The following is a 55860-nucleotide window of genomic DNA, read 5'->3' on the forward strand; positions in this document are numbered from 1 at the left end:
CACCGGCGCCAACTGCGCTCGCGCGGTATACAACGCCGCGGTATACCCAGCAGGACCCGAACCAATAACGATCACGTTGTGGATGTCGGAGGTGCTCATAAGCGGCCACACTACTGCGAATCCGTTAAGCGCCGAGCCAATCCCTCTGGCCGCCAAGGGCGAAGACGTGAAGCGGCGCACACAACAGTGGGTTGTGCCTTCACAACACATGACCTCTACTGACGCCGCCGTAACTGGGGCACCATGGAAATCGCGACCCGTAGGTCCAATGACGAACTTGCGGGTGCCTACAGACCCAACATCATCGCGATGCCGCGGCCCCAACAGCCCGCCCTGCGGCCGCACCACGGCCGATCTGAGGCCGCCATAAGGAATGAGAACGCCACATGACCACCGCACGTCCCGTCAAGATCCGCAACGACGGTCAGTGGGCGCTGGGCGATCGCGAGCCGCTCAACCACGCCGAGCAGTTCAAGAGCGACGACGCGCCGCTCAACGTGCGCGACCGCATCATCAACATCTATTCCAAGCAGGGTTTCGACAGCATCGCCAAGGACGATCTGCGCGGGCGGTTCCGCTGGATGGGCCTCTACACCCAGCGTGAGCAGGGCTACGACGGCAGCTGGACCGGCGACGAGAACACCGACAAGATCGAAGCCAAGTACTTCATGATGCGGGTCCGCTCGGACGGCAAGGCGATGACCGCGCACACGATGCGCACGCTGGGCCAGATCTCGACCGAATTCGCCCGCGATACCGCCGACATCAGCGACCGGGAAAACCTGCAGCTGCACTGGGTCCGCATCGAGGACGTCCCCGAGATCTGGCGACGGCTCGAATCCGTGGGCCTGCAGACCACCGAGGCCTGCGGCGACTGCCCCCGCGGCATCCACGGTTCGCCGCTGGCCGGCGACTCGCTCGACGAAATTCTCGACCCGTCGCCCGCGATCGACGAGATCGTCCGGCGCTCGCTGAACAACCCCGAGTACGCCAACCTGCCCCGCAAGTACAAAACCGCCGTCTCCGGCCTGCAGGACGTCTCGCACGAGACGCACGACATCGCGTTCGTCGGCGTCAACCACCCCGAACACGGCCCCGGCCTGGACCTGTGGGTGGGCGGCGGCCTGTCGACCAACCCGATGCTGGCCCAGCGGCTGGGGGTGTGGGTTCCGCTCAACGAGGTCGCCGACGTCTGGGAGGGCGTCACCCAGCTGTTCCGCGACTACGGCTACCGGCGGCTGCGCGCCAAGGCCCGGCTGAAATTCCTGGTCAAGGACTGGGGCGTGGAGAAATTCCGCGATGTCCTCGAGACCGAGTACCTGAATCGTCGGCTGATCGATGGACCGGCGCCCGCGCCGGTCAAGCACACCATCGACCACGTCGGGGTGCAGAGGATCAAGAACGGCCTCAACGCCGTGGGCGTCGCGCCGATCGTCGGGCGCGTAAAGGGCAGCACGCTGTCGGCCGTGGCCGACCTGATGGAGAAGGCCGGCTCGGACCGGGCGCGGTGGACCCCGTTCCAGAAGCTGGTCATCCTCGACGTCGCCGACGACAAGGTCGACGAGCTGGTCGCGGGTCTGGAAGCGCTGGGCCTGCCGTCGCGGCCGTCGTCATGGCGCAAGAACACCATGGCGTGCACCGGAATCGAGTACTGCAAGCTGTCGTTCGCCGAAACCCGGGTTAGGGCACAGACTTTGGTGCCCGAGCTGGAACAGCGCCTGGCCGACGTCGACTCCAAGCTCAACCTCCCGATCAGCGTGCACCTCAACGGATGCCCGAACTCATGCGCCCGAATCCAGGTGGCCGACATCGGATTCAAGGGACAGTGGATCGACGACGGCGACGGCAACTCGGTCGAGGGCTTCCAGGTGCACCTCGGCGGCGGCCTGGGCGAGCAGAGCGGTTTCGGCCGAAAACTGCGCCAGCACAAGGTCACCAGCGCCGAACTGGGCGACTACATCGACCGGGTGACGCGCAAGTACATCGACGGACGCGAGGACGGCGAGACGTTCGCCTCCTGGGCGCTGCGCGCCGACGAGGAAGAGCTGCGCTGAGGCCGAGATGAACACACTCGTACTCACCGCGCACGGCAGCCGCGACCCACGGTCGGGCGCCAACGCCGAGGCCGTGGCCGACCGGGTGGCGCTGATGCGGCCCGACCTCGACGTGCGGCTGGCGTTCCTCGAGCTCAACGCCCCGAACTTCGTCGACGTGCTGGCCGGGTTGCCGGATGTCCGCCGCGCGGTGGTCGCCCCGTTGCTGCTGGCCAGCGCCTATCACGCGCGCCTGGACATCCCCAAGCAGATCGCCGACGCCGGCGCCCACGGCATCCGGCAGGCCGACGTGCTCGGAGAAGACGAGCGGCTGGTGTCGGTGCTGCGCGAACGACTCGTCGAGGTCGGGGTTTCCGAACTCGACAACGATCTCGGGGTGATGGTGGTGGCGATCGGCTCGTCGAACCTCGCCGCCAACGCGCGTACCGCGAAGGTGGCGACCAGGCTGGCCGCCGGCACCCAATGGGTCGGGGCCACAACGGCGTTCGCCACCCGGCCAGAGGCTTCGGTTGCGCGCGCCGCCGACCAGTTGCGCCGCCGCGGCGCGCGTCGCCTGGTCATCGCGCCGTGGTTCTTGGCGCCGGGATTCATCACCGACGGCGTGTCAAAATTCGCCCGCGACAACGGCATTACGATGGCGGCACCGCTGGGGGCACACCGGCTGGTGGCAGAGACCGTGCTCGACCGCTACGACGAGGCCCTGGCCGAGGACGCCGCGGCCTAGCTTTTCGACGCCGCAGTGCTGAGGATGTGGCTGAGCAGGTCGCGGATCGCTCCGGCCGGCGGGGTGCGCCCGCCGATCCAGATGGCGCGAAACTTGCGGCGCAGGTCCAACTTCGGGATGTTCACCGCGTGCAGACGGCCGACCGCCAGGTCGTCGGCGACGGCCAGCCGGCTCATGGTCGCCGGTCCCGCGCCGGCGAGCACGGCGGCGCGCATCGCCGCAGCGGAGGTCAATTCCAGCACGGGCGCGGCCTGTTCCATGTCGTCACCGAGCACCTTGCGCAGCGCCACCGTCAGCGAATCGCGGATGCCCGAATGGAGTTCGCGGGCCACCAGCGGTGTCTGCGCGAGTTCGCGCGCGGTCACCACCCGCCCCCGTCGCGCCCACTTGTGGTCGGGCCCCACCACGATCACCAGCTCGTCCTCCCCCACCACACAGCTTCCTAAACCCTTTGGCGTACCAGGGTTTTCGACGAAACCCAGGTCGGCGCTGCCATCGCGGACCGCGGCGATGGCATGGTCGCTGTTGGTGGCGGTCAGAATCACCTGAGGAGCGGTCTCGCCGCGCCGCGTCGCCTCGGCCTGCAGCGATAGCAGCCAGTGCGGCATGAGCTGTTCGGAGATCGTCTGGCTGGCCGCCACCCTGATGCGTTCGCGCCCTTCCTTTCGCAGCGAGCCCAGGCCCGCGTCGATCTCGCCGGCAACCTCGAGCAAGCGGGTCGCCCAGTCCGCGACGATCAGGCCCGCGGGCGTCAGTTGCGAGCCGCGCGTCGTCCGAACGGCCAAGGTGACGCCGATCTGGGCCTCCATGGTGGCCAGCCGCCGGGATATCGCCTGCTGGGTCAGCCCGAGCTCGCGCGCGGCGCGGCCGAGGCTGCCGGTCTCGGCGATCGCCAGAAACGCCTCGAACGACGCGAGTTCGGGCAACCGGGGGCTGAGGGGCATGGGCGGCAACTCACAATCAAATCGTGTGACACAACTATAGCTTGTGACACCACAACGCCAAACCTCTACTCACGCCCCGCCCGAGCCGGAACGATGGGACACATCAGGCGTGCAGGCCGGTAGCCCACGCGGGCGTCCTCACGCTAAATTAGCCAGCCAGACCGTGTTTGACGGCCCGCAGCCGGCTGACCCCGCTAGCCCAGAAGGAAGGACAACACTCGTGGCCTACGTGATCGCCGAGCCCTGTGTCGACATCAAAGACAAGGCGTGCATCGAGGAGTGCCCCGTCGACTGCATCTACGAGGGCGCCCGGATGCTCTACATCCACCCCGACGAGTGCGTCGACTGCGGTGCCTGCGAGCCGGTGTGCCCGGTCGAGTCCATCTACTACGAAGACGATCTGCCCTCCGAGCACACCCAATACCTGCAGATCAACGCCGATTTCTTCACCGAGCTCGGCTCGCCCGGCGGCGCGGCGAAGGTCGGGCTGACCGAGAACGACCCCGCCCCGGTCAAGGCGCTGGAAAGCCGGGCAGAGGCGTCGTAGCCTCCGCTCGTCGCTAGTCCCATCCGGACAGCCCGAACGTATCGCTGGGCCGTCGTCCCGAAAGCTTCTGAACAACCCACTGGTTCATCGAAACCTGCTGTTCGGCGGCTTCGACGGCCAGGCGGCTGTGCAGCTCTGGGGAGGTCCTGATCACGATGGTGCCGCTGTAGTTGCGGTCCGCCATCGGGGTCGGCAGCGTTTCGCCGGTGTTCCGCATGATTTCGATGTGCCGGTCGACGGCCGTCTCGACCGCCTCGATCGCCTCTTGCGCGGTCGGCGCTTCGTAGCGCATGAACGGCAATTCCAGACAGGCGCCGACGTATTGGCCATGGTAGGGCGACCACGCGACGCGGTAGGTGTAGTGGTTCACGCCGGGTTGGTAGCACGGGCGCTAGCGGATTCGCGAGCCACATATCCACACCCGGAGAGCACGACGAGCCCCGCCCCACCTCTCCAGACCAAGGTGACCGTCCCAAATCCGCTAGCGCATGCGCTAGCGGATCCGAGAGTCATCCACCCATTTCGTAAGGTGAGGCAATGCGGACAGCTCGAATCATCCACGTCATCCGGCAAATAGGGTCGCTGGCGGTCACCGCCGTCACCGCGGCGTCCACCCTCAACGCCTACCGGCCGCTGGCGCGCGGCGGATTCCCCTCGCTGTACTCGTGGATGTTCGGGCTCGCCGTCACCGAATTACCGCTGCAAACGCTGCTGACCCAGCTCGGTGGCCTGGCGCTGACCGGCCGTCGCCTGACCCGGCCCGTGCGAATAACCGCGTGGGTGGTCGCCGGCCTCTCGGCGCTGGGCCTGCTCAACCTCAGCCGCGCGGGCCATCGGGCCAACATCCCCCTGGCCGAGGCGCTGGACGACGGACTGGGTGCCGACCGGCTCACCGAGTCGGCGAACCTGTGGCGGCGCCCGGCCGGCAGCGGCACCGCCAAGACGCCCGGCCTCTTAAGGATGCTGCGCATCTACCGCGACTACGCCCACGACTCCGACATCAGCTACGGCGAATACGGCAGCGCCAACCACCTGGACATCTGGCGGCGCCCCGACCTCGACCCGGCCGGCAAGGCGCCGGTGCTCTTCCAGATCCCCGGTGGCGCCTGGACGACGGGAAACAAACGCGGACAAGCCCATCCGTTGATGAGCCACCTCGCCGAGCTCGGCTGGATCTGCGTGGCGATCAATTATCGGCACAGCCCGCGCAACACCTGGCCCGACCACATCGTCGACGTCAAGCGCGCACTGGCCTGGGTCAAAGAGCACATCGCCGAATACGGCGGCGACCCCGACTTCGTGGTCATCACCGGCGGTTCGGCCGGCGGCCACCTGACGGCGCTGGCCGCGCTGACCCAGAATGACCCGCAATTTCAGCCGGGATTCGAAGAAGCCGACACCAGCGTCCAGGCGGCGGTGCCGTTCTACGGCATCTATGACTTCACCCGGTTGGACAAGACGCTACACCCGATGATGCCGGGGCTGCTGATCAAGTCGATCATCAAGCAAAAGCCCTCGACGCACCTGCAGACGTTCGAGGCCGCGTCACCGGTTAACCATGTGCGCGCCGACGCTCCCCCGTTCTTCGTCCTGCACGGCACCAACGACTCGCTGGCCTACGTCGAGCAAGCCCGCACGTTCGTCGACCAACTCCGGCAAGTCAGCGCCCAGCCGGTCGTTTATGCCGAATTACCGCTCACCCAACACGCTTTCGACATCTTCGGCTCGGTCCGCGCCGCGCACACCGCGGTGGCCGTCGAGCAATTCCTCGCCGAGGTCTACGCGGCGCACCTGCGGGCCGATGTCGTTGCGGCACCCGGTGTTTCGTAGCAGCACACAGCCCTATTGCACAGTGACGGTCAGCGTGTAGGTGCACGCCGGTTTGGCGTCCTTGCCGACAAAGCTGGTGTACGCCGTGCTGATCGTGGTGCTCCCCGGCTTCAGCGCGGTGAACGTCCACTCTTCGACGCCCGGTGCACCCAGCGCGTCGGAGGTCGGCTGGACGAACTCGTGGGTGAGCTGCTTGACGACCGACGAATCGCCGATCTTGGTGTCGGGCGTCCACCGGTAGGGAGTGGTGTAGTTCGAGCCCAACTCCACCACCAGGGTGTTGCCGACGGCGAGGGTGACGTTCTGACTGATCTCGCTCTGCGTCAGCACATCGGTCATTGGTACCTGGAGCGTCTTGGTCGACGGGGGATTCCTGGATGCGAAGTGGCAGCCCACCACCGTCGACAACATCAGCACGGCGACTGTTACCAGCAGCCTGACTTTCACCAGATCCCCCTTCCGATTCCGCCCCGGAGCCTAATAGGTCTCGATCCAGACCGAAGATAGGCGACGACGCCGCCGACCGTCGCGTCCGGCAGGATGGGCTGGTGTTTGGCCTTGAACTGATCGTTGCCCTGGTGTCCACCGTCATCGTCGGGACGTTCATCGGGCGGCGCTATCGCGTCGGGCCCCCGGTGTTGCTCATCTTTTTGGGCGTCCTGCTGGGGCTGATCCCTCATTTCGCGCACATCCGGGTCAACGGCGAGATCGTGCTGCTGCTGTTTCTTCCGGCGATCCTTTACTGGGAGGGCCTCAACACCAGCTTCCGCGAGATCCGGGCCAACGCGCGCATCATCGTGTTCCTCAGCGTCGTCCTGGTGATCGCCACCGCGGTGGCGGTGTCGTGGACGGCGCGAGCGCTGGGCATGAATCCACACGCCGCCGGTGTGCTGGGCGCGGTCCTATCGCCCACCGACGCGGCCGCGGTGGCCGGTCTCGCGAAGAAGCTGCCACGCCGGTCGCTGACCGTGCTCAAGGCCGAGAGTCTCATCAATGACGGCACCGCCCTGGTGCTGTTCGCCGTCAGCGTCAACGTCGCGATCGGCGGCTCGGCGATCACCCCGCCCGAGGTGACCGCCCGGTTCATCGGCTCCTACCTCGGCGGGATCGCCGCCGGGCTGCTGGTCGGTGGAGCGGTGACGCTGCTGCGCAAGCGAATCGATGCGCCCCAGGAGGAAGGGGCGTTGAGCCTGGTGACGCCGTTCGCGGCCTTCCTGCTGGCTCAATCGATGGAGTGCAGCGGAGTCGTCGCGGTGATGGTGTCGGCGCTGGTCCTCGCCTACGCCAGCCCGTTGGTGATCCGGGCCCGTTCCCGGCTGCAGTCCTTCGCCTTCTGGGACATCGCGACATTCCTGCTCAACGGCTCGTTGTGGGTGTTCGTTGGCGTCCAGATCCCGGGAGCGCTGCGCGGCATCGTGGGCGTCGACGGCGGAGTTCGGCACGCCTTGTTCGTGGCGCTGGTGATCACCGGCGTGGTGATCGTGTCTCGAATCTTCTGGGGCGAAATCACCACGCTGCTGATCCGGCTCATCGACCGCCGCCAGGTGCAACGCGAACGCCGGGTCAATTGGCGCCAGCGCTTCGTCACCGTCTGGGCGGGATTCCGCGGGGCCGTCTCGCTTGCGGCCGCGGTGGCCGTGCCGATGACGACGCTGAGCGGTGCGCCCTTCCCCGATCGCAGTCTGCTGATCTTCATTGTGACCGTCGTCATCCTGGTGACCGTCCTCGTCCAGGGCAGCACGCTGCCCGCCGTGGTCCGGTGGGCGAAGATGCCCGAAGACCCCACCCACGCCGAGGAACTGCAATTGGCTCGTTGTCGGGGGGCTCAAGCCGCCCTCGCCGCACTGCCCACGGTCGCCGACGAAGTCGGCATCGGCGACGACCTGAGGCGCCGGCTGCAAAAGGAATACGAGGAAAAGGCGGCGCTGGTGCTGGCCACCGAGAACGGTTCGCCGGACACCCGCATCCTGAAGGGCCGCGAGAAGGTCCGGCGGGTGCGGCTGGGCGTGCTCGAACACAAGCGCCGGGAAATCACTTCACTGCGCAACCAGAACCTGATCGACGACATCGTGCTGCGCGAATTGCAGAACGAGATGGATCTCGAGGAAGTGCAACTGATCGCCGCCGCGGTCGACGACGACGACGAGGAGGAGTAGGGCCCGTCGGTGGCCGACCGTACAGTCGGCCCCATGCTGCACACCGTCGCGATCCGCGGGTATCGCTCGCTGCGCGAGGTGATCCTGCCTCTGCGTCGTCTATCGGTCATCACCGGCGCCAACGGCGCCGGCAAATCCTCGCTGTACCGCGCGCTGCGCCTGCTGGCCGACTGCGGCCGCGGCGAGGTGATCGGGTCACTCGCCCGCGAGGGAGGGTTGCAGTCGGTGCTGTGGGCCGGCCCCGAGCAGCTGGCCGGCGCCCGACGCACTGGGAAGACCGAGGGCACCGTGCGCACCCGCCCGGTCTCACTCGAATTAGGCTTCGCCGCAGACGATTTCGGCTACCTGGTGGATCTGGGCATCCCCCAGTCGGCCGGCAAGTCGGTGTTCGCGCGCGACCCGGAGATCAAACGGGAAGTGCTGTTCGCCGGCCCCGTGCTGCGGCCCAGCTCGACGCTGGTGCGACGGTCGCGTGTGTTCGCCGAGGCCAGCGCGGACTCCGGCAGCGGCTTCGACGAGTTGTCTCGAGCCCTGCCGTCGTACCACAGCGTGCTCGCCGAATACGCCCACCCGCACGCGCTTCCCGAGCTGGCGGCCGTGCGAGAACGGTTGCGCGGCTGGCGGTTCTACGACGGCTTCCGCGTCGACGCCGGCGCACCCGCGCGGCACCCACAGGTGGGCACCCGCACCCCGGTGCTCTCCGACGACGGCAGCGACCTGGCGGCCGCGATCCAGACGATCCTCGAGTCGGGGTTCGACGACCTGAACCGGGCCGTCGCCGAGGCGTTCGACGGCGCCACCGTCTCCGTCGCCATCCACGACGGTTTGTTCGACCTTCAGCTGCGCCAGCGCGGCATGCTGCGCGCCTTGCGCGCCGCCGAGTTATCCGATGGCACACTGCGTTTCCTGCTCTGGGCTGCCGCACTGCTGAGCCCGCAACCACCCTCGCTGATGGTGCTCAACGAACCGGAAACCTCGCTGCACCCCGACCTCGTGGCCCCGCTGGCGTCGCTGATCCGCACCACCGCCGCTCAGACGCAGGTCGTGGTGGTCACCCACTCCCGCTCGCTGCTGGAATTCCTGAACACGACGCCGGTGGCAGATATACAGGACGGCGCCGACAGCCAGGCCATCGAGATCGAGCTGTACAAGGACTGGGGCGAAACACGGATCAGCGGCCAGACTTTGGTGACGACGCCCCGGTGGGATTGGGGCACACGCTAGCGGCCTTTCGTTTGCGTCGAGTGTGCATCCTGGGCGGGCCGGCCCGGCGTGTCGTCGCCGTGGCTGCACACTCGACGCCCCTAACGCACACTCAACGAAAAATTGCCCGCCAGGCAATATTGCCCACTGGGCAAGTTTGGCGTACGTTGGTCGCTATGACCGGGCTCCGCGAGCGCAAGAAGGCCGACACGCGGCGCGCGCTCAGCGACGCCGCGTTGCGGCTGGCTTTCGAGCGCGGCCTGGAAAACGTGACGCGCGAAGACGTCGCGAACATGGCGGGCGTCTCACTGCGCACGTTCAACAACTACTTCAGCGGCAAATACGAGGCGCTCGCCTACCGGCAGGCCGAACGCGTGCGGCGCAGCGTTGCCGCGCTGCGGCAGCGGCCCGCCGACGAGCCGCTGTGGACGGCGCTCACCCATGCGGTGCTCGAGCCGTTGGAGGCCGACTTCGGCGACGTATACGGCGTCGAGAACCGCGTACCCAGCCGCCAAGAGCTTGTCGAGGTCCGCAAACTCGTCATGCACCCTCAGGTACGAAACTCCGTGCCCCACGACCTATTCGACGAGTTACTCCACGTGATCGCCGAACGCACGGGCACCGACCCCGACCGCGACCTCTATCCACGATTGGTGATGTCCGTCGTGCGCGCCGTCGGCGACGCCGCGGCCGACGCCTACGTGCGGGCCGACCCACCAGTGGCCATCACCGCACTGATCCGCGAGGGATTCGCCGCCGTCAGCGCGGGGCTACCCGAGCCCCGCAGAAAGAAGGCACGCCATGGCTGACGAACACGCCAACGTCGTTATCGCCGGCGCCGGGCCCAATGGGCTGCTGCTGGCCTGCGAGCTCGCACTGGCCGGTGTCAGGCCCGTCGTGCTGGACGCCCTGCCCGGTCCCAGCTCCGAGCCGAAGGCCAACGGCCTTGTCGGACAAGTCGTTCGAATGCTCGACATGCGCGGCCTGTATCAGGCCTTCACCGGTGACGACGCGCCACCGCGACCCAACCCCGGATGGATTTTCGCGGCCATGGGGCTGAACTTCTCTGAGGTGCCCGATAACCCCATGCACCTCTTGCCCATGCAACAGCCCCGGCTGGTGCGGCTGCTGGAAAAGCAGGCCCGCGATCTCGGTGTGGACCTGCGCTGGGGCCATGAACTCGTCGACATCGAACAGGACCCGGAATCCGTTGCGCTGACGGTCTCGTCACCCGAACGCGGTTACACCCTCACCGCCGACTATGCCGTCGGCGCCGACGGCGGGCGCAGCCTGGTCCGCAAGAAACTCGGCATCGACTTTCCCGGCTTCACGTCGCCAATGGTCGCCCGCCTGGCTCACGTGCATATCCCCGACGAGCTCCGCCGACCCCATTACTGCATCGAGATCCCGGGATTCGGCCTGCTGCCCTTCGGGCACAGCCGCTTTGACCGCGGCGGAATCATCTATGCCGAATTCGAGCCGGGCCGGGCGCTGCTCGGGACCATCGAATTCGGCCCACCGGTCCCCGACGTGCCCATGAACCTCACCGAGCTGCGCGAGAGCGCGCGCCGCGTGCTGGGTGTGGACATCCCGTTCGAGGAGCCGAAAGACGCAGGGCCGCATGCCCTTCGCCGGATCAACGGGCAGAACACCCGGCAGGTCGAGCGCTACCGCCATGGCCGGGTACTGTTGCTCGGCGATGCCGCGCACGTGCACAGCCCGCTCGGCGGTCCGGGCCTGAACCTGGGCCTGCAGGACACGATGAACCTGGGCTGGAAGCTGGCGGCCGAGATCAACGGCACGGCGCCGGCCGGATTGCTCGACACCTATCAGTCCGAGCGCTATCCGGTCGGCCGGCGCGTCGTGATGCACTCGCTGGCCCAGATCGCGCTCATGGCGCCGGGCCCCGAAGTAGGCGCGCTGCGAACGCTGATGGGCGAGCTGTTCACATTCCCCGACTCGCAACAGCACATGGCGGCGCTCCTCGCCGGCGCCGACGTCCGGTATGACGTGGGCGACGGCCATCCGCTGTCGGGTCAACTGGTGCCCGATTGGACGTTCGACGACGGCCGCCGGGTCGCGGAACTGCTGCACGACGCCCGCCCGGTTCTGCTCGACCTCGGCGGAGGAGTCGCGGACGCGGCGCGTGGCTGGACCGATCGCGTCGACACCGTCAGCGCGAGCATGGCCGACCGGCCCGCCGCGGCGCTGCTGATCCGGCCGGACGGCTATGTCGCCTGGGCAGCCAACGAATTCGGCCCGGCCGGCGAAGCCGCCCTGGGTGCGGCGTTGCGGCGCTGGTTCGGGCCGCCGACCGGCGAATAGCGGCGCCCGGAAGCGAAGTTCACGGAGAGTTCAGGCACCCGTCGGTTCAGCATTGATGAGTGCACACGCGCACCGCGTGTCCTCACGTTATGCGCGTTGTACAGGTCGCCAACTTCTATGGCCCTCGCTCTGGCGGCCTTCGCACCGCGATCGACCGGCTGGGTGCGGAATATTGCGCCAGTGGGCACGAGGTCTTCTTGATCGTCCCCGGCCGCTGTGCGGAACATACTCAGCTGCCCACGGGGGTGGTGCGAATCACCTTGCCCGCTAAGCTGATTCCATTCACCGGTGGCTACCGCGCGGTGATGCCCGGACCTGTCAAAACGCTGCTGGAAGCGCTGCAGCCCGACGCGTTGGAGGTCTCTGATCGGCTCACGCTGAGGTCGCTGGGCCCTTGGGGCCGCGAATACGGCGCGCGGACCGTGATGATATCTCATGAGCGCCTGGATCGCCTTGTGGGACAGATACTTCCGCGCCGCCCCGCACAGAAGTTCGCCGACTTCGCCAACAGGCGGACGGCGGCCAATTATGACACCGTGGTGTGTACGACCGGTTTCGCGCGCGAGGAATTCGACCGGATCGGTGCGGCCAACACCGTCACGGTCCCGCTCGGTGTGGACCTGCAGATGTTTCATCCGCGCCGGCACTCCCAGCTGGTGCGCGAGCGGTGGGCGGCGCCGCAACAAATGCTGCTGGTTCATTGCGGGCGCCTGTCGGTCGAGAAGCGCGTCGACCGCAGCATCGACGCACTGGGCGCCCTGTGTCATGCCGGCGTCGACGCCCGGTTGGTCGTGGTGGGCGAGGGACCGATGCGGGCGAAGCTGGAGAGGCAGGCCTCCCGCCTTCCGATCGACTTCACCGGCTTCATCAATGACCGGCATACCGTCGCCGGATTGCTGGCCACGGCGGACGTGACGCTGGCACCGGGACCGCACGAGACATTTGGTCTGGCCGCGCTGGAATCGCTGGCGTGCGGGACACCGGCCGTGGTGTCGCGCACCTCGGCGCTGACCGAGATCGTCACTCCGGACAGCGGCGCCTTGGCCGACAACGACCCATTCGCCATGGCGTGGGCGGTCGGCACGATCGTCGACCGGCCCGAACAACACCGCCGCACCTCCGCACGACGCCGGGCGGAGAACTTCACCTGGGAACGGGCGGCGGCGGGCATGCTCGCATCATTGGGGACTGCTCAGGAAAGCGCTTAGCCGAGATTCTTTCCACCCGACGCCCCGACCATCGCTTCGACCTGTGCACGCGTCAGCGTGGTGACGCTTCCGTCTGGTAGGCCCAGTATGCGGTCGACGGCAATGCCGTGGAGTCTGAAACGCGTTGCGAGAGCATCGATCGCCCGTGCTCGCGCGGCATTGTCGCTCGCCTCGAGCACATCGAGGACGGCCGCGTTTGTGCGCGCGGCGAGCCCGTAGATCATGTCGGCGACCCCTTCGGGGTCAAAGGTGTCGAAGACGCCGTCGGCGACTCCTTCGGAGATCAGGCGCGTCAACAGGGGCAAGGACAACGCCTCGTCCACGGCCAGTATTCGTGCGTACAGATGGGCGTTGTCGGGACGCAGCAACGCCACCATGGCGGCCAGCTGCTCGGGCACGCCCATCTTCATCTTGACGTCAAAACCGGCTTGCAGCACAGCATTGAGGCGGGCCAGCGCATTCCCGCCACACGCGGCGACGGCATCCTCGATGACGGTGAACGCCGCTCGCGCGCTGCGCTCGACCAGCGCGGCTATCAGCGCGTCCTTCGACGGAAACCAGTGGTAGAAAGCGCCTTTGGAGACACCGGCATCGGCGATCAAATCGTTCAGGCTGACGTTGTCATAGCCACGCCGCAGAAATAATTCGGTCGCTCTATCCAGCAGTTCCGCCCGGCGGATATCGGGGTGCTTAACTACCCGCGGCACCCGGGCGATCCTGGGTTGTTCCCGGCACAGTCTCAGGCGTGCGGGGTTCCGGTTTCCAGCCCACGTAGGTCAGGTACAGCCCGGCCAAGGCGAGGCCGATGAACAACGCCCATATCGCCGCGAAAGCACCCGAGCCGTAGATGACGTCGCCGGCCGCGTCGTAGGCCATGGGAACGGTCAACAGCAACAGCCCGCGAATGAGGAAGAACCAGCCCACGGCGGACACGATGATTGCCGCGAGTCCGCGCCAGTACTGGTGAAAAGCGATGATGAACAGCCCACCCATCAAAAGGATGGCGCCATACAGCCACGGCCACATCGGATTTGCCTTGAACTCGGTGAACAGCGCCTGCACGTAGGAACCGCGTATCGCGACCGTCGTGGGCACGATCGTGAGATACGGGCCCATCACGCGGGCAAACATGCGCGTCCGGATCTGCGACTGCTGCGAAGTGCTCATTGCACCACCTCCATCTGCGCGATCAGCATAACCGACCGGTGGTCGGTATGCCAGACCATCGGTCGGAGCCCACGGCCCGCAGTTGCTCGCTGGGCTGGCTAGGCTCACTGGAGACCAACAAGGAGGATCCGGTGGGAGCACGCAACCAGGTACTGATCACCGCTACCGAGTTGGCGGACATCATCTCCGCTGGCGAGCCGCTGACCATCCTGGACGTGCGGTGGAGAATCGACGCTCCCGACGGGCGGCCGGCCTACCTGGACGGGCACATTCCTGGCGCCGTCTACGTCTCACTCGACGATGACCTGAGCGACCACACGGTCTCCGGCAAGGGCCGCCATCCGCTGCCGACGGGACGCAACCTGGAGGCCGCCGCGCGCAGCTGGGGAATCCGGCAGGACGCGTTGGTGGTGGTGTACGACGACTGGAACCGCGCCGGTTCGGCACGGGCGTGGTGGGTGCTGACCGCGGCCGGGCTGGACAACGTACGCATTCTGGACGGCGGCCTGGCGGCGTGGCGTTCGGCCGGACACGGTCTCGAGACCGGACCCGTCGATCCAACGCCCGGGAATGTGACTGTGCCGCACCATGATCTGTATGCGGGAAGCCGCCGTACGCTGACGGCCCAGCGCGCCGCCGAAGACACCGTGACGCTGCTCGATGCGCGCGCACCGGAACGCTACCGCGGCGACGTCGAACCCCTCGACCCCGTCGCCGGCCACATTCCCGGTGCGAAGAATCTGCCCAGCACGTCGGTCCTGGCGACCGACGGCACCTTCCTCGACGACGACTCGCTCGCACAACTGTTGTCCGATCGCGCTATCGAGCGTCACGACGCGGTGGGCGCCTACTGCGGCTCGGGCGTCACCGCCACGGTCACGATCGCCGCGCTCGCCGCGACGGGCCGCGAGGCGGCGTTGTATCCGGGGTCGTGGTCCGAATGGAGCTCGGATCCCGCCTATCCGGTGGAACGCGGTCCCGAGTAGCGGTCAGCGGCCGGACCAACTCTGCAGGAAAGCCGCGGTTACCCGGGCGGCGTTCTGCGCCGCGATCCGTTTGTAGCAGAAGAACTGGAACGGAAAGCCCGGCAAGTGAAGCGGATCGCCTGGCCCGTCCGTGATGCCCCGGATGCCAACGAACGGGACACCATGCGCGTCGACAACAGCCTGCGCGGCCGCAGTCTCCATATCCGTCGCGTCGAAGGCCGGGTCTGACGTCGATACGATATTCAGGTTGCTGATCAGTGCGCTTCTCAGCCAAGGGCCCGTCGCCCGGAAGAAGTTGCCGGAATACAGAAGTGAACGACTGGGCACGCTGTGAGGCTGGCAACCAAAAACGCTGCCTCCGTGCGGGATGCACGGAAACGCCACGCCGTTGTTGTTGTCCCAGCTGCATCCGTCGCCGCCGGCGAACACCTGCGGCCGGTGCCGCAGTTTTATACGCCCCGCAACGTTTTCCAATGCGACGGAGAGCTTCTCGGCCGTGGCCAGCATCCCCGGATCGACCGAATGAAATGTCGTGCCGCCGTCTAATGTCCACCGCGCCGGTACCGCCACATCCGCGATGCTGGTGCGGCCGCCCCCGCCCGCGACGCCCGAAAAGACCACGGCACCAATCGTAATGGCGGACCCACTAGCGAAGCGGACGAAGGCGGTCTCGGTGGTGTCGGTGGCGTTCGTCAGCCCGATGCCGGTCATCGCCACGATCACCTTCTTGCCGCTTATCGCGCCAAGGTAAAAGCGCCGACGGTCAGCGACGACCACCGGATCGGGATCGAGCGTAGTGTGGGACAGCACCGCGTCGGCTTCGCCCGGAAAGGCGGACAACACCAGCGTGCGCCGTTCGCCGCGATCCGCACCATCACCCACCGACACAGTAAACGCCACGACGAGGATGACCCGGAAGGGCTCACGCAGCTTTGCTGATTCCGGCCCTCGATGTCGAGCCAGCGGTTAGTCTCAGCGGCGTTGCAGCGAAGCCGGGAACGCGGCGCACACAGGAGTCTGGCCTCGGGAGCCGAAGATGACCATGACATGATGCTCGACCCCGGGCGGCTGGCCGTCGCCGAACGAATCCACGCGAGGCTCGCAACATGCGTGCCCGCAAACACGACGTTATGACCGGCCGGCTCGACGGCAAGGTCGCGATCATCACCGGGGCCAGCACCGGCCTGGGACCGGTGCTGGGCTCGTTGTTCGTCCGCGAAGGCGCCAAGGTCTTGCTGGCCGCACGGCGCGAAGAGCTGGTCCGCGCGGCCGCCGAGGCGGCCGGTCCCGGCGCCATCGCCATGCGCGCGACGTGACCGACGAGAACGACGTCGCGGCCATGGTGGCGCGGGCCGTCGACGAGTTCGGCCAGGTCGACATCCTGTGCAACAACGCCGCCGCCCCCGGACAGGACCGCTGGATCTGGGAGCAGACGCTGGACAACTGGAATGCCACCATCGCCATCGACGTCACCGCCGCGATGCTGTGCACCCGCGAAGTGCTCAACCAGTCGATGCTTCAGCGCCGCCGCGGCGTCATCCTGAACTTCTCCTCCACCGTCAGCTACACCGGGATGGTCCGCAAAACCCACTACGTCACCGCGAAGGCGTCACTGCGGGCGTTCACCAAGGCCGTCGCGCTCGAGGTCGGCCCGCACGGCATCCGGTGCAATTGCATTGTGCCCGGGGCCATCGACACCGAGCTGTGGCGCAAATGGGTGCAACGCACCGCTGACGAACAAGGCGTCGACGTCGAAGCGGTTCGCAAGAAGCTACTCAAAGGCGTTGCTTTGCAAGACATCTCCTCGACCGAGGATATCGCCAACCTGGCGCTGTTCCTCGCCAGCGACGAAAGCCGCACCATCACGGGTCAGTCGATTCCCGTCGATGCCGGAGGGTACATGCAGGGATGAGCGGACACGCCAGACTGTCGGTGGCCACCCCGGTGGTGACGATGTTTCCCGGGAGCAGCGGCGAGTGGGAGAAGACCGCCACCATCGAGGATGTGGCTCAGATCGCCGAGGCCGCTGACCGGCTCGGCTACCACCACCTGACCTGCAGCGAGCACATCGCACTGCCCGCGGCCGAGCGGGGCCGCCGCGGCACCCGTTATTGGGATCCGCTGGCCACTTTCGGCTACCTGGCCGCCCGCACACAGCGAATTCGGTTGGCCACCAACGTGTTGGTGCTCGCCTATCACCATCCCCTCGAAATCGCCAAGCGCTACGGCACCCTGGACCAGATCAGCGGCGGGAGGCTGATTTTGGGGGTCGGCGTCGGCAGCCTCAAGGAAGAATTCGACCTGATCGGCGCACCCTTCGACGACCGTGGCCGGCGGGGGGACGACGCGTTACGGGCGCTGCGCGCGTCGCTGTCGGTCGACGAACCGGCCTACCACGGCGAGTTCTATTCGTTCGACGGCCTGGTCGTCGATCCCCGCGCGGTCCAAGAGCACGTGCCCATTTGGATCGGCGGGCGGACGCTGCGATCTTTGCGCCGCGCCGCAACCCTGGCCGACGGCTGGGCCCCGTTCAATGTGAGCCTGCAGCAGGCGCGGGATTGGCTGGGCCGCTTCGATCTTCGTCCTGGATTCGACGTCGTCCTGCCCGCCCCCGCACTTTTGGACCCCATCGGCCAGCCGGAGCGAACCCGCGAGCTGCTGGGCGAGACCACCGCACACGGCGCGACCATCGTCAGCGCCGCCTTCCGCCACACCTCGCTGCAGCATTACCTGGAGAGCCTGCAGGCGCTGGCCGAACTGCATTCCCCCGCCGGCGGTCCCGCGTGATCCGCGTCAGGGCAGGCATTTTCAGCCTCACCGCCGCACCACCGGATGACGATGACGGCAGTTATCTGCGCTGGCACCTGCTGGACCACATGCCGGAGCAATATCAGCTGCCGGGCATCGTGCACGGGCTGCGCTGGATCGCCGACGGCGATTATCCCGATCACCGCCTGGCCGCCAATGGCCCCTTGGGTGAAATCGGCAACGCGGTGCACTATCTGGTCGGCGATCCCGTCGAGAAGACCTTCGACGACTTCGTCACCCTCGGCCGCGCGTTGCGCGACAACGGTCGCTTCCCGGTCGTGCGGCGGTCGCTGCAAGTGGCCGGCCTGCGCCTGCTGCAGTGGCAATCCTCACCGCACGCCCTGGTTTCGCCCGAGGTGGTGCCGTTTCGGCCACACCGCGGCATCGTGCTGATCGTCGAAGAACCCACCGACGGCCGGCCCGACGATTGGCTGCAATGGTTGCATGCCGAGCACTACCCGGCCCTGCTCGCCGCGCCGGGCACAGCCGGCGCGTGGACGTTCGGTTCCAGCGCCGGGTGGACTCACCTACCGCGCGGCTGGCGAACCGACCACCAATACATCACTGTTGTCTACCTCGACGAGGATCCGCTGACCGTCATCGGGGCGCTGGCCCCCATCCTCGAAGAGCGTTGGCGTTCAGGCGCGGTGCGGCCGGTGTTCGCCGGCCCGCTGCGCAGCATGATCGGTTGGGACGCCTGGCAGTGACCGCGCACGGCGCCTAGGAAGCGCAGCAGGTGGATTCCGATTGGTCGGCGGGTCCGAATGTCTCGGAATCGGCCTTCACCGTGTAGATCTCCCAACGTTCACCGCCCGGACCCGTCACCCACACTTTGTCCTGGGTGGCGAAGCAGCACGTGGTGTCGGTCTCGTCGTCGGTCAGCAAGCCAGCCCCGGCGAGCCGCCGGCTTTCGTTGTGCACGGTGTCGCTGGAGGTGACCTCGACGCCGAGGTGGTTGAGGGTGCCGCCGTGACCGGGGTTCTCCAGCAACACCAATTTCAGTGGCGGCTCGTCAACGGCGAAGTTGGCGTAGCCGGGCTTGACCTTGGCCGGATCCACGCCGAATAGTGTGGCGTAGAACGCGATTGCTTCGTCCAGGTTGTCGACGTTGAGGGCCAGTTGAACACGCGACATGGTTACCTTCCTTTCGCCGCTCATTCGGGTCTCACCAAAGAGCCGCGGTCGCAGGGCCTGCGAAACGTAGACCAGCGCGACCAGGATCGGCACCTCGATCAGCGGCCCGACCACACCGGCCAGGGCCTGACCGGACGCGGCGCCGTAGGTGGCGATCGCCACCGCGATCGCGAGCTCAAAGTTGTTGCCGGCGGCGGTGAAGGCCAGGGTGGTGGTGCGGGCGTAGCCGAGTCGCAGCAGGACTCCCAGCCCGTATCCTCCGGCCCACATGATCGCGAAATACACCAGCAGCGGCAGCGCGATTCGCGCGACGTCCCAAGGCCGCGAGGTGATCTGGTGACCTTGCAGCGCGAAGAGGATGACGATGGTGAACAGCAATCCATACAGCGCCCACGGCCCGATCCGGGGCAGGAAACGACTCTCGTACCAGCCGCGGCCCCTGGTGCGCTCACCGAGGCGCCGCGACAGATATCCGGCCAGCAGCGGGATGCCCAGGAAGATGATCACGGATTTCGCGATATGCCAGGCGGATACGTCGATGCCGGTGGTGCTCAGCCCCAGCCACCCGGGCAGCACCGACAGATAGAACCAGCCCAGGGCGGCGAACATGACGACCTGGAACATCGAATTCAGCGCGACCAGAACCGCGGCGGCTTCGCGGTCGCCGCACGCGAGGTCGTTCCAGATGATGACCATGGCGATGCAGCGCGCCAAACCCACGATGATCAGCCCGGTGCGGTATTCCGGCAGATCCGGCAGCATCAGCCAGGCCAGGGCGAACATCACGACGGGTCCGATCAGCCAGTTCAGCACCACGGATGCCACCATGAGCCTGCGGTCGCGGGTGACGCTGTCGAGCTGGTCGTAGCGCACCTTGGCCAGCACCGGGTACATCATCACCAGCAGGCCGATCGCGATGGGCAACGAAATGCCATCGACCTCAACGGCGCTGACCGCCCGCCCCACGCCGGGCACCAAGCGGCCGAGCAGCAACCCCGCGACCATGGCGATCGCGATCCATCCCGGCAGGAACCGATCCAACGTCGAAAGCCGGGCGCCGACCGCCGTGTCGATCGAGTTCATGCCCCACAGTCCGCGGTCACGCGTGCATCGACGCTGAGCACGGACGAAAGCTGTTGCAATGCAGCGGGAACCACCCAGTAGTAGACCCATGTGCCGCGTCGTTCACAATCCAACAGCCCGGCTGACCGCAGCGTCTTGAGGTGATGGGAGATCGTCGGTTGTGACACGTCGAATGTCTGGGAGATCTCGCAGACGCAGGCCTGGCCGCCGGGATGGCTGGCGACCAGGCTCAACAGTCGCAGCCGCACCGGATCGCTGAGCGCCTTGAACATCGCGGCCAGCTCAGCGGCTTGCGGCTCGGCCAACGCGGCCGCACCCAGTGCCGGACAACACTCCATCACCAACTGCTTCGACATCCGTCTATATAAACATATATCGAATCAACTCGCCAGGGGTGGAGTTTTTCCCGCGCTCCGGTTTTAGTCAGGCAGGGGAAACGAACGGGACCTATAGTCCTCGTGACGACCTAGCCCAAGGGGGTGCCATGACCAATCCCGGCAATCGCCGCAGCCAGCGGTGGGTCGTCCGCGCGGCCGCCGCGCTCGGCCTGGCGGCCCTGGCGGCCGGCCTGCCGGCCTGTTCCAGCAAGGGAGATCACCCCGCCGCCGCACCGAGTTCGGGCCCGCCGTTGGCAAGCACGACCGTCATGATCGATGGAAACAAGCACACGATGATCGCCGCGGTGGACTGCACCCGCTCGGCGGCGCAGCCGAGCGCCTCTCCCCCGGAATCGGGCGACCTCACCACCCGGATCAGCGTGCGCGACGATTCCGCATCGGTGTCGCTGGCCGTCTCCGATGAGCAGCCCCCCGGCATCGACGGCTTCGCCATTTCGCTCAAGCTGGACAGCGGACTGTACCAATTGCCGTATCAGGGAACGAAATTCCCGACTCAGGTCCAGGCGACCAAGGACGGCAAGAGCTACACGGTCACCGGGACCGGCCAGGCCACCACGCCCGGCCAAAGTGGCTTGCGAGATGTGACTTTCGGAATCCACGTGACGTGCCCGTAAGCGCGTATTGTCTGCCGCGAGCGCCTCTGCGATGCTGACAGCTTGGACATTTTTGGGCAGTGGCAAGACGGCGGCACCGAGCTTCGTTGGCGCTCGACGACGGCCGCCAACGACGGCCAAGAGGTCGCGGTGTTCAGCCGCCGGTGCGGCACTCCCGGTGCGCCCGCCTTGGTGTTGGTGCACGGCTTTCCGACCAGCAGCATCGACTATTACGGGTTGGCGGGTGAACTGAGCGCGGAGTTCGACATTTACCTGCTCGACTTTCCCGGCTACGGACTCTCCGACAAACCACCCGAGCCCTACGTGTACTCGCTCTACGACGACGCGCGCCTGCTCGTCCATGCGATCACCCAGGTGTGGGGGCTCACCCAATACCGCATGCTCACCCACGACCGCGGCAGCAGCGTCGGCATGATCGCGGCGGGCATGCTGGCCGCGCAAGACCCGCCGGCCACTCCCGTCGACCTGATTTTGACCAACGCCAACATCTACCTTCCACTTTCCAACCTCACCGCGTTTCAGACCGCGCTGCTCGACCCCGCGACCGCGCGGGCCACCGCGGCTGCCACGACGCCGGAGATGCTGGCGGCTGGCATGGGCGCGAGCACGTTCATGCCGCGACGCACACTGGAGGATCCGGAGATCGCGGCGCTCGCCAAATGCTTCGCCCACAACGACGGCATCCGCGTGCTGCCCGACACCATCCAATACCTGCACGAGCGGGCGGCCGACGAAACCGGTTGGCTGGAAGCGCTTTCCACCAGCGACCTCAACACGACCGTGGTGTGGGGCGTCCACGACAACGTGGCACCGTTGCGCGTCCCCAATCACGTCTGGCAGACGTACCTGAAACACAAGCCGGGCCGCAACCGCTACTGGGTGTTGCCCGGCGCCGACCACTATCTGCAGTGCGACGCCCCCGGGCAACTGGCCCAGATCGTGCGCCTCACCGCCCAGGGCGACGATATTGCGTTGCAGACGTTGGGAAATCAGCCCGACGGCGCGGTCTTGGTGGACCAGAGCGGCACCTAGCCGCGCCGAGCGTGAAACTAACTTTACGTTCGGCGACGAGCGTGAAACTAACTTCACGCTCGACGAAAGAGCCGCCCCGAAGGCCCGCCCCGCGCTCAAGTGACGACGGGCAGGCGCGCCCAGCCCCGCACGCTCGCGGTATGCGCCCGTTGGGCATTCGCATAGTCGACTTCCCAGTCCGGCCAACGCTTCAACACTTCTTCGAAGGCCACCCGCGCCTCGAGCCGCGCCAGCGCCGAGCCCAGGCAGAAGTGCAGGCCCTGCCCGAAGCTGAGATGGCTTCCGCGGCGGTGGATATCGTAACGATCCGCATCCGGGAAGTGGCTTTCGTCCCGGTTGGCCGAGGCGTTCAGCAGCAACATGAACGATCCTTCCGGCACTTTGCGGCCATAGTGCTCGGCATCGCGCGCGACGTAGCGGGCCTGCACCGGTGACGGCGGCTCGTACCGCAACGTCTCCTCGATGGCGCCGGGAATCAGCGACGGGTCCTCGACGAGTTCGCGGCGTTGATCCGGATGATCCGACAACAGTTGGCCCATGAAACCGATTAAGCGAGCGGTGGTTTCGTTGCCCGCGCCTGCGATCATCGCGGTGTAGGCCAGCACCTCGGTCCGCGTCAACGGACGCCTCGTTCCGTCCGGCTCATCGATCTCGGCCCGCAACAGCTCGGTCATCAGGTCGTCGGAGGGATGCTCGGCCCGCCACTCGATGTACTCGGCGAACAGGGCGATGGAATTCGCGAAGACATTCGCATCGACCGCGGCGGGGTCGCTGTCCTCGGACAAGGAGATGTTGGCGACGCTGCGGTCCCGGATCTTTTCTTGATCGGCCTCGGGAATGCCCAACAGGTAGCCGATGGTCCGCATCGGCATTATCGCGCCCAGATCCGCGATGAAGTCGAAGCCGCTCCCGCCGACCAACGGGTCGAGTTCTCGGATACAGAACCCACGCACGAGATCCTCGACCGCCAACATGCGCCGGGGCGTGAAGACGCGGGACAGCAGTTTGCGGTGCAGGTCGTGCAGCGGCGGATCCTCGAACAGCAGAATGCCCGGCGGCACTTCGATGTTCGCGAACAGGATGTCGGCGGTGGTGCCCTTGCCGGAGCGGTAGGTCTCCCAGTTCGGCAGCTCGCGCACCACGTCGTCGTATCGACTCAGCGCGTAAAAGTTGTACTTTTCGTTGTAGTACAGCGGCGCTTCTTCGCGCATCCGCTTCCATACCGGGTATGGATTCGAGTCGATCTCGACATCGAATGGGTCGTAATACAACTCGACGGCGCTGGGGCTTGTCATTGTCGGATCCCTATCTCAGTCGTTGCGGTGCAAGAAGCCGTGCAAGAGTGCTTGGACGAGTTCCTCAACGATCACCTCCCGCGGCGGTGGGTTGTTCCCAAAGTAGGTCGAACGCAGCGCGGCCATGCCGGCGATCATCGACACGGTCGAGTGGGCCGGCAGGTCAGGGTGATCGGACCGCAACCCGCGCAATTGCATGCCTTCCACGCTGATCTGGCCCAGCACCGTGACCGCCCGGCGGATCTCGGCGATGCCGGCGTCGACCTTCTCCTCGTCGCTGAGGCTCTCGGCGGCCATCAGGGTCAACAGCAGACCCTGGTGTTGGACGAACACGTCGTAGAGCTTCGAGACGAACAGCCGAGTCAGCTCCCCCTCGTCGGTCTCCTCGGGAACCACCGACTGCCAAGTCTGGCCGAATTCATCGACGAAAGTCACGAAGGGCACGACGAGCGCCTCGCGGAACAGCGCGGCCTTCGAACCGAAGTTGCGGAACAGCAGATGTTCGGTGACCCCGGCGGCCTGGGCGATCTCACGTGTCGTGGTGCTGCGATAGTCCTGGCCGGCGAAGAGCTCCCGGGCGGCGTCGAGCAAAAGCCGGCGCGGCTCGCCGCGCGGGCGACGCGCCACGGTCGTCGGCGTCGGTTGCTTAATTGCTCGCTGGGGCACCGATGTCCACTCCTCCACACGGCCTTGGGGCCGGCCGCCTTGGGGATAGTATCCGCTATCCACATAGGATAGTATCCACTACCTTAAAGGCGAAACCATCGGAAGGGTGACATCATGGGCGCTGTCATCATGCTCGGGACGCTGTTCGGGCTGATCGTCCTGATATTCGGGCTGGTACTCCGCTTCGACCCGGAGGCGCGGCGCGCGCCGAGCGACGAGGGCCGCCAGTGAACAACCAAATGACGCCGGTGATGGCCGGGGCGCAGTACTTCTCCTACGCCGCGAGCATCGTCTTCCTGATCGCGGGCATCTATCTGAGCTACCGCCGCCGGCGCATCCACCCACTCTTGCTGCTCGGCATCTCGGCGATCTCGTTCTCCTGGATCGAGTCACCCTACGACTGGGCGATGTACGCACAGTTTCCGCCCGGGCTGCCCCGCATGCCGTCCTGGTGGCCGTTGAACGTGACGTGGGGCGGGCTGCCGTTGGCGGTGCCGATCGGCTACGTCTCCTACTTCATCATTCCCGCCGTGACCGGGGCCGCCCTCGGACGGTGGCTGAGCGCAAAGTTCAACTGGCGCAGGCCGATTACCCTGCTCGTGGTCGGCCTCGTCGTCGGTTTCTGCTGGGCTTTGTTCTTCAACGCCTACACCGGGGCCCAGCTCGGCAACTTCTACTACGGCTACGTGATTCCCGGTCTCGCGATCTTCGAGGGCACCAAGCACCAGTACCCGCTGTACGACTCGCTGGCGATGGGCATCCAGATGATGCTGTTCACGTATCTCCTCGGCCGCACCGACGCCGAGGGACGAAACGTCATCGATATGTGGGCGGACAAGAGGTCGAAGACCCGGGGCCAGTCGGCGGTGCTGTCGGTCGTGGCCGTCATCGTCGTCGGACATCTGGTGTACGGCGCGGTCTTTGCGCCGCACCTCATTACGAAGCTGGGCGGCTACGTCACCGCGGGACCGACGGAGCAGCTGTACCCCGGCGTCCCCAATCAACCCAAATAAGGCAGCGATCACATGGGTTACGAGAGCACCGCCCAGCCGATCAAGATCGGCTACCTGATGGACTTCCTACTGCCGGAAGGCTTTCCGCAAACGTACTTCGAGGACCTGACGCAACCCTTCGGCCTAGTCTTCAAGAAGGGCGTCGAGCAGGGGCTGATCGATCGGCCGATCGAGATCATCTACCGCGAAGTCGAGGGCCTGCCCAAGGGATCGGTCAAGGCGGTCATCGACGCCTACGGCGAGCTGTGCGACGAGGGCTGCCTGGCCGTCTTCGGCCCGAACATCGGCGACAACGTGATCCCGACCCGCGAAGCGATCGACGAGCGGTTCAAGGTTCCCTGCATCAGCGTGACGGGATCGGACGCGGCGCTGAGCGAATGGGTTTTCGCGTATCCGATGGGCTCGCACACCGACGAGCCGATCTTTTGGTCCGACCTGCTGGCCAAGGGTGGTCACACCGAGGTGGGCGTGCTGATCGAGCAATCCCTGGTTGGCGAGGCCTATCTGAAGAACTTCCGGGATGCCTGCCGGCGCAAGGGTATTCGGATCGTGGCCGAGGCGTCGGTCGCCCAGACCGCCGGCGACGTCAGCGACGCCGTGCAGGCACTGCACGACGCCAAAGCACAGGCGATCGTGCACTGCGGATTCGGCTTCGGGATCGTGTTCGTCAACCCGGCGCTCGAGGCGCTGGGCTGGGATCCGCCCCGGTTCTGCGGTACCGCCTTCCAGAACGCCTGGCTCAACCCCATCATGTGGAACGCCTTCATGGGCTGGACCGGCGTCGACCAGTACGACGAGGGCAACGCGGTCGGGCAGCAATTCCTCGACGAGTACAACGAGGCCTACGGCCGGCGACCGGAATGGTGTGTGCCGGTGGTGAATCGGGACGTCGCGCACACGCTGCTGCGGGCGCTCGCCGACGCCCACCCGTTGAGCCCGCGCGGGGTGAAGGAGGCGCTCGAACGCGTCAAGATGATGCCGGCCGCATCCGGCGCCCCGGGAACACGGGTGTCGTTCGGTAACTGGTCTCGGCGCGCCTGGATGGGGGCCGGCTATCTGGTGGCGCGGCGACTCGACGCCGACGGCGTCAACTCGCACCTCGTCGATCGCTTCGGCGAGGAGTAGCGGTCAGCCGAGCGCCTCCGGCAGCACCACTTCGCCCACGCGCTTGAGGTACGGCCACGCGATCTCCGGCGGCAGCCCACCGCACAGCGGCGAAAGGTTAAGCACCTGGCCCGCCTTCACCCGCGAAATCGCTTCCGGCACTGAGATAATCACATGCGACGTCCCTGTCTCACGCAGCTCGTCGATGGTGTTGACGTGGCTGAATCCCGCCGTCGTCTCGTCCCCCGGATTCCATGCGGCGTAGGTGCGCACGTCGTGCAGCAGGTGCTCGCCGATCTCTTTCCACGCCTGGTCCACGTCCTCGGCGACGAACACGACCGAGGGCGTGTTGCGGTCGGGGAACATCGTCGGGCCGGGCGTATGCCCGTGCTCGCGGCAGGCTTCCTCGTAGGCCTCCTGCATGCCCGGCGCGTTGGCGTTGCCCAGCATGCCCAGGCCGTACCGGCCGGCCCGTTTCGCCGCGGCGATCGTTCCCCCACCCCACATCAGTCCCGGCCCGCCGGGCGTTAGCGGGCGGGGCGTCACACTGATCCGCCGTCCGTCCTCGACGACGGCTTCGCCGGCGAGCAGTCGCCGCAACAGCGCGAGCTTCTCGTCGCAGACGCGGCCGCGCTTCTTGATCGGCACGCCGAAGTGCTCGAACTCCTCGGGCCGGTAGCCCAGGGCCAGGATGTAGGAGGCCCGCCCGTTGCTGATGATGTCGAGTACCGCCATGTCCTCGGCGAGGCGCACGGTTTCGTAGAACGGCAGGATGAGGATCAGGCTCAGCGCCAGCCGCTGCGTCCGCGCGGCCACCGCCGAGGCCAGCAAGAACGGCGACGGCAGATAGCCGTCCTCGGAGCCGTGGTGTTCGCACAGCACGGCGGCCAGACCACCGTGTTCCTCGGCCCACGCGGACATTTCGGGCGCTGCCGCGTACAGATCGGCTGGGGGCGCTGCCCATTCGGGGTCGCGCATGTCGAAGCGCAATGTGTACACGGCAAACTCCTAGCTGCCCTAATCTTTGCGACGTACGTTACACGTTCAGTCGAAGGCGTAAAGGGGCAGCGTGGTCGGGAGGTCCAGCGAGCTCAGCAGGCCCGCGGGCGCGTCGACGACATACGGGATCGCGTTGACGACACGCATCGCCGTGGACGCCATCGCGGCTCGCCCCGCCCCGTGACCTGCACTCTCGCCCAGCGTCATCTCGCAGTGGATGTCGGGATCGCCCTCGATGTCGACCCGATACGTGGCGTCGCAGTCCGAGGTGGGCCAATCGGGTGCGACGTCGCGGGCCATCCGGATGACATGCTCGATCACGATGGCCTCGCGCCCATTGACCACTCCCGCCGCGCGGGTCCGCACGGCACCGCAGGTGCCGGCCCCGACGGTGCCGAAGGCCACCTCGATATCCCGGCCCGTGAGTTCGCGGTCGAGCGAACCGCGAATTTCCTCCACCTCGACGCCGAGCCCCTCCGCCATCAGATGAATCGGTGCCTTCCAAGCCATTTCGATGAAGCCGGGCGTCTTGAGCATCGGCTCGAAGTCCAGCGGCCGACCAAAGCCCATCCCGTTCATCATCACGTCGGCCACCGGGTAGTGATCGTTGAGCGCCACCTCGCTGGCCGTGATCCGGCGGATGCTCTTGGACTGGGTCGTCATGAGCAGCGCGAGCTGATCAGAAGCGAACCCGGGGAAGATGCCCGACACGTAGAACGACGCCTGGCCGGCTTTGGCCGCCGCGTCCAGTTCGTCGCGCCAGTTGGGCGCGAAATAGGACGGCGGGTACACCAGACTCGTCGACGACGTCGACACCACATTGATGCCCGCCGCCAGCAGACGCACGTAGTCGGGCACGGCCGCGCCATCGCGGTCGGGGCCGCTGGCCGCGTAGACCACGCAATCGGGGGCCAGCGCGATCAGCGCGTCGGCATCATTGGTGGCCGCGACGCCCAGGGGCTCCCCGCCGGCCAGCTCGCCCGCGTCCTTACCGACCTTGTCGGGTGAATGCACCCACACGCCAACAAGTTCCAGGTCCGGCCGTCGCCGGATGGCATCGATCGCGTTCGAGCCGACTCCGCCCGTCGACCACACGACAATACGCATAGGCATTCTCCTCACTGGTCGCGTCGTGCGGCCGGTAGGACGCCGCCGTTTTCGCGTCGTGCAGCAGGTGTGGCCCCCAGCTCATCCCGCCGCCCCGAATTGTCGCTCGGAGGCGGGCAAACCGCTGGTGGGCCGTCACAGCTGCACCCTAACCTAAAATTTGTTCGTTAAGATAGTGCCCGCTTTCTTAAATCCTTGACCGAGCGGATTCGCGGCGGTAGTTTCCAAGTCGAACGTTGGTCACAATGGCCGCTGCCGTCCACGTAAATGCAACGGCCGCCCCGGCTTTCGTCGTGTTGCGCGCCGCGCACGCACCTGAGGAGGAACAAGATGACGGCTCATCGCGTGGTGGTGTGGGCGACGGGGGGCATCGGCTCGATCGCCATCCGCGCGATCCAGCGGCGCCCCAATCTGGATTTGGTCGGCGTGTGGGTGCACTCGGACGACAAAGTCGGCAAGGACGCGGGCGAGCTGGCCGGCGGTGAGCCGATCGGCCTGAAAGCCACCAACGACGCCGACGCGTTGATCGCGCTCAAGCCCGACTGTGTCATCTACGCGGCCAGCGGTCCGGAGCGGGACGCGCTGGCCATCCCGGATTACGTCAAGCTGCTCGAGGCCGGGATCAACGTCGTGACCACCAGCACCACGCGGTTGGTCAACCCGCACGCCTACGAGCCCGCGGAGTGGCGCGACCAGCTGGTCGCCGCGGCCAAGCAGGGCCAGGTGTCGCTGTACGCCTCCGGGATCGAGCCGGGCTTCGCCGCCGACTATCTGCCGCTGGTGCTGTCCACGCAGTCCTCGTCGATCGACAAGATCCACTCCTTCGAGATCGGCCTGTACGACGACTACGGGGTTCCCGACATCATGAGCGACGCGCTGGGCTTCGGCCGTCCGCTCGACTACCAGCCCTGGATCAGCTACCCGGGAGCCATCGCCGGCGAATGGCAGGGCCAGATCCGGTTGATCGCCGACGCGTTGGGGGTCGAAGTCCAGGAAGTGCGCGAAGGTTTCGACCGCGCCGTCACCAACCGGACGCTGGAGGTCGCGATGGGCACCGTCGAGGCCGGAACCTGCGGCGCGCTGCGGATGCAGGCGATCGGCGTGGTCGACGGCCGGGAAGCCATCGTCATCGAGCACGTCACCCGGCTCGCGCACGACGTCGCCCCCGACTGGCCCACCGGGATCGGCGATCTGTCCTACCGAGTGATGATCTCCGGCGATCCGGACATCGACTGCACGCTGGCCGCGACGCTGAAGGATCCCGCCAAGGCCGGCATCGGCGGGATGACCTCCGGGGCGGGCGCCATGGTGGCCACCGCGATGCGCGTCGTCAACGCCGTCCCGTATGTCGTTGCCGCCCAGCCGGGATTGCTGAGTTCGGTGGACCTTCCCTTGACCATCCCCCAAAAAGCGTTTGTCGGGGGGTAGGTCGCGCCGGTTAGTCTGCGGGCGTGACGGTTAATCCGCTCGAGGAATTGACACTGCAGCAACTGCGGGTTCGCACCAGCATGAAATGGGGTGCGCACCCCGCCGACGTCCTGCCGTTGTGGGTCGCCGAGATGGACGTCAACCTGGCACCGACGGTGGCCGAAGCGCTGCGGAAGGCCATCGACAACGGCGACACCGGATATCCCTGCGGAACCGCGCTGGCCGAAGCGGTCAGCCAATTCGCGGCGCGGCGTTGGCAGTGGCACGACCTGGAAGTGGGCCGCACCGCGCTGGTTCCCGACGTCATGCTCGGTGTCGTCGAGGTGTTGCGCCTGCTCACCGAGCGCGGTGACGCCGTCGTCGTCAACCCGCCGGTCTATGCGCCGTTCTACGCCTTCGTCGCGCACGACGGACGCCGCGTCATCGAGGCGCCCCTCGCCGATGGGCGAATTGACTTGGACGCCTTGGAGAATGCCTTCGTTCGGGCTCGCGCAGGAGCGGGAAGGGACGCGAAGGTCGCCTATCTGCTGTGCAATCCGCACAACCCGACCGGATCGGTGCACACCGCCGACGAACTCGGTGCGGTCGCCGAACTCGCCCGTCGATTCGGCGTGCGGGTGGTGTCAGATGAGATTCACGCTCCCGTCATTCTGCCGGGATCGCGGTTCACTCCCTTCCTCACCGTCCCGGGTGCCGAGAACGCCTTTGCCCTGATCTCGGCGTCGAAGGCCTGGAATCTCTCCGGCTTGAAAGCTGCGCTGGCCATCGCCGGACCCGAGGCCGCCGCAGACCTGAACCGGATGCCGGAGGAGGTCGGTCACGGACCCAGCCACCTCGGCGTCATCGCCCACGCCGAGGCGTTTCGGAGCGGCAGCGACTGGCTCGACGCCACCCTGCGGGGCCTGGACGAGAACAGGACATTGCTGGGCGAGTTGATCGCCGAGCACCTTCCGAAAGTGAAATACCAATGGCCGCAAGGGACTTACCTAGCGTGGCTGGATTGCCGGGAGCTCAACTTCGACGAAGAAGCCGCCGATGGCCTTGCGGTGGTTGCCGATCTGTCCGGGCCGGCCCGCTGGTTCCTCGATCACGCGCGGGTGGCGCTCAGCTCCGGCCACGTGTTCGGCACCGGCGGAACCGGACACGTGCGACTGAACTTCGCCACCTCGCGAGCCATCCTCACCAAGGCGGTCTCCCGAATGGGACGGGCCCTGGCCGACATCCGATAATGGAAAGGCACCGTGCCACACGGGTTTTCGGCTACGCGGAGACTTCCTCGGCGCCCCGGCCCAAATTTCGAAACCCCTGGGCGGGCTCCTTCATGCCGAGCGTAAAGGGCAGGCTGTCGAGTTCGAACCTCGTCGTCGCGCCGAGCCTGCGGAAAAAACTGCGCCGCGGCACCGCGACGGGAACCTGCACCGCCGCAAGGTCGATGTAGTGCGTCGACGTTTCTCCGATGCCGTCGAAGACGTGCACCAACGGCATGCAAAGCTCGCGCATAGGCTCGTCGAGGCACGCCGCGACGGGATCGGTCATCAGCACGTATTCGGCAACCGGCACCATGTTTTTCAGCATGCGGTGCACCAGAATGACATCGAAGCCGGCCAGCTCGACGTGGCGTTTCACCTTCTGATCCGCCACCTCGCCCACGTGCACAACGAACTTGAGCGACAGCTTCTCCAGCTGTGCGCAACTCGCGCACTGGCAAGCGATGTCATTTTTCATCCGCTCACGCCGCTCCAGGAACGACGCGCGCATCCGTGACAAGCGGTCGCACACCACCTCTTTGGCGTGGCTGTCCGGCGCCCAGAAGAACGCGGCGTCACCTTCGAGCTTGGCCAGCTTCAAACCCTTGCCCGCGTTGATGACCGACTCCAGCAGGCCCGCAACCGTCAGCTGGGCATGGGCAAGGTGCGTCCGGTTCCACTGCATGTAATGCGTGTACCCGCCGATGTCGGCTATGAGCAGAACCGCGCGCCGAATTGCCATGAACAAGCCAGTTTAATAGCCGTTGGCGCCCAGCTCAATGAATCTCGCACTAGACGAATTCGCGCCGGCGCGAGAGGCTAACAGAGGTGCCGGTTCACCGGAGGAGCTGATATGCATGTGCTGCGAACCCCGGACTCCCGATTCGAAAACCTGGAGGACTACCCGTTCGTTGCGCATTACCTCGACGTAACCGCGAGCGACACCCGGCCGCTTCGCATGCACTACCTCGACGAGGGCACCATCGAAGGGCCGCCGATCGTTCTGCTGCACGGCGAGCCCACGTGGAGCTACCTCTACCGCACGATGATCCCGCCCCTGACCGACGCCGGGAACCGCGTGCTCGCGCCCGATCTGATCGGTTTCGGCCGTTCGGACAAGCCCAGCCGGGTCGAGGATTACACCTACCAGCGCCACGTGGAGTGGGTGATCTCGTGGTTCGAGCATCTCAATCTCAGGGACGTCACGCTGTTCGTGCAGGACTGGGGATCGCTGATCGGGCTGCGCATCGCCGCCGAGCAGCCCGACCGGGTCGCGCGGCTGGTGGTGGCCAACGGTTTCCTCCCGACGGCGCAACGGCGCACCCCGCCGGCCTTCTACGCCTGGCGCGCCTTTGCGCACTACTCCCCCGTCCTGCCCGCCGGCCGCATCGTCAGCGCCGGGACCGTTCGCCGGGTGCCGTCGAAAGTCCGGGCCGGCTACGACGCGCCCTTCCCCGACAAGACCTATCAGGCCGGGGCTCGCGCGTTTCCTCAGCTGGTGCCCACCTCACCCACCGATCCGGCGATTCCGGCCAACAGGAAAGCATGGGATGCCCTCGGCCGGTGGGAAAAGCCCTTTCTCGCCATCTTCGGAGCCCGCGATCCCATCCTCGGGCGGGCGGACAGCGCCCTGATCAAGCACATCCCCGGCGCCGCGGGCCAGCCACACGCCAGGATCAACGCCAGCCACTTCATTCAAGAGGACCGCGGACCCGAACTGGCCGAACGCATCCAGTCGTGGCAGCAGGCCTGGCTCTGAGCGCTCGTCAACGGGTGTTGACCAGTCTTACCATCCCACGCATGACCGCCCGGCTGGCGCTGCGGCGCAGCATGTCGAGCGCCGAGCCGGGCTTGGGCGGCGCGGCCGCGCCGAGTCGGGGGAACAGCGCGAGCGCGTTGTCCCGCTCGATCGCCGCGCGGGCTTCCGGGCGCAGGCCCGGGTAGGTCTCCAGGCCGGCGGCGAACAGCTTGCCGGCCGCCACCGGCGCGAAGGGCCAGTCCGAGCCGAAGGTCACGTGGCCGGGTTTGGCGAACGCCAGCAGGCTCGGCAGCGCGGCGGCGCTCGAGGACAGCGCGGTGTCGAAGTAGAAGCCGGCGAAGTCATCCAGGCTGTCGCTCGGGCTGCGTCCGGTGTCGCCCATGATGCTGACCGCCATCCGGTGCGAGGCATAGGGGACGAACCCGCCCGCGTGGCTGAGGATGAACTTGATGTTCGGGTATCGACGGCAAATGCCATTGCGTACAAGCAAATACGCGGCACGGGTGGTATCGAGCAGGAAGTCGACGGCAAACGGCGCGACCCCGTCGATCACCGGTCCGGGCAGTTCGCCGGGATGGATGAACACCACCGCCGAGCGCGCGTCCAGCGCGGCGAACAGGTCGTCTTGACCGTCTTGCCCGAGATAGGTCCCGGCGCTGTTGGCGAGCAGCACCACCCCGTCGGCGTGCAATTCGTCGATCGACCTGGCGGCCTCGCCGACGGACTCGCGCAGGTGCGGCGTGGGGAGGGTCGCGAAGAATCCGAACCGGTCGGGCTGGTCGGCGACGAGCCCGGCGAGGTAGTCGTTGAGGTCACGGGCCAGCGAGGCCGCATCGGCCGCGCTCGGCAGGAACGTGGTGCCCGGCGTCGACACCGAAAGTATTGCGGTGGCGACGTTCAGTTCCGCCATCGTCTGCAACGAGGCTTCCGGGCTCCAGTCCGGCAGCGCCCGGCCGCCCGCTTCGTCAATCCTGGCTTTTCGCAGCATGTCTCGATAGAACGACGGGATGGCGTGGTGGTGTGTGTCGATCCGCGACATGGTTGGCTGCTCCTCGGGAGAGAGTCGACGGTCCGATTCCGCGCCGGTGCCCGCGGCGCGACGCTTTTCATCATGTAACAGCGCGGTGGCGCCGGTGTGCGCCGGGTGGGCGGCGGGGCCTCGAGGGATATGCCACGATCAGCGGGTGGACGCTGCGTTGATGGGTCTGATGGGAATTGTCGTGGGCGCTTCGGCGGCGGGGACGGCGGCGGTCGCGAGGTCGGTCTCCGACGCGGTGCTGCCCAGGGTGATGGGGCACGCCGACCACAGGCACCAGCTAAGCATGCGATTGCACGCGCAGCGGTGCGAAGCGATTCAACGGTGGCGGACAGGTCTAGCGGACGCGCGAGATTCCTACCGGCAGTGGGCAACTGGGCCTTGCGATTGGGATCCACCCAACATCGTCGGCGACGAATGGTTCGAGGCCTTGCGCCCGCAGCTGCCTGCCACCGGCGACGCGGCGAAGTACCGCACGGCTCACGAGATCACTTGCGACAATCCGACCCTAACGTTGCTCTCACTCGAGATCGGGCGAATCGAACGGGAATGGACCGACGAGGCAATAGGCAACCGGCGACGAGGATAGGCGAAGGCGGCTGGGCGCGCCGAAAAGAGTTGGCAAGCCTGCAGTTTGACCGGTGACGTCAGCGGGTAACCGCGAGTACGGCTTCCGCCAGTTCGGGCCGGCAGACCACGAGATCGGGCAGCTTCGGGTCGGGCTGGTTGTAGGCCAGCTCTGACCCGTCGATGCGAGAGGTGTGCAATCCGGCGGCCCGTGCCACCGCCACCGGCGCGGCGGAGTCCCATTCGAACTGGCCGCCGGCGTGCACGTACACGTCGGACAATCCTTGAATGACCGAGGCGACCTTGGCGCCGGCCGAACCCATCTCCACCAGGACTCCATCGAGCGCATCCTGCACGTTCAGCGCGACCGCCGGTGGACGGGTGCGTGACACCACGATGCGCGGCTTGCCCGGCGCGGCGGGGGGCGAATCCACGTCGGGAGTCGCCAGCGTGATGCCCTGAGCCGGTAACGCCACGGCGCCGGCCACTAGCTCGCCGGACTGCCAGAGCGCGACATGCACCGCCCAGTCGTCGCGTCCCAGCTCGGAGAATTCCCGCGTGCCGTCCAGCGGATCGACGATCCAGACGCGGTCCGAACGCAATCGGACCGGGTCGTCGGCGCCCTCTTCGGACAGCACCGCATCATCGGGCCGCTCGGCGGCAAGCGCCTCCATCAAGAAATCGTGGGATCGCTTGTCCCCCGCGGCTTTCCGGTCGACCGCTGCCGCGTCGGCGAACTCTTCTCGAACCCCGAGCAATCGCCGACCGGCCTCGGTGGCCAACCGCGCGGCCAGATCATGGTCATTCATCGGCAGCTCCACGGAATCCTCAATATGTTGGTAGCGATGACCAACTTTACCCTGTCGTACCCGTCGGCGGGCACCACCCCGGCGGAAAAGTTTCACCCGTAATCTGGTGACGTGAGCGGCAACGCCAACGTCCCATTATCGAGGCGGTTGCGGCACACCTCGCGGGGGCGATTGATCGGGGCCGGCATCGTGGCGGCGGTGGTGCTGGTCGGGGTCCTCACGGTGGTGGGCGTGCAGCTGACCCATAGCCAGCAGAGCGCGACGGCGCCCAGCACCCTGCCGTCGCCGTCAGCGCCGGAGAGCTTCGCCATCCCCGGTTGCTACAACCCGTCCGTCCCGCCGGTCGCGCGGCCGAAGCGGCTCAACGTGTTGGGCTGCGCCAGTGTGGCCGTTGCGCTGCAGGACATGTCATGGAGTTCCTGGGGACCGCAGGGCGCCGACGGGACCGGCACGGCGGTGTTCAAGCTCTGTGATCCGAACTGTGCGGCGGGATCTCAGCTGACCGAACCGGTGGTCGTGCACGCGTGGAATCCGCAGCAGCCGCGGCGCGAGGCCATCTGCCAGGTCGGCCTGGAGATTTTCGCCGACATGATTCTGGCCTTCCCCAAAGGCGCTCCACCGCCGAACGTGCAGAAGATGAACACTCAGTACAACGGAGCGCCGGCCGTGCACTTCGCCAATTACTCGAGCGGCGACACGCGAGGCACGCAGTTCATCGGCTACACATTCTGCAACTAGGCGGTGCGAACTAACGTGCGGTCGCTCAGACCTCGATGACGACAGCGCCGCCCTGGCCGCCGCCGGCACACATCGCGGCGACGCCGATGCCGCCGCCGCGGCGGGCGAGCTCGTAGACCAACGTGGTCACCATGCGCGCGCCCGAGGCCGCGATCGGGTGACCGAGGCTGCAGCCGCTGCCGGAGAAGTTCACCTTCTCCTCGTCGATGCTGTATTCGCGGCACGCCGCGATCGGGACGGAGGCGAACGCCTCGTTGATCTCCCACAGCGCGACGTCGCTGGGCGACAGACCGGCTCGCTGCAGCACCTTCCCGATGACCTTGACGGCACCGAGGCCACAATCGCGGGCCGGGACGCCCGCGGCGGCCCAGGCCTTGACGGTGCCCATGACGTTGAGCTTGTTGGCCGCGGCGTAATCGCTGTCGACCAAAGCCACGCCGGCGGCGGCGTCGTTGGTGCCACTGCTGTTACCCGCCGTGATCGAGAAGCCCTCGATTTCGGGGTGCAGCACCTTGAGGCCGGCGAGCTTCTCGACGGTGGTGTCGCGCCGCGGATGCTCGTCCACCGCGAACTCGGTGACCGAGCCGTCGAACTGGGTGATCTTCAGCGGCAAGATCTCGTCGACGAACTTGCCGGCGTCCTGGGCCGCAACGGCGCGCTGATGCGAGCGGGCCGCCCAGGCGTCCATCTCCTCGCGGGTGATGCCGACCGCCTGCGCGGTGTTCCAGCCCACGGTGATGGACATATCCTTGGCGGGCGCGTCCGGTGTCTCCACGTGCGTCGGCGGCATCCAGCGCTCCTCGAACTTCAGCTCGGGGCCGGGGATTCGCCAGTTGGTCAGCGGCGTCATCGACAGCGACTGCACGCCGCCGGCGATGAGCACGCGCTCCATGCCGGAGCCGATCTGCGCCGCAGCGTTGCCGATGGCCGTGAGGCTGCCCGCGCAGTGCCGGTTGACCGACTGTCCGGGGACGTGCTCCAGGCCCGTCGCGGTCGCCGCGTAACGCGCGAGATCTCCACCGCCGTAATGCGATTCGGCGAAGATGATGTCATCGATGTCGGCGGGGTCGACTCCCGACCTGCGGACCACCTCGGGCAGCACGGCGGTGATCAGGGTCTCGGGCGGCGTGTTGACCAGCGTGCCCTTGAACGAACGGCCGATCGCGGTCCGGGCGGCTCCGACGATGACGGGTAATCCCATGTTCTCAACCTCGTTGTTGTGGGCGATCAGACGCCGCGAATCGTATCAAATACTGTATAGGCAATAGTAATGGTCTAAATTCAATAGGCCGGGCTCCTGTGACGGCGCTAACAATTAAGCGGTTCGGGTAAACACGGAGGCCAACGGGTTGAAGACCAAAGGTGCGCTGGTCTGGGAACTGAACGAGCCATGGTCGATCGACGAGATCGAAATCGGCGACCCCCGCCGCGGCGAGGTGACCGTCCAGCTGGAAACGGCCGGGTTGTGCCACTCCGACCACCATCTGATGACGGGCGACTTCCCCATCCCGAGCTATCCGGTGCTGGGCGGGCACGAAGGCGCCGGCGTCATCACCGAGGTCGGCGAGGGCGTCGAACACCTGGCCGTCGGCGATCACGTCGTCATGTCCTTCATCCCGTCCTGCGGGAAATGCATGCCGTGCCAGACGGGACTGCGCAACCTGTGCGACCTCGGCATGGGCCTGCTGTCGGGCCAATCCGTGTCCGACGGATCGTTTCGCGTCACCGCACAGGGCCACGACGTCATCCCGATGTCGCTGCTGGGTACCTTCGCGCCGTACGTGGTGGTGCACCACACCTCGGTGGTCAAGATCGACCCGTCGATCCCGTTCGACGTGGCCTGCCTGGTGGGCTGCGGGGTGACCACCGGCTACGGCTCGGCGGTGCGCAGCGCGGCGGTCTCACCGGGTGAAGACGTCGCGGTCATCGGCATCGGCGGCGTCGGCGTCGCCGCCCTGCAGGGTGCCCGCATCGCCGGGGCCCGGCGCATATTCGCCATCGATCCCTTTGAATGGAAGCGCGAGCAGGCGCTCAAGTTCGGCGCCACAGCGGCTTTCGCGGACGTGGGCAGCGCCGCGGCCAGCATCGCCGAGGCGACGCGAGGGTTCATGTGCCACAAGGTGATCGTCACCGTGGGCCATGTGGAGGGCAAAGACGTCGAGTCGTGGATGGGGCTGACGGCCAAGGGCGGGGTGTGCTGCCTCACCGGCATGGCCAGCGTGATGGCCAACGAGGTCACCCTCAACCTCGCGGGACTCTCGCTGTTGCAAAAGAGCTTGCAGGGCAGCATTTTTGGTGGCGGCAACCCGCAATACGACATCCCGGCGATTCTCGAGCTGTACAAGCTGGGGCAGCTCAACCTCGATGACATGGTCACGCGCGAATACACCCTCGAGCAGATCAACGACGGCTATCGCGACATGCTCGAGGGCCGCAACGTTCGCGGCATCATCCGCTATACCGACGCCGACCGCGCGTAACTCGTTCTTGGCACCCGAGCACAATGGGTCGATGACCATCACACCCCTCGTCCAGCGTGACGCCCAGAGCTCCGCATACCGTGTCGCTGCGATGCTCATCGGCATTGGCACCGTGCACTTCCTGGCGCCAACACCGTTCGACCAGATCGTGCCGGCCGAGCTTCCCGGCACTCCGCGCTTCTACACCTACGCGTCGGGGGTCGTCGAGATCGCGACCGGGGCACTACTGGTGCCGCGTGCCACCCGGCGACTGGCCGCGCTGGCCGCCGTCGCGTTGTTCGTGGGCGTCTTTCCCGCCAACGTGAACATGTGCCGGTTGTGGTGGGGCAAGCCGTGGCCGATGCGCCTCATCGCCCTGGCCCGGCTGCCGCTGCAGGTTCCCATGATCGCCACCGCGCTCAAGATCCGACGCAACAGCTGACGTTCGCCGGGCCGGTGTTGCGCGCAAAGCGGTTGCGTCACAAACGGAATGTCTCACCAAGTGCCTAGGAGACCGGCTTGAGCAAGACAGGCATCGCCGCGTTGCTGGCGGTCGCGGCCGCTTTGATGGTCGGCGCCGGCGACGTCGTGCAGCAGCGATCCGCTCAACAGGTCACCGATAAGCCCGTCGGCACGTTCACCCTGTTCCGCCGGCTGCTGCGCGACCGGCAATGGTGGACCGGCAGCCTGGTGGCCGGCGCCGGGTTCGGGTTCCAGGCCGCGGCGCTGGGCCTGGGCTCGGTGGTGCTGGTGCAGGCGCTACTGGTGACGTCGTTGCTGTTCGCACTGCTCATCAGCGCGCGGGTGAACCATCGCAGAATCACACGCCCGCAAGGCATTTGGGCGGTCTTGCTTGCCGTCGCGGTCGCGGTGGTGGTCACGGTCGGCGACCCTCAGCAGGGCACCCCGCGCGGGTCGGTGCAGACCTGGACCATCGTGGCGTTGGTCATGGGGCCCTTACTGATCCTGTGCGTGATCGGCGCGCGGATGTTCCCCGGTTCGGTCGGCGCACTGCTGCTGGGACTGATGTCCGGCTCGCTGTGGGGACTGTTTTCGGTGTTGACCAAGGGCGTGGTGGACCAACTCGACCGCGGCATCCCGGCGTTGTTGCGCGCACCCGAGTTGTATGTGTGGGTGGTGCTGGCGATCGCGGCCACCGCCTGGGAGCAGTCGGCGTTTCGGGCTGGCCCGCTCACCGCGTCGCTGCCGGCGGTCACCGTCGCCGAGCCCATCGTCGGCTCGGCGCTCGGTATCACCGTGTTGGGAGAGACGCTGCACACCAACGACCTCGGCTGGGTGGCCTTGGGCTTGTCGGTGGGCCTGATGGCGGCGGCGACCGTGGCGCTGGCCACAGCCAGGCCAGCTATGCCCCATCGTCTGACGAAAACCCGGCTCCCGCAACGGAGAAGGCCTGAGGTCAACTCAGCCGTGAACCGATCCGGTGCGCGGTGCCGTCGGGATCGATGTAGGCGAATTCGCGCAAGCCGTACGGTGTGTCCTGCGGGGCGACGACGCGGCCATCGAGATTCTCCAGCGCCGCCCATTCCGCGTGGAGTGCGTCGGCATCACTGACGTAGAAGTAAACGCTGGCGGCCGTGCACAGGGGGTCGTGCTCGGCCCACTCGGTGAGGTGGATTGACACGGACCCGCGATCGGCGAATCCGTACCGGTCCGGACCTTCGTAGGCGCGGGCTTCGAAGCCGAGCCGGCGATACCGGTCGAGTGCAACGTCCAAGTCCCGAACCGGGACGATCGGGGAGACCGAGGTGAAGTCGACTGCGGACACACAGCGAACATAACCCCGGCGCGGTTCCGCTGTCGTATGCTCCGGCGCATGAGGAGCCAGCTGACCGCGGCAGTTGTCGTTGCTGCTACCGCAATACTGGTCGCCGGGTGCGGCGGTGCCAAACAAGGCGACAGCGCTTCGCCGTCGGCCACCACCACAACGGCTTCGTCGAAGACTCCCCTGGCACAGGGCGCGTTGCCTGATCTGATGCTCTCGCCGACCGACATCGACACCGTGCTGGGTGCCAACGGAACGTCGAGCGATCCACCGATCACCACGTTGTTGGAAGACCCGTTCAAGCGCGAGGACTACACCTTCCCCGCTGAATGCCGGTACACCATGCACGCGGCGTTGGCGTCCGTGTACGCCGACAGTGGGAGCACCGCGGTTTACGGCTATCACGACCAGGCGCCGGCACCCCCGAGTGCGGATCAATTGGAAAGCCCTGAGGTATACCAGGTTGTGGTGCTGTTCGGATCCCCCGAGCAGGCGAGCGCGTTCTTCACGACGTCGGCCCCGCGCTGGCCCGCCTGCGCCAACCGTCAGGACACCGTCCCCGCCGCCGACGGCAAACCGGAACTTCAGTGGAAGGTGGGCCAGGTTTCCAACGCCAATGGAGTTTTGAGCGTTTCGGTGACCCTCACCGTTGTCAGAGACGGCGCGACCATGACCGTGCCCTGCCAGCGGGCGCTGACCGTCCGCAACAACGTCGTCATCGATGTCGACGCGTGCCGCAAGGATGTCGGGGACCGCGGCGTCGGCGTCGCCAACCAGATCGCCGCAAAAGTCGACAAGCAATAGGCCCCGCAGGGGCGCGGCAAACCCCAATAGCCTTCTGCCGTTTACTTATTGGATGTAGTCGTCCGCGGCAACGAGAGCGTATGCTCTGGCGGCCGAGACGGACCAACGATCGACTTCCCGCCGTACATGGCGCCGCGACGCGTAATTCGGGTACTTTGGCCGCGGGTTCGGTCGTACCGCCTTGAGGAGGGAAAATGGCCCTATCGGAGAAGGCGTCCAAGCAGCGCGCCAGGCATCAGGTCATCCATCTCTCGCAGTTGTTGCGCGCCCCCGTGTTGGCCCGCGCCGGAGAAACCGTGGGGCGCGTCGAGGACGTGATCGTGCGGCTGCGCGGCGCCGAGGAGTATCCGCTGGTGGCCGGGATCGTGGCCGGGGTCGGCGGACGCCGGGTTTTCATCGGCGACAAATCCATCCACGAGTACTCCGCGGACCGAGTTCTGTTGACCAAGAACAAGGTTGACCTTCGCGGGTTCGAACGCCGCGAGGGTGAGGTGCTCTTGCGCACCGATGTGCTGGGCCACCGATTGATTGACGTGGCGACCGTCGAGCTGGTGCGCGCCTACGACGTCGAGCTGGAACAGACCGGGGAAGGCTGGATGGTCAGCCGCCTCGATACCCGCCGTCCGCCACGATTGTTCGGGCTGATCAAGCATTCGGGCGGGCACGCGTCTCGCGATTGGAAGGCGTTCGAGCCGCTGATCGGCCACGCACGCTCCGATGCCGTCCGCCGTCTGTCGGATCGGTTCGGTGACCTCAAGGCCGCCGAGATCGCCGACCTTCTCGAGGAAGCGGACAAGGCCGAGGGCGGCGAGATCCTCGATCGGGTGCACAGCGACCCGGAGTTGGAAGCCGACGTCTTCGAAGAGCTGGACCCGGAAAAAGCCAGCCGGTTGCTCGACGACATGCCGGACAACGAGGTCGCCGCGCTACTGGGCCGGATGCGCGCCGACGATGCCGCCGACGCGATCGCCGACCTCCGCCAGTCACGGCGCCGCCGTGTCCTCGAGCTGATGCCCGCCCCGCAACGCACCAAGGTCATCACCTTGATGGGGTTCAACCCCGAAAGTGCCGGCGGGCTGATGAATGTCGACTCCGTGACGTGTTCGGCCACCGCCACCGCGGGCGAGGCGTTGGCGCTGATCGCCGCCTCGCACAGCATCCAGCCCGAAGCGCTGATCAAGGTACACGTGCTCGACGAGGACAAGCGTCTCGACGGCGTCGTTTCAGTGATCACCCTGTTGCAGGTCGATCCCGCCGAAAAGCTCGAAGCCCTAATGGATTCCGACCCGGTGCGGGTGAACGCCGTCGCGGATCTGACCGATATCGCGCTGCTGATGGCCGATTTCAATCTCTACTCCATCCCCGTCGTCGACGAGCAGGACCGCCTACTCGGGGTGGTGACCGTCGACGACGTGCTGGAGGCCACCATTCCCGAAGACTGGCGACGCCGCGAGCCCGCGCCGCGCCCCATCCGCGAAATCGCCACCGATGACCGTGACACACCGCCCACGGGAAGTTCCCCGCAGTGAGTTCCGGCGGCGAGAACACCACCCAGGCCGACGCGCAGGGCGTCGGCGTGCAACGCTCCGATCCGGCACCGACGCGGCGCACCGCGGTGCTGGACAGCGCGCATCTGGGTGATATCGAGGGCGCGTTCGGGCGCATCAGCGTCGGGGAAACCGAGCATGCCCGCACCTGGCGGACGCGGCTGCTGACCCTGCTCGCGATCGTCGGACCCGGCATCATCGTGATGGTCGGCGACAACGACGCGGGCGGGGTGGCGACCTACGCCCAAGCCGGCCAGAACTACGGCTACTCGCTGCTGTGGGTGTTGCTGCTGCTGATCCCGGTGCTCATCGTCAACCAGGAAATGGTGGTGCGGCTCGGGGCGGTCACTGGGGTCGGGCACGCCCGGCTCATCAACGAACGCTTCGGCCGCGGCTGGGGCTGGTTTTCGGTCGGCGACCTGTTTCTGCTCAACTTCTTGACCATCGTCACCGAGTTCATCGGCATCAGCCTGGCCGCCGAATACATCGGCGTCTCCAAATACGTTGTGGTACCGATCTCGGCGGTGGCGTTGGTGGCGATCATGGCCAGCGGCAGCTTCCGCCGATGGGAGCGGGCCATGTTCATTTTCATCGCCGTCACGCTGCTGCAGATCCCGATGCTGCTGATGTCACATCCGCAGTGGGGGCACGCAGCGAAGTCCTTTGTGGTGCCCAGCATTTCGGGCGGCATCAGCTCGGACGCGGTGTTGCTGATCATCGCCATCGTCGGCACCACCGTGGCGCCGTGGCAGCTGTTTTTCCAGCAGTCCAACGTCGTCGACAAGCGCATCACTCCCCGGTTCATGGGTTACGAACGCGCGGACACCGTGCTGGGCGCTTTCGTGGTGGTGGTCGGCGCCGCCGCGCTGATGATGACCGGTGAGTGGGCGGCGCGCTCCACCAACACCATTGGCGGCTTCACCGACGCCGGCGCGACGGCGCATCTGCTGGGCGTGCACCGCCCGATACTCGGCTCGATCTTTGCCATCGTGCTGATGGACGCCTCGATCATCGGGGCGGCCGCGGTGACCCTGGCCACCAGTTACGCCTTCGGAGACGTGTTCGGCCTCAAGCATTCGCTGCACCGTGGCTTCTCCGAGGCCAAGCAGTTCTACCTGTCCTACACCGCGATGGTGGCGCTGGCTGCGGTCATCGTGCTGATTCCGGGTGCCCCGCTGGGGTTGATCACCACCGCCGTGCAGGCCCTCGCCGGCCTGTTGCTGCCGAGCGCCAGCGTGTTTCTGCTGCTGCTGTGTAACGACCGAGAGGTGTTGGGGCCGTGGGTGAATCGGTCCTGGCTGAATTGGGTCGCCGGGCTGATCGTGGGCACGCTGCTGCTGTTGTCCGGAATCTTGATGGCGACCACGCTGTTTCCCGACCTCAACGTCGTCGCGGTGGCGGGCTACCTGACGCTCGCGCTGGTCATTCTCGCGGCGGCCGCGGCGCCGGTACTGCGCTGGGTGGCTCGCCGGCAGCCGTCGCGTCCCCAGCCTCAACTTCCGGCGCGCGGCGTCGACCGCAGCACCTGGCGCATGCCGCCGCTGGCACTGCTCGAGCCGGTCACCTGGTCACCCGCAACGCGGCTCGCGATGATCGCGCTGCGCGCCTATTTGGTGGTCGGGGCGTTGCTGTTGGCGGTCAAGGCCATTCAGCTCAGCCGCTGACCGCTTGTATCCGGCGGGCCACCTCGCCGTACCGCTCGAAGCGGTCCTGATCGGCGACGGAGTTGTACATCACCAACCGCGTTGCCGTTCCGGCGTATTTCGCGGCGAGCGCGTCGGCCAGCCCCTCCCAGGTCGACTCGGTGGCGAACACCGCGATGTGATCGTCGCTGACCTGGGCCGCCATCCCGGCGTAGTCTCCGGCCTTCTGCTTCTCGCGGATCCGGGCGGTGGTGCCCTCGAAACCCGCCTCGTCCCAGATGAATGCGTAGTTGGGTGTGCTGCCGTAGAAGGCCATGCTGGCGCGCACGACCTCCCGCTGCTGGTCGCGCTCTTCATCGGTGTCGCCGACGATCGTCATGACGGGCACGATGATCGCGATCTCCGATGATGGACGGCCCGATTTGGCCGCGCCTTCGGCGACCGTCGGCAGCACGTGCCGGGCCAGGTAGCCCGGTTCGCCGATCGGGTGGACGTGGACGCCGTCGGCCACTTCGCCCGCCATCCGCAGCATCCACGGATTGACCGCTGCGATATCGACTTTGGGGTCCGGCGCGTCGATGGGCCCGGGGCTCCACTGCGGGGTGATGAAGTCGAGATCGTAGAAGTCGCCGTGGTGGTCGAGTATCCCGGAGCGAAACGCCGCGAAGCATGCCTTCACGGCGAGCAAGTAGTCGCGCAGCCGCGGCCCGGGCCGCTCGAAGGCCGTGCCGTAGCGCCGGACCACGTGGGTCCGGACCTGGGTGCCAAGGCCCAGCCGGAACTTCCCCTTGGTGGCTTCCTGCAGTTCCCATGCCGCGGCGGCGGTCACGAACGGACTGCGCGGAAACGCGACAGCGACGCCCGTCGACAATTCCAGGTCCGGCGCGGCCTGCGACGCCACGGCCGCATTGAGGTAGGCGGTGCGGCCGGTCTCGGTGAACAACAGACCGGAGAACCCGGCCGATTGGGTCCGCCGGGCAAGGTCACCGATTTGGCCGAGCGGCTGGGGAATCGTCATCGCGTCGACATGCATGGTGGGAGCGTACGTCGAACCTCAGACCGCGATGCGGGTCGCGTCAGCCTCTTGCCCGATGGCCGCCTCAGGGTGTTAGCTCTGTAGTCGTCAGCAACCATCGTTGTTTCGTTAACAGGAGGCCTCCAAACGTGCTTCGTGGATTGTTCATCGCTGGAGCAATCGCAGTGGGAATTGCGGGGATGCCCGTGGTGCAGGCCGCTCCCGCGACGACCACAACCTCGCCGTCTCCGACGAGCGGTGGCAGCGCCTACTACCCCAACTGCAGGGCCGCTTGCGCCGCGGGTGCCGCGCCGATCTATCGGGGGCAGCCGGGCTATCGGTCCGGACTCGACCGCGACAACGACGGCATAGCCTGCGAAGTGTGTCACTGAAGTGGGTTGGCGCGTAAGGCGATTCGATGCCGGTCCCTGGTTGTGCGCCGTCGTCGCGATCGGCTGCGCTGGGCTGGTGGCCTGCGGTTCGCAGCACGCCGCGCAGTCCACCACACCTGGCCCAACCTCGACGAAGTCGGCGCTCGCGGCGAGCACGAGCATTGCGCCCAGCACACCCGCCGCCGCGCCCGTCGCCCCCGGTGCCGTCGGCACGCAGCCGTGCGTCGGGCTGTCGATATGCACGCCGCCACCGCCGGATGCCGAGGGCAACCCGCCGTGCTACTACGCCGACGGCTGGCGCGCGGATGCCTCCGGGGCCGGGATCGAGGTGTGGTACTTCCAGGACCCGAAAAGTCCGTCGCAACCGGACGAGGTGACGGCGCTGGTCCGCAAGAAGGACGGCACCAGCGACTCGCAGGACGCCCCGATAGCGGCCGGCCAACAGGTGCATCGCTTCGAATTTCCGGCCATCGCCCGTTCCGCGGTAGACGAGGTCCTGTTCGTCAGCGGTACCGGCCGTTGCTTTGTGATCGGGCCAGAAGCCTGAAACCCGGCGCGTCAGCGCCGTTGCGGACGGTGGCTCACCGGCGCGGTGAAGCCTTCGGTGTCATCGAAGAATGCCCATTGCCCGTCGTCGTTGACCTCCATGCGCCAACCCAGCTCGGTATTGCCGCCAACGGAGTTGACGAACCAGGCGTACGCGGCCTCCGCGTTGGCAAAATTCTTCGTCGCGACGACCCGGCCACGTGGGTCGATAACGCGAAACGCAGGCATGGGATAGAAGTATCCCTGCCAGCGACGTTTCAATCCCGAAAATCGTCCATTTGCAGGCAATTGACGGCTACACCGTGCGGGCCAGCCGGTCGGCGAGTATCTCGGCAAACCTGGCCGGGTCGTCGAGCGCGCCGCCTTCGGCAAGAAGTGCTGTGCCGTAGAGCAATTCCGCGGTCTCCGCGACCGAGGGGTCGTCGCTGCGGTCCTGGTGGGCTTGGCGCAGGCCGGTGACGAGCGGGTGGTTGGGGTTGAGTTCGAGGATCCGCTTGCCCACCGGAATGTCCTGCCCGGAGGCGCGGTACATGCGCGCGAGCGCCGGTGTGATCCCGAAGGCGTCGGTGATCAGGCAGGCCGGCGAGTCGGTCAGGCGGGTCGACAGCCGGACCTCCTTGACGTGGTCGGTCAAGGTGTCCTTCAGCCAGGTGAGCAGGTCGGCGAATTCCTTCTGCTGCTCCTCGCGCTCGGCCTCGCTCTCGTCGTCGTCGGCGCTGAGGTCCACCTCGCCTTTGGCGATGGACTGCAGCGGCTTGCCGTCGAACTCCGTCACGGTCCCCACCCAGACCTCGTCGACCGGGTCGGTGAGCAGGAGCACCTCGTAGCCCTTGGCCTTGAACGCCTCGAGGTGCGGCGACTTCAGGATCTGCTGACGCGACTCCCCCGTGGCGTAGAAGATCTGCGTCTGGCCCTCCTTCATGCGCTCGACGTATTGGGCGAGGGTGGTGGCCTCCTCCTCGCTGTGCGTCGAGGCGAATGAGGAGATCTGCAGCAGCGTCTCCTGGTTGTCGAAGTCCGACAGCAGGCCTTCCTTGACGACCCGGCCGAATTGGGTCCAGAAGGTGCGGTAGTCCTCTGGGCGCTCGGACTGCAGATCCTTGATCGTGGAGAGCACCTTCTTGGTCAACCGGCGCCGGATGGCCTTGATCTGCCGATCCTGTTGCAGGATCTCGCGCGACACGTTGAGCGACATGTCCTGCGCGTCAACGACGCCCTTGACGAAGCGCAGGTATTCGGGCATGAGCTCGTCGCAGTCGCCCATGATGAACACGCGCTTGACGTACAGCTGGATCCCGGTCTGGCCGTCCCGGTTGAACAGGTCGAACGGGGCGTGCGACGGAATGAACAGCAGCGCCTGGTACTCGAAGGTGCCCTCGGCTCGCATCGCGATGACCTCGAGCGGGTCGTCCCAGGCGTGCCCGATGTGCTTGTAGAACTCCTTGTACTCCTCCTCGGAGACCTCTTCTTTGGGCCTGGCCCACAGGGCCTTCATCGAGTTGAGCGTCTCGGTCTCGATGGTGACGGTCTCTTCGCCGCTCGCTCCTTCTTCGTCCGAGGTGGGCGGGGTGCGACGTTCGACCTCCATCCGGATGGGCCAGGCGATGAAGTCGGAGTACTTCTTGACCAGGCTCCTGATCTTGAACTCCGCGGTGTAGTCGTGCAGCTCGTCCTCGGCGTCCTCGGGCTTGAGGTGCAGGATGACCGACGTTCCCTGCGGGGCGTCGTCGACCGATTCGATGGTGTAGGTGCCCTCGCCGCTCGATTCCCATTTGGTGGCGTCGCTCTCGCCCGCCTTGCGGGTGAGCAGTTCGACCTTGTCGGCGACCATGAAGCTGGAGTAGAAACCGATACCGAACTGACCGATGAGTTCCTCGGAGGCCGCGGCGTTCTTCGCCTCGCGCAGTTGCTTGCGCAGCTCGGCGGTGCCGGACTTGGCCAGCGTGCCGATCAGATCGACCACCTCGGCGCGGGTCATCCCGATGCCGTTGTCACGGATGGTCAGGGTGCGCGCATTCTTATCGACGTCGATCTCGATATGCAGGTCAGAAGTGTCGACGTCGAGATCCTTGTTCCGGAACGCTTCCAGCCGCAGCTTGTCCAAGGCGTCGGAAGCATTGGAGATCAACTCCCGCAGGAACGAGTCCTTGTTGGAGTAGACGGAGTGGACCATCAGGTCCAGCAGTTGCCGAGCCTCTGCCTGAAACTCCAACTGCTCGACGTGCGCGCTCATGAGATTCCCTTCGACAACATGACGTTCCAAATTTACCGAGCCGCCGACCACTGTGTCCGGTGGACCCGTCCTCTTCGGGGGCGAGCGGCTTAGGCTGAACCCATGTCTGTTGCTCAACGCGAACGTGCCGCCCTTGTGGAAACCATGCGCGGCGTCGGGCCGGACGCGCCCACCCTGTGCGAGGGATGGAAGACCCGGGACCTGGCCGCCCACCTGGTGATCCGCGAGTACCGCCCCGACGCGGCGCCCGGCATCCTGATCCCCTTCTTCGCGTCCCACACGGAGAAGGTGCAGAACCAGGTGGCCGAGCGGAACGACTGGGACGAGCTGGTCGGCAAGCTCGCCGCCGGCCCGCCGGTCTATTCGCCGCTCAAATTGCTCGACCCGGTGGCCAACGTTGCCGAGATGTTCATCCACCACGAGGATGTGCGCCGCGCGCAACCGGGCTGGCAGCCGCGCTCCCTGGAACCCGCCCTGGGCAAGATGCTGCAGCGCACCCTGCCGTTGATGGCCCGGTTCACGCTCGCAAAAGTGCCCGGCCGGGTGGCGTTGCGTACCGCGGAGGGCAAGACGGTGCTCACCGCCGGTCAGGGGCCGGCGGTGACGGTGACCGGGGCGCCCGAGGAGCTACTGCTGTTCGCCGTGGGCCGACAGGCGCAGGTCGAATTCGACGGCGATGCCGCGGCGGTGCAGGCCGTCCGCGAGGCGCCCAAGGGGCTGTAGGCGTCCGGGCCGCTGGCGCCAATGCTGACGTCGTTTGTGACCCGCCTTACCGGAAGGCGTCGCGCAGGTCCTTCTTGATGACCTTGCCGAATTGGTTGCGCGGCAGCGTATCGACGACCACCAGGTGCTCGGGGTGCTTGTAGCGGCTGAGACCCCGTGAGTGACAGTGTCGCACAAGGGATTCCAATGACACACCGTCGGCTGTCGCGGGTACCACGACGGCACAGACGCGTTCGCCGGTGCGCGGGTCGGGAATCCCGATGACGGCGACATCGGCCACGGCGGGATGGGTGGCCAGCGCATTCTCGATTTCGAGGGCCGAGATGTTCTCGGCATTGCGGATGATCGCGTCCTTGGTGCGGCCGGTGACGCGGACATTGCCGTCGGCATCGATAAGGCCGAGATCGCCTGTGCGCAACCAGCCGTCGCTGTCGAACGCATCAGCGTCAAGTGTCGGGTCGGCGTAACCGAGGAAGCACTGGGGCCCCTTGAGCCGCAGCTCCCCTTCCTGTCCGGCGCCCAGCTCGACGCCGTGGCTGTCGACCGCGCGGACCTGGACCCCGGGTACCGGCGGCCCGACGGTATGGTCGAGCACCTCGGGCGCGGCGGTCAGCGGGGGCGAAGTCGCGCAGGGGAACTCGGTCATCCCCCAGGCGTTGGCGATGCCGGCCAGGCCGAAGGTTTCGCGCACCTGGCGCCCCAGTTCGGCGGTGATGGGTGCGCCTCCGGCTAGGCAGCCCCGCACCGAGGGGAACAGCGGCCGATCGCCTTGGGCGCGTTGAGCTTCGAGGAAGGCGACGAAGAATGGGGTCGCGGTGCCCAAGAACGTCGGATTGTGCGCGGCGATGGCCCACGGTGTGGTGGCCGGATCGAACGCCTCGAACAGCGCCAACCGCATGCCGGTCAGCAACGCGGTGGCCAGCATCGCGGCCCCGCCGATATGTGCGATCGGGAAGGCGATCGGATCCACGTCGCTGCTGTTGGCCCCCACCATGCCCACCACTCCCGCCGAGCCGGCGATGACCGACGTGTCGGTATGACGGATTCCCTTGGGGGCCGCGGTGGTTCCCGAGGAGTAGTAGATCCAACGCGCCTCGTCGGCGGATGCCGGTGGCGCTGGGAGGCTCTCGGCGCCGGCGCCGGGCAGCCGCAGCTCGCCGGCGGCCGGGGGCGTTGCCAGGTCTAGGGTGATGACCTCGAAGCCCCGGTCCGCCGATAAACCCCGAGCCAGCCCACCATGATCGAACCCGCGCCAAAACTCGGCCGCCACAAAGAATTCCGTGTCCAGCTGGCCGGTGATGAAGCCGACCTCGCTTTCCCGCAGTATCGGGATGATCGGGTTCTGCACGGCACCGAGTCGGGCGAGTGCGGCCATCACCACCATGGTTTCCAGCGTGGTGGGCAGCTGCCAGGACACGACGGTGCCCGGGCGAACGCCACGTTCGGCCAGGGCGGCGGCGGTCACGCAAGCGGCGTCGTGTAGCTGACTCGCGGTCAGGCTGCGTCCGTACTCATCGGCGAGAAGCGGCCGGCTCGATCCCCGCTGCGCCGCATCGGCAATCAACGCCCAGAACGTCACCGCGCCTACCCTTCCGACCTCACCTGGCTGAAGCATCGGTGGAGGGCGGACGAAACCCCGAGTGTGCGATCGCGACGGACACCCCGGTGCCGATCGGCCCCTTCGCGTCCACCAGGACCGCCGAGCCGCTGGCCACCCCGTCGTGACTGTGATGCGTCAGCGAGGCGAGCCCGACGTGGTCGCCGGCGGGCAGTCGGCTGAGCGTGAGTGTGTAGTCGACGTTGATGAACTGCAGGGAGTTGGTGCCCCAGTTGGCAATCGAGGCCGTGATGTCACCGGCCATCGCCACCCGGGTGAAGGCGGTGAGCGGTTCGTCGTCGATCAACGGGCGCGTCTCGTGTATCCACGTGTATTTGGGGCCGTCGGTATGGGGCCAGTCGGGATCGGGGTTCTGCACATCGGCGCCCCAGCCGTAGGTTCGCATGAACAGCGTCGAGTAGGCCTCGTCCACCGGAATCGGGGGCATCTGCACCGGTGGTGACCAGACGTGGCCCTCGGGCTGCGCGCCGCGCCGCAGAAACAGTGCGCTCGCCTGCGCCACCGGGGCGCCGTCCTGGATGATCACGGTCTCGACCAGCCGCAACCGACGCCGGTCCTGTCGCACCTGCGTGTGCACCTCGAGCGGCGCCAACGCCGTTGGCCGGGGCAGGTCGACGGTCAACCGCGCCGGTTGCAGTTGCGGATCCTGAGCCGCATTCTCGACCGCCCACGCCAAGAGTCCGCCGACAACGTGGCCGCTGAGCGAAGGGCCCCATCCACCGCGCGCGATTTTGGTTGGCACAAAGTATTTTTCGTCGCGCTCAAAGTACGGCACCGATTCTGCCCATTGGGCTTCGTCCGGCACGATATTGGGCTCGGCCACTGCATGACCCTCCGCGGGATGGGATTCGCGGGCTCTGCTGAGGACCGCAACTGTCGATATTACAGTTGCGCTTCCAGTCACTGGACGTCAGCCGAGTGCGGCGCCCACCAGATGACCGATCACGTACGTGACCGCCAGCGCAAGACTGCCGCCAATGGCGTTGCGCAGCACCGCGCGGCCCTTCGGCGCTCCGCCCAAACCGGCCGAGACCGCACCGGTAATCACCAGCGCGATCAGCACCGCGGCGACGGTCACCGGGACCCGCCACGTCGTGGGTGGCACCAGGATCGCAACCAACGGCAACAGGGCACCAATCGCGAACGAGAGCGCCGACGAGGATGCCGCCTGCCAGGGGTTCGTCAGCTCCTCGGGGTTGATGCCGAGTTCGACCTCGGCGTGCGCGAGCAGCGGGTTGTGGTCGGTGAGTTCCTCGGCCACGGTGCGCGCGGTCGCCGGCGTCAGGCCCTTCGCTTCGTACAGCGTGGCGAGCTCATCCAATTCGGCGACGGGGTCTTCACGCAGCTCGCAACGCTCCTGGCTCAACAGTGCCTTCTCGGTGTCGCGCTGGGTGCTCACGGAGACGTATTCGCCCAGCGCCATCGACACGGCGCCCGCGACAAGTCCTGCGCTGCCGGCCGTCAATATGGGGGCACGTTCGGCGGTGGCCGCGGCCACCCCCACGACGATGCCGGCGGTGGAGACGATTCCGTCATTGGCGCCCAGGACGCCCGCGCGCAGCCAATTCAGCTTCGACGACACCGAACCGACGTGGGGTTCGTGGGGATGCAATGCTCTCGGCACGGCCGCAACCATATAGAGGAAAACCCCCGGTCGACTAGCCAACATAGCCTTCCCAAACAGCCCCGGCGCCAGCGGAAAGCGCCTCGATTCGCAGGCAAAACGCCTGGTGCCAGGGCGCCGCCGCGGCTGCGCCCTGGTGAGGATGTGTGACAAACCCGTGTCGAGCGAGTATCCGGCCAAACGTTCTGCATGGGCGAGTCACAGCTGGTCCATAGGAAGGCTATTTAGCGTCGGGGTTGTAACGGGGGGTGTTCCAAGGAACTTCCTTGCAAAAATCCCTAGTGGATAGGTGAAGCATCATGAAGCTGAAGCAACTTGTCGGAGGGGTGACCATCGCCGGAGCGCTCAGCGCTGCGGCACTGGGAATGGGCGCCGGGTTTGCCAACGCTGCTCCCGGGGCGCCACAGCCTCCGGGTAATCATGGCGGGCCGGCGGCGCCTGGCGGTGGCCACGCGCCCACCGGTCCCAACGATCCGGGCGGCCCCGGCGGTCCCGGTGGCCCTGGTGGCCCGGGTGATCACCCCGGCGGCCCGGGTGGTCCTGGCGGCCCCGGTGGTCCTGGTGGCCCCGGTCACCCTGGCGGGCCGGGTGGCCCCGGCCCCGATCACCCCGGCGGCCCGGGTGGACCCGGCGATCACCCCGGCGGCCCCGGCGGACCCGGTGGGCCTGGCAATCACCCCGGTGCTCCCGGCGGATTCGGTGGACCGGATCCTCACCCCGGTGGCCCATGGCATGGAGACGCCCAGCGCGGCTACTTCCATGGCGCCCCGTGGGGTGATGGTCCCGGACCGTGGGGCGCGGGCGAGCCACCGCGGCCTGCTTGGGATCGACCGCTTCCCCCGCCCGGTGGGCGCTGGGACTACGGCCCGATCAACTACTGGGGCTACCAGGAAACCCCGATCTGGGATCCCGGTTTCAACCAGTGGGGCTTCTGGCTCTTCGGAGTGTGGATCCCGCTGTGATCGATAGCTGACAAGACGCCCGCTTCGCCGATTGGCGAAGCGGGCGTCGTCGGTTATACCCGTTGGCGTCGAGCGGTTTTCACGCCCGGCGCTGCACTCAGCTTTTGGTGCCGACAGTCAACAGATCGGGCACGAGCGCCGTCCAGACCGGTCGCGGGATCCGGTGCTGATCGGTGATCACGAACCCGGCGTCTTCGAACAACGTCCGCATCTCGAGCGCGGACGCGTTGTGTTGCGGCTTCCACCGAGAGTCCGCGGAGGACTGCAGCCGCGGTTGGCGCGTACTCAGCGCCGAGACGGCCACCAGGCCGCCGGGGGCCAGCACGCGATGGAATTCACGCAACGCCGCCGGCTGGTCGAAGAAGTGGAAGGCCGAGGTGGTCACGACGGCGTCGAGAGCGCCGTCGGCAAACGGAAGCTGTTCGGCCGGGCCGCGCATCCACTGCACCCGATCCGACCGGGCACGAGCCTGACCGAGCATGCCCTCGGACATGTCGACGCCGTAGATCTCGTCGGGCTGCAGTTCACGCTGAATGCGGTCGCTCAAAATGCCGGTCCCGCAGGCGATGTCGGCGATCTTGCGCGCGCCATGATTGCGAAGCTGTGCGATCACCTCGTTGTGCGGGGGTCGGTACACCCACTGTTGCAAAAAGGGCAGATCATATGCCGGCGCGAGGAAGCTCCATATCCGCGTGACGGCCTCGTTGAGCCCCCGCCGCTGCGGTGCCGTCATTTGCTCAGCACCGAGCTGTAGTAGATGGTGTCGGCCATTGACACCGAGTCGTTGGTCTGCGGGATCGCATCGAGATCGGAGTCGGCCAGCAACTCGGTCATCCGGATACCGTCCGACTGCCATCCCAGGTTGTCCAGATAGTCGGCGACATCATTGCGCTCGCCCTGGTAGCCGAGCTCGCCGAATTCCAGGTCGAAACCATGCTCACGCCATTTCGCGGTGGCCCGTTGCATCATCTCCTGGGCTTTCTCCGTGTCTACCTCTGACATGTCCGGAATAGCTTCGCACGCCAGCCGACTGCCGTCAGCGCTGAGTGCGGTGATGTTGTCCAGCAGGCGATCTTGCGCCTCCGGCGGCAGGTACCCGAAGAGCCCCTCCGCGATCCATGCGGTCGGCTGGCTCTTGTCAAAGCCTGCTTCTACCAACGCCTTTGGCCAGTCATTACGCAGGTCAACGGCGACGGTGCGCAGCTCGGCCTGCGGGGCGGCGCCCAACTGAGCCAGCGTGGCGGCCTTGAATTCGATCACCTGCGGCTGGTCGATCTCGAACACCGTCATGTCGGCCGGCCACGCCAACCGGTAGGCGCGCGCATCGAGGCCCGACGCCAAAATCACGGCCTGCCGGATCCCGGCCTGCGTCGCGGCCTGGAAAAACGAGTCGAAGAATCGGGTCCGGGCGGCCATCGCGACGGGCATGTGTTCGAGCTTCCAGCCCGATTCGTGGTCGTCGACGTCGGCGGCCACCAGGTCGCCGGAGACCCAGCGAGTGAAGAAGTCCACCCCGACGGCACGAACCAGCGGCTCGGCGAAGCGGTCGTCGATCAGCGGGTTGTCGGCGTTGGTAGCGATGGCTCGCGCGGCCGCGACCATCGTCGCGGTGGCGCCCACACTGGTCGCCAAATCCCAGGTGTCGTTGTCGGTGCGTGGCATGCGGCTGCTGTCCCCCTCGGAATCACAGGTTGCTTAGCCGGTATAACGACTAGCGGAGACGTGGAGTTCCCACGCCCCGCCGACCAGCCAGTTCGCCCTGCGAGCGTCGCGTTGCGCAGCTAGACGAGATTTCTCTAGTGTGGTCCGGGACGCCCGGGTCCACCCGGCCCCCCAGGTCCACCCGGTCCCCCGGGTCCGCCCGGTCCGCCGGGGCCCCCTGGTCCGCCCGGGCCCCCTGGTCCGCCCGGTCCGTTGGCGGCCGGGAGCAAGAACACGCATTGATTCAGTTCGACGCTCCAACCCCAACCGGGGGCGCATTCGCCGTCGGCGCGCCCGATCGCCGGTGTGGCGATCACCGTCACCGGCAACCCCGCCAACACGAAAGCGACCGCGCCGATCACGCAGCGTCGCAAGTAATGTCTCATCGCCGACCTCACTTCGTCGTTCGGGCAAGGCGGGCGGTGATGACCGGTCGCATCCGACCAAACCCGCGCCAATCATTGTGCGGCACTGGACCCGTTAACGTGCGCGAATTCGCGAGCTTGAATGCCGTTGGCAGGCCGTGTCTTCAGTCGGTCACCAATTCGAAGACAGGGATGAGTCGATCGGTGCGTTGCTGGTATTCGCCGAACCCGGGGGCGCGCTCGACCACCACCGGATAAATCGAATCCCTTTCGTCGCGCGGTAATTCGCGTGCGGTCGCGGGCTTGGCAGGCTCCGAGCCGATCTCGATGGACACCCGGGGGTTGGCGCGAATGTTGTGCACCCATGCGGGATTGTTGTCCCGGCCCGCCGCGGAACCGACGACATAGATTTTGTCGTCGATATCGAAGTACGCGACCGGGTTGACCCGCTGGGCGCCGCTTCG

58 protein-coding genes and 2 pseudogenes (1 of these 60 only partly in view) are annotated in these 55860 nt (G+C 66.7%); 32 read left to right on the top strand and 28 right to left on the bottom strand.

Features of this window, described 5'->3' with window-relative positions; translation table 11 throughout:
- The coding region (locus tag A5732_RS26880; protein ID WP_364298302.1) for an FAD-binding protein at positions 1 to 99 on the bottom strand (99 nt) is incomplete at its 3' end.
- A 287-nt stretch (positions 100 to 386) separates the two neighbouring features.
- Here A5732_RS26880 and A5732_RS04140 point away from each other — a divergent pair.
- Positions 387 to 2054, top strand: a complete 1668-nt coding sequence (locus A5732_RS04140) for a nitrite/sulfite reductase (protein WP_076100874.1) — start codon at positions 387 to 389, stop codon at positions 2052 to 2054.
- Positions 2055 to 2061: 7 nt separating this feature from the next.
- Positions 2062 to 2778, top strand: a complete 717-nt coding sequence (locus A5732_RS04145) for a sirohydrochlorin chelatase (protein ID WP_076100877.1) — start codon at positions 2062 to 2064, stop codon at positions 2776 to 2778.
- Here the strand turns inward: A5732_RS04145 and A5732_RS04150 are convergent.
- Complete coding sequence (locus tag A5732_RS04150) at positions 2775 to 3722, bottom strand: LysR family transcriptional regulator (protein WP_076100880.1); 948 nt, start codon at positions 3720 to 3722, stop codon at positions 2775 to 2777. The genes A5732_RS04145 and A5732_RS04150 overlap by 4 nt on opposite strands.
- Before the next feature lie 220 nt (positions 3723 to 3942).
- Between A5732_RS04150 and fdxA the strand changes: the two genes are divergently transcribed.
- Positions 3943 to 4269 carry a ferredoxin gene (fdxA, locus tag A5732_RS04155; protein WP_076100883.1) on the top strand — a complete coding sequence of 109 codons (327 nt, stop codon included), beginning with the start codon at positions 3943 to 3945 and terminating at the stop codon, positions 4267 to 4269.
- Positions 4270 to 4282: 13 nt separating this feature from the next.
- Here the strand turns inward: fdxA and A5732_RS04160 are convergent, their stop codons facing one another.
- On the bottom strand, positions 4283 to 4639 hold the full coding sequence (locus A5732_RS04160) for a type II toxin-antitoxin system HicB family antitoxin (protein WP_076053941.1): 357 nt from the start codon (positions 4637 to 4639) through the stop codon (positions 4283 to 4285).
- 167 nt (positions 4640 to 4806) lie between these two features.
- Between A5732_RS04160 and A5732_RS04165 the strand changes: the two genes are divergently transcribed.
- Positions 4807 to 6099, top strand: coding sequence for an alpha/beta hydrolase (locus tag A5732_RS04165; RefSeq protein ID WP_076100886.1), 1293 nt, complete (start codon positions 4807 to 4809; stop codon positions 6097 to 6099).
- Positions 6100 to 6111: 12 nt separating this feature from the next.
- Here A5732_RS04165 and A5732_RS04170 read toward each other — a convergent pair whose 3' ends face one another.
- On the bottom strand, positions 6112 to 6546 hold the full coding sequence (locus tag A5732_RS04170) for a protease inhibitor I42 family protein (RefSeq protein ID WP_076053945.1): 435 nt from the start codon (positions 6544 to 6546) through the stop codon (positions 6112 to 6114).
- A gap of 101 nt (positions 6547 to 6647) precedes the next feature.
- On the opposite strand from A5732_RS04170, the gene A5732_RS04175 reads away from it, so the two are divergent.
- From A5732_RS04175 to A5732_RS04195, 5 genes are all read left to right on the top strand, one after another.
- Positions 6648 to 8255, top strand: coding sequence for a Na+/H+ antiporter (locus A5732_RS04175; RefSeq protein ID WP_076100888.1), 1608 nt, complete (start codon positions 6648 to 6650; stop codon positions 8253 to 8255).
- A gap of 33 nt (positions 8256 to 8288) precedes the next feature.
- The gene (locus tag A5732_RS04180; RefSeq protein WP_076100891.1) at positions 8289 to 9479 is read left to right on the top strand and encodes an AAA family ATPase; all 1191 of its coding nucleotides are present in this window, start codon (positions 8289 to 8291) and stop codon (positions 9477 to 9479) included.
- 155 nt (positions 9480 to 9634) lie between these two features.
- Positions 9635 to 10267, top strand: coding sequence for a TetR/AcrR family transcriptional regulator (locus tag A5732_RS04185; protein ID WP_076100894.1), 633 nt, complete (start codon positions 9635 to 9637; stop codon positions 10265 to 10267).
- Complete coding sequence (locus tag A5732_RS04190; RefSeq protein WP_076100896.1) at positions 10260 to 11783, top strand: FAD-dependent monooxygenase; 1524 nt, start codon at positions 10260 to 10262, stop codon at positions 11781 to 11783. The genes A5732_RS04185 and A5732_RS04190 overlap by 8 nt, the downstream gene beginning before the upstream one ends.
- A gap of 89 nt (positions 11784 to 11872) precedes the next feature.
- On the top strand, positions 11873 to 12991 hold the full coding sequence (locus tag A5732_RS04195) for a glycosyltransferase (protein ID WP_076100899.1): 1119 nt from the start codon (positions 11873 to 11875) through the stop codon (positions 12989 to 12991).
- Here A5732_RS04195 and A5732_RS04200 read toward each other — a convergent pair.
- Both A5732_RS04200 and A5732_RS04205 read right to left on the bottom strand, forming a co-directional pair.
- On the bottom strand, positions 12988 to 13698 hold the full coding sequence (locus tag A5732_RS04200; protein WP_076100902.1) for a TetR/AcrR family transcriptional regulator: 711 nt from the start codon (positions 13696 to 13698) through the stop codon (positions 12988 to 12990). The genes A5732_RS04195 and A5732_RS04200 overlap by 4 nt on opposite strands.
- A complete protein-coding gene (locus A5732_RS04205; RefSeq protein WP_076100905.1) occupies positions 13682 to 14158 on the bottom strand; it encodes a hypothetical protein in 477 nt (158 codons plus the stop codon). The genes A5732_RS04200 and A5732_RS04205 overlap by 17 nt, the downstream gene beginning before the upstream one ends.
- A 131-nt stretch (positions 14159 to 14289) precedes the next feature.
- On the opposite strand from A5732_RS04205, the gene A5732_RS04210 reads away from it, so the two are divergent.
- On the top strand, positions 14290 to 15144 hold the full coding sequence (locus A5732_RS04210) for a sulfurtransferase (protein WP_076100994.1): 855 nt from the start codon (positions 14290 to 14292) through the stop codon (positions 15142 to 15144).
- Between the two features lie 3 nt (positions 15145 to 15147).
- Here the strand turns inward: A5732_RS04210 and A5732_RS04215 are convergent, their stop codons facing one another.
- The gene (locus tag A5732_RS04215; protein WP_139334711.1) at positions 15148 to 16026 is read right to left on the bottom strand and encodes a phosphorylase family protein; all 879 of its coding nucleotides are present in this window, start codon (positions 16024 to 16026) and stop codon (positions 15148 to 15150) included.
- A gap of 224 nt (positions 16027 to 16250) precedes the next feature.
- On the opposite strand from A5732_RS04215, the gene A5732_RS27515 reads away from it, so the two are divergent.
- Genes A5732_RS27515 through A5732_RS04230 form a run of 4 tightly spaced genes read left to right on the top strand, consistent with a single transcriptional unit; the run spans position 16251 to position 18659 of the window.
- Positions 16251 to 16460 (top strand): SDR family NAD(P)-dependent oxidoreductase, encoded by a 210-nt coding sequence (locus A5732_RS27515; RefSeq protein ID WP_253188997.1) that lies wholly within the window; start codon positions 16251 to 16253, stop codon positions 16458 to 16460.
- The gene (locus tag A5732_RS04220) at positions 16457 to 17056 is read left to right on the top strand and encodes an SDR family NAD(P)-dependent oxidoreductase (RefSeq protein ID WP_253188998.1); all 600 of its coding nucleotides are present in this window, start codon (positions 16457 to 16459) and stop codon (positions 17054 to 17056) included. The genes A5732_RS27515 and A5732_RS04220 overlap by 4 nt, the downstream gene beginning before the upstream one ends.
- On the top strand, positions 17053 to 17931 hold the full coding sequence (locus A5732_RS04225) for an LLM class F420-dependent oxidoreductase (RefSeq protein WP_076100908.1): 879 nt from the start codon (positions 17053 to 17055) through the stop codon (positions 17929 to 17931). Before A5732_RS04220 ends, A5732_RS04225 begins: the two co-directional genes overlap by 4 nt.
- Entirely contained in the window at positions 17931 to 18659 is a 729-nt protein-coding gene (locus A5732_RS04230) for a hypothetical protein (RefSeq protein ID WP_076100996.1), read from the top strand. Before A5732_RS04225 ends, A5732_RS04230 begins: the two co-directional genes overlap by 1 nt.
- A 13-nt stretch (positions 18660 to 18672) precedes the next feature.
- Here the strand turns inward: A5732_RS04230 and A5732_RS27520 are convergent, their stop codons facing one another.
- From A5732_RS27520 to A5732_RS04245, 3 genes and pseudogenes are all read right to left on the bottom strand, one after another.
- Complete coding sequence (locus A5732_RS27520; RefSeq protein WP_364298305.1) at positions 18673 to 19110, bottom strand: ArsI/CadI family heavy metal resistance metalloenzyme; 438 nt, start codon at positions 19108 to 19110, stop codon at positions 18673 to 18675.
- 9 nt (positions 19111 to 19119) lie between these two features.
- Positions 19120 to 20169, bottom strand: a pseudogene (arsB, locus tag A5732_RS04240) (ACR3 family arsenite efflux transporter); the annotation flags it as partial.
- Complete coding sequence (locus A5732_RS04245) at positions 20166 to 20525, bottom strand: ArsR/SmtB family transcription factor (RefSeq protein ID WP_076100911.1); 360 nt, start codon at positions 20523 to 20525, stop codon at positions 20166 to 20168. The pseudogene arsB and the gene A5732_RS04245, both read right to left, overlap by 4 nt.
- 128 nt (positions 20526 to 20653) lie before the next feature.
- Here A5732_RS04245 and A5732_RS04250 point away from each other — a divergent pair, with 128 nt between their 5' ends.
- Both A5732_RS04250 and A5732_RS04255 read left to right on the top strand, forming a co-directional pair.
- A complete protein-coding gene (locus tag A5732_RS04250; RefSeq protein ID WP_076053971.1) occupies positions 20654 to 21181 on the top strand; it encodes a lipoprotein LpqH in 528 nt (175 codons plus the stop codon).
- 42 nt (positions 21182 to 21223) lie between these two features.
- On the top strand, positions 21224 to 22213 hold the full coding sequence (locus A5732_RS04255; RefSeq protein WP_076100914.1) for an alpha/beta fold hydrolase: 990 nt from the start codon (positions 21224 to 21226) through the stop codon (positions 22211 to 22213).
- A 95-nt stretch (positions 22214 to 22308) separates the two neighbouring features.
- Here the strand turns inward: A5732_RS04255 and A5732_RS04260 are convergent, their stop codons facing one another.
- Positions 22309 to 23508: a cytochrome P450 gene (locus A5732_RS04260; RefSeq protein ID WP_076100916.1), complete on the bottom strand. Its 1200-nt coding sequence runs from the start codon at positions 23506 to 23508 to the stop codon at positions 22309 to 22311.
- A 15-nt stretch (positions 23509 to 23523) separates the two neighbouring features.
- The gene (locus tag A5732_RS04265) at positions 23524 to 24174 is read right to left on the bottom strand and encodes a TetR/AcrR family transcriptional regulator (RefSeq protein WP_142256550.1); all 651 of its coding nucleotides are present in this window, start codon (positions 24172 to 24174) and stop codon (positions 23524 to 23526) included.
- Between the two features lie 227 nt (positions 24175 to 24401).
- Between A5732_RS04265 and A5732_RS04270 the strand changes: the two genes are divergently transcribed.
- A complete protein-coding gene (locus A5732_RS04270; RefSeq protein WP_076053976.1) occupies positions 24402 to 25187 on the top strand; it encodes a spirocyclase AveC family protein in 786 nt (261 codons plus the stop codon).
- A gap of 12 nt (positions 25188 to 25199) precedes the next feature.
- Positions 25200 to 26312: an ABC transporter substrate-binding protein gene (locus A5732_RS04275; protein WP_076100920.1), complete on the top strand. Its 1113-nt coding sequence runs from the start codon at positions 25200 to 25202 to the stop codon at positions 26310 to 26312.
- A 3-nt stretch (positions 26313 to 26315) separates the two neighbouring features.
- Here the strand turns inward: A5732_RS04275 and A5732_RS04280 are convergent, their stop codons facing one another.
- A complete protein-coding gene (locus A5732_RS04280; RefSeq protein WP_076053979.1) occupies positions 26316 to 27290 on the bottom strand; it encodes an LLM class flavin-dependent oxidoreductase in 975 nt (324 codons plus the stop codon).
- 45 nt (positions 27291 to 27335) lie between these two features.
- Positions 27336 to 28397 (bottom strand): dihydrodipicolinate reductase, encoded by a 1062-nt coding sequence (locus A5732_RS04285; protein ID WP_171974954.1) that lies wholly within the window; start codon positions 28395 to 28397, stop codon positions 27336 to 27338.
- A gap of 330 nt (positions 28398 to 28727) precedes the next feature.
- Here A5732_RS04285 and A5732_RS04290 point away from each other — a divergent pair, with 330 nt between their 5' ends.
- Both A5732_RS04290 and A5732_RS04295 read left to right on the top strand, forming a co-directional pair.
- Positions 28728 to 29825 (top strand): NAD(P)H-dependent amine dehydrogenase family protein, encoded by a 1098-nt coding sequence (locus A5732_RS04290; protein WP_076054325.1) that lies wholly within the window; start codon positions 28728 to 28730, stop codon positions 29823 to 29825.
- A gap of 23 nt (positions 29826 to 29848) precedes the next feature.
- Entirely contained in the window at positions 29849 to 31054 is a 1206-nt protein-coding gene (locus tag A5732_RS04295) for a MalY/PatB family protein (RefSeq protein WP_076100926.1), read from the top strand.
- 31 nt (positions 31055 to 31085) lie between these two features.
- On the opposite strand, the gene A5732_RS04300 is transcribed toward A5732_RS04295, so the two are convergent.
- Complete coding sequence (locus A5732_RS04300; protein WP_076053985.1) at positions 31086 to 31814, bottom strand: DUF2652 domain-containing protein; 729 nt, start codon at positions 31812 to 31814, stop codon at positions 31086 to 31088.
- A gap of 111 nt (positions 31815 to 31925) precedes the next feature.
- On the opposite strand from A5732_RS04300, the gene A5732_RS04305 reads away from it, so the two are divergent.
- Positions 31926 to 32831, top strand: coding sequence for a haloalkane dehalogenase (locus A5732_RS04305; protein WP_076053987.1), 906 nt, complete (start codon positions 31926 to 31928; stop codon positions 32829 to 32831).
- Positions 32832 to 32838: 7 nt separating this feature from the next.
- On the opposite strand, the gene A5732_RS04310 is transcribed toward A5732_RS04305, so the two are convergent.
- Together A5732_RS04310 and A5732_RS04320 are read right to left on the bottom strand one after the other, a co-directional pair.
- Positions 32839 to 33870, bottom strand: coding sequence for an amidohydrolase family protein (locus tag A5732_RS04310; protein WP_076100929.1), 1032 nt, complete (start codon positions 33868 to 33870; stop codon positions 32839 to 32841).
- 644 nt (positions 33871 to 34514) lie between these two features.
- A complete protein-coding gene (locus A5732_RS04320) occupies positions 34515 to 35243 on the bottom strand; it encodes a 3'(2'),5'-bisphosphate nucleotidase CysQ (protein ID WP_076101001.1) in 729 nt (242 codons plus the stop codon).
- A gap of 171 nt (positions 35244 to 35414) precedes the next feature.
- Here A5732_RS04320 and A5732_RS04325 point away from each other — a divergent pair, with 171 nt between their 5' ends.
- Positions 35415 to 35981, top strand: a complete 567-nt coding sequence (locus A5732_RS04325; protein ID WP_076053991.1) for a hypothetical protein — start codon at positions 35415 to 35417, stop codon at positions 35979 to 35981.
- A gap of 25 nt (positions 35982 to 36006) precedes the next feature.
- On the opposite strand, the gene A5732_RS04330 is transcribed toward A5732_RS04325, so the two are convergent.
- Positions 36007 to 37182 carry a thiolase family protein gene (locus tag A5732_RS04330; RefSeq protein WP_076100931.1) on the bottom strand — a complete coding sequence of 392 codons (1176 nt, stop codon included), beginning with the start codon at positions 37180 to 37182 and terminating at the stop codon, positions 36007 to 36009.
- A gap of 148 nt (positions 37183 to 37330) precedes the next feature.
- On the opposite strand from A5732_RS04330, the gene A5732_RS04335 reads away from it, so the two are divergent.
- The 3 genes and pseudogenes from A5732_RS04335 (at position 37331) to A5732_RS04345 (ending at position 39855) form a co-directional block, all read left to right on the top strand.
- Positions 37331 to 38461, top strand: a complete 1131-nt coding sequence (locus tag A5732_RS04335; RefSeq protein ID WP_076100934.1) for an NDMA-dependent alcohol dehydrogenase — start codon at positions 37331 to 37333, stop codon at positions 38459 to 38461.
- 31 nt (positions 38462 to 38492) lie between these two features.
- Entirely contained in the window at positions 38493 to 38882 is a 390-nt protein-coding gene (locus tag A5732_RS04340; protein ID WP_076101004.1) for a DoxX family protein, read from the top strand.
- A gap of 77 nt (positions 38883 to 38959) precedes the next feature.
- Positions 38960 to 39855, top strand: a pseudogene (locus A5732_RS04345) (DMT family transporter).
- A 2-nt stretch (positions 39856 to 39857) separates the two neighbouring features.
- Here A5732_RS04345 and A5732_RS04350 read toward each other — a convergent pair.
- Positions 39858 to 40226, bottom strand: coding sequence for a bleomycin resistance protein (locus tag A5732_RS04350; protein ID WP_076100937.1), 369 nt, complete (start codon positions 40224 to 40226; stop codon positions 39858 to 39860).
- A 48-nt stretch (positions 40227 to 40274) separates the two neighbouring features.
- Here A5732_RS04350 and A5732_RS04355 point away from each other — a divergent pair, with 48 nt between their 5' ends.
- The 3 genes from A5732_RS04355 (at position 40275) to A5732_RS04365 (ending at position 44238) form a co-directional block, all read left to right on the top strand.
- Complete coding sequence (locus tag A5732_RS04355; RefSeq protein WP_076100940.1) at positions 40275 to 41027, top strand: sensor domain-containing protein; 753 nt, start codon at positions 40275 to 40277, stop codon at positions 41025 to 41027.
- A 194-nt stretch (positions 41028 to 41221) separates the two neighbouring features.
- Positions 41222 to 42556 (top strand): magnesium transporter MgtE N-terminal domain-containing protein, encoded by a 1335-nt coding sequence (locus A5732_RS04360; protein ID WP_076054000.1) that lies wholly within the window; start codon positions 41222 to 41224, stop codon positions 42554 to 42556.
- Positions 42553 to 44238: an NRAMP family divalent metal transporter gene (locus A5732_RS04365; RefSeq protein ID WP_076054002.1), complete on the top strand. Its 1686-nt coding sequence runs from the start codon at positions 42553 to 42555 to the stop codon at positions 44236 to 44238. The genes A5732_RS04360 and A5732_RS04365 overlap by 4 nt, the downstream gene beginning before the upstream one ends.
- Here the strand turns inward: A5732_RS04365 and A5732_RS04370 are convergent.
- A complete protein-coding gene (locus A5732_RS04370) occupies positions 44228 to 45250 on the bottom strand; it encodes a TIGR03617 family F420-dependent LLM class oxidoreductase (protein ID WP_076054004.1) in 1023 nt (340 codons plus the stop codon). The two genes, A5732_RS04365 and A5732_RS04370, sit on opposite strands and share 11 nt — an antisense overlap.
- 182 nt (positions 45251 to 45432) lie before the next feature.
- Here A5732_RS04370 and A5732_RS04375 point away from each other — a divergent pair, with 182 nt between their 5' ends.
- Together A5732_RS04375 and A5732_RS04380 are read left to right on the top strand one after the other, a co-directional pair.
- Positions 45433 to 45624: an excalibur calcium-binding domain-containing protein gene (locus A5732_RS04375; protein WP_081389560.1), complete on the top strand. Its 192-nt coding sequence runs from the start codon at positions 45433 to 45435 to the stop codon at positions 45622 to 45624.
- Between the two features lies 1 nt (position 45625).
- Positions 45626 to 46171 (top strand): hypothetical protein, encoded by a 546-nt coding sequence (locus A5732_RS04380; RefSeq protein ID WP_178413012.1) that lies wholly within the window; start codon positions 45626 to 45628, stop codon positions 46169 to 46171.
- Positions 46172 to 46182: 11 nt separating this feature from the next.
- Here A5732_RS04380 and A5732_RS04385 read toward each other — a convergent pair whose 3' ends face one another.
- Positions 46183 to 46398, bottom strand: coding sequence for a hypothetical protein (locus A5732_RS04385; RefSeq protein ID WP_065073820.1), 216 nt, complete (start codon positions 46396 to 46398; stop codon positions 46183 to 46185).
- 67 nt (positions 46399 to 46465) lie between these two features.
- Positions 46466 to 48403 carry a molecular chaperone HtpG gene (gene htpG, locus A5732_RS04390; protein ID WP_076100944.1) on the bottom strand — a complete coding sequence of 646 codons (1938 nt, stop codon included), beginning with the start codon at positions 48401 to 48403 and terminating at the stop codon, positions 46466 to 46468.
- Between the two features lie 102 nt (positions 48404 to 48505).
- Between htpG and A5732_RS04395 the strand changes: the two genes are divergently transcribed.
- Positions 48506 to 49126, top strand: coding sequence for a TIGR03085 family metal-binding protein (locus tag A5732_RS04395; RefSeq protein WP_076054009.1), 621 nt, complete (start codon positions 48506 to 48508; stop codon positions 49124 to 49126).
- A 46-nt stretch (positions 49127 to 49172) separates the two neighbouring features.
- On the opposite strand, the gene A5732_RS04400 is transcribed toward A5732_RS04395, so the two are convergent.
- The 3 genes from A5732_RS04400 to A5732_RS04410 all read right to left on the bottom strand — a co-directional run bounded on the left by A5732_RS04400 (position 49173) and on the right by A5732_RS04410 (position 52380).
- On the bottom strand, positions 49173 to 50741 hold the full coding sequence (locus tag A5732_RS04400; RefSeq protein ID WP_076100947.1) for a class I adenylate-forming enzyme family protein: 1569 nt from the start codon (positions 50739 to 50741) through the stop codon (positions 49173 to 49175).
- The gene (locus A5732_RS04405) at positions 50725 to 51567 is read right to left on the bottom strand and encodes a thioesterase family protein (protein WP_076100950.1); all 843 of its coding nucleotides are present in this window, start codon (positions 51565 to 51567) and stop codon (positions 50725 to 50727) included. Before A5732_RS04405 ends, A5732_RS04400 begins: the two co-directional genes overlap by 17 nt.
- An 87-nt stretch (positions 51568 to 51654) precedes the next feature.
- Complete coding sequence (locus tag A5732_RS04410; RefSeq protein WP_076054015.1) at positions 51655 to 52380, bottom strand: VIT1/CCC1 transporter family protein; 726 nt, start codon at positions 52378 to 52380, stop codon at positions 51655 to 51657.
- Positions 52381 to 52667: 287 nt separating this feature from the next.
- Here A5732_RS04410 and A5732_RS04415 point away from each other — a divergent pair, with 287 nt between their 5' ends.
- Positions 52668 to 53330 carry a chitin-binding protein gene (locus A5732_RS04415; protein ID WP_076054017.1) on the top strand — a complete coding sequence of 221 codons (663 nt, stop codon included), beginning with the start codon at positions 52668 to 52670 and terminating at the stop codon, positions 53328 to 53330.
- 97 nt (positions 53331 to 53427) lie between these two features.
- Here the strand turns inward: A5732_RS04415 and A5732_RS04420 are convergent, their stop codons facing one another.
- The 3 genes from A5732_RS04420 to A5732_RS04435 all read right to left on the bottom strand — a co-directional run.
- Positions 53428 to 54063 carry a class I SAM-dependent methyltransferase gene (locus A5732_RS04420; RefSeq protein ID WP_076100953.1) on the bottom strand — a complete coding sequence of 212 codons (636 nt, stop codon included), beginning with the start codon at positions 54061 to 54063 and terminating at the stop codon, positions 53428 to 53430.
- On the bottom strand, positions 54060 to 54992 hold the full coding sequence (locus A5732_RS04425) for a class I SAM-dependent methyltransferase (RefSeq protein WP_076100956.1): 933 nt from the start codon (positions 54990 to 54992) through the stop codon (positions 54060 to 54062). Before A5732_RS04425 ends, A5732_RS04420 begins: the two co-directional genes overlap by 4 nt.
- Positions 54993 to 55560: 568 nt before the next feature.
- Positions 55561 to 55860: the 3' portion of a nitroreductase family deazaflavin-dependent oxidoreductase gene (locus A5732_RS04435; protein ID WP_076100959.1), read on the bottom strand. The gene runs 132 nt beyond the window's last position; 300 of the gene's 432 nt are visible here — the last part of the coding sequence; its start codon lies off the right edge, out of view — the gene reads right to left on this strand; it ends in the stop codon at positions 55561 to 55563.

This window comes from Mycobacterium colombiense, from assembly GCF_001953985.1.
Taxonomy (GTDB): Bacteria; Actinomycetota; Actinomycetes; order Mycobacteriales; family Mycobacteriaceae; genus Mycobacterium; species Mycobacterium colombiense_B.

Coding starts and splice junctions, on each gene's coding strand:
- A5732_RS04140 (WP_076100874.1), top strand. CDS start 387: ATGACCACCGCACGTCCCGTCAAGATCCGCAACGACGGTCAGTGGGCG.
- A5732_RS04145 (WP_076100877.1), top strand. CDS start 2,062: ATGAACACACTCGTACTCACCGCGCACGGCAGCCGCGACCCACGGTCG.
- A5732_RS04150 (WP_076100880.1), bottom strand. CDS start 3,722: ATGCCCCTCAGCCCCCGGTTGCCCGAACTCGCGTCGTTCGAGGCGTTT.
- A5732_RS04165 (WP_076100886.1), top strand. CDS start 4,807: ATGCGGACAGCTCGAATCATCCACGTCATCCGGCAAATAGGGTCGCTG.
- A5732_RS04180 (WP_076100891.1), top strand. CDS start 8,289: ATGCTGCACACCGTCGCGATCCGCGGGTATCGCTCGCTGCGCGAGGTG.
- A5732_RS04185 (WP_076100894.1), top strand. CDS start 9,635: ATGACCGGGCTCCGCGAGCGCAAGAAGGCCGACACGCGGCGCGCGCTC.
- A5732_RS04190 (WP_076100896.1), top strand. CDS start 10,260: ATGGCTGACGAACACGCCAACGTCGTTATCGCCGGCGCCGGGCCCAAT.
- A5732_RS04195 (WP_076100899.1), top strand. CDS start 11,873: ATGCGCGTTGTACAGGTCGCCAACTTCTATGGCCCTCGCTCTGGCGGC.
- A5732_RS04205 (WP_076100905.1), bottom strand. CDS start 14,158: ATGAGCACTTCGCAGCAGTCGCAGATCCGGACGCGCATGTTTGCCCGC.
- A5732_RS27515 (WP_253188997.1), top strand. CDS start 16,251: ATGCGTGCCCGCAAACACGACGTTATGACCGGCCGGCTCGACGGCAAG.
- A5732_RS04225 (WP_076100908.1), top strand. CDS start 17,053: ATGAGCGGACACGCCAGACTGTCGGTGGCCACCCCGGTGGTGACGATG.
- A5732_RS27520 (WP_364298305.1), bottom strand. CDS start 19,110: ATGAGCGGCGAAAGGAAGGTAACCATGTCGCGTGTTCAACTGGCCCTC.
- A5732_RS04245 (WP_076100911.1), bottom strand. CDS start 20,525: ATGTCGAAGCAGTTGGTGATGGAGTGTTGTCCGGCACTGGGTGCGGCC.
- A5732_RS04250 (WP_076053971.1), top strand. CDS start 20,654: ATGACCAATCCCGGCAATCGCCGCAGCCAGCGGTGGGTCGTCCGCGCG.
- A5732_RS04260 (WP_076100916.1), bottom strand. CDS start 23,508: ATGACAAGCCCCAGCGCCGTCGAGTTGTATTACGACCCATTCGATGTC.
- A5732_RS04275 (WP_076100920.1), top strand. CDS start 25,200: ATGGGTTACGAGAGCACCGCCCAGCCGATCAAGATCGGCTACCTGATG.
- A5732_RS04285 (WP_171974954.1), bottom strand. CDS start 28,397: ATGCGTATTGTCGTGTGGTCGACGGGCGGAGTCGGCTCGAACGCGATC.
- A5732_RS04290 (WP_076054325.1), top strand. CDS start 28,728: ATGACGGCTCATCGCGTGGTGGTGTGGGCGACGGGGGGCATCGGCTCG.
- A5732_RS04300 (WP_076053985.1), bottom strand. CDS start 31,814: ATGGCAATTCGGCGCGCGGTTCTGCTCATAGCCGACATCGGCGGGTAC.
- A5732_RS04305 (WP_076053987.1), top strand. CDS start 31,926: ATGCATGTGCTGCGAACCCCGGACTCCCGATTCGAAAACCTGGAGGAC.
- A5732_RS04310 (WP_076100929.1), bottom strand. CDS start 33,870: ATGTCGCGGATCGACACACACCACCACGCCATCCCGTCGTTCTATCGA.
- A5732_RS04320 (WP_076101001.1), bottom strand. CDS start 35,243: ATGAATGACCATGATCTGGCCGCGCGGTTGGCCACCGAGGCCGGTCGG.
- A5732_RS04330 (WP_076100931.1), bottom strand. CDS start 37,182: ATGGGATTACCCGTCATCGTCGGAGCCGCCCGGACCGCGATCGGCCGT.
- A5732_RS04340 (WP_076101004.1), top strand. CDS start 38,493: ATGACCATCACACCCCTCGTCCAGCGTGACGCCCAGAGCTCCGCATAC.
- A5732_RS04355 (WP_076100940.1), top strand. CDS start 40,275: ATGAGGAGCCAGCTGACCGCGGCAGTTGTCGTTGCTGCTACCGCAATA.
- A5732_RS04360 (WP_076054000.1), top strand. CDS start 41,222: ATGGCCCTATCGGAGAAGGCGTCCAAGCAGCGCGCCAGGCATCAGGTC.
- A5732_RS04370 (WP_076054004.1), bottom strand. CDS start 45,250: ATGCATGTCGACGCGATGACGATTCCCCAGCCGCTCGGCCAAATCGGT.
- A5732_RS04375 (WP_081389560.1), top strand. CDS start 45,433: ATGCCCGTGGTGCAGGCCGCTCCCGCGACGACCACAACCTCGCCGTCT.
- A5732_RS04385 (WP_065073820.1), bottom strand. CDS start 46,398: ATGCCTGCGTTTCGCGTTATCGACCCACGTGGCCGGGTCGTCGCGACG.
- htpG (WP_076100944.1), bottom strand. CDS start 48,403: ATGAGCGCGCACGTCGAGCAGTTGGAGTTTCAGGCAGAGGCTCGGCAA.
- A5732_RS04395 (WP_076054009.1), top strand. CDS start 48,506: ATGTCTGTTGCTCAACGCGAACGTGCCGCCCTTGTGGAAACCATGCGC.
- A5732_RS04400 (WP_076100947.1), bottom strand. CDS start 50,741: ATGCTTCAGCCAGGTGAGGTCGGAAGGGTAGGCGCGGTGACGTTCTGG.
- A5732_RS04410 (WP_076054015.1), bottom strand. CDS start 52,380: ATGGTTGCGGCCGTGCCGAGAGCATTGCATCCCCACGAACCCCACGTC.
- A5732_RS04415 (WP_076054017.1), top strand. CDS start 52,668: ATGAAGCTGAAGCAACTTGTCGGAGGGGTGACCATCGCCGGAGCGCTC.
- A5732_RS04420 (WP_076100953.1), bottom strand. CDS start 54,063: ATGACGGCACCGCAGCGGCGGGGGCTCAACGAGGCCGTCACGCGGATA.
- A5732_RS04425 (WP_076100956.1), bottom strand. CDS start 54,992: ATGCCACGCACCGACAACGACACCTGGGATTTGGCGACCAGTGTGGGC.